The sequence below is a fragment of the Streptomyces sp. NPDC055632 genome (assembly GCF_053618675.1).
Window position 1 is genome coordinate 55,968 of sequence record NZ_JBSHHY010000017.1, and the last position, 41,211, is coordinate 97,178.

At 68.9% G+C, this 41,211-nt stretch carries 39 protein-coding genes and 6 pseudogenes; 29 read left to right on the forward strand and 16 right to left on the reverse strand.

Translation table 11 applies throughout. The features are described from left to right. Positions 1 to 60: 60 nt before the first annotated feature. The gene (locus tag ACWGSR_RS22005; RefSeq protein WP_453568327.1) at positions 61 to 429 is read left to right on the forward strand and encodes an STAS domain-containing protein; all 369 of its coding nucleotides are present in this window, start codon (positions 61 to 63) and stop codon (positions 427 to 429) included. Between the two features lie 157 nt (positions 430 to 586). Here ACWGSR_RS22005 and ACWGSR_RS22010 read toward each other — a convergent pair whose 3' ends face one another. Further along, a complete protein-coding gene (locus ACWGSR_RS22010) occupies positions 587 to 799 on the reverse strand; it encodes a hypothetical protein (RefSeq protein WP_453568329.1) in 213 nt (70 codons plus the stop codon). Between the two features lie 311 nt (positions 800 to 1,110). Between ACWGSR_RS22010 and ACWGSR_RS22015 the strand changes: the two genes are divergently transcribed. From ACWGSR_RS22015 to ACWGSR_RS22030, 4 genes are all read left to right on the forward strand, one after another. Then, the gene (locus ACWGSR_RS22015) at positions 1,111 to 1,557 is read left to right on the forward strand and encodes a universal stress protein (protein ID WP_453568463.1); all 447 of its coding nucleotides are present in this window, start codon (positions 1,111 to 1,113) and stop codon (positions 1,555 to 1,557) included. After that, positions 1,554 to 2,720 carry an adenylate/guanylate cyclase domain-containing protein gene (locus ACWGSR_RS22020; RefSeq protein ID WP_453568331.1) on the forward strand — a complete coding sequence of 389 codons (1,167 nt, stop codon included), beginning with the start codon at positions 1,554 to 1,556 and terminating at the stop codon, positions 2,718 to 2,720. Before ACWGSR_RS22015 ends, ACWGSR_RS22020 begins: the two co-directional genes overlap by 4 nt. Positions 2,721 to 3,868: 1,148 nt before the next feature. After that, positions 3,869 to 4,207 (forward strand): MerR family transcriptional regulator, encoded by a 339-nt coding sequence (locus ACWGSR_RS22025; RefSeq protein WP_366378304.1) that lies wholly within the window; start codon positions 3,869 to 3,871, stop codon positions 4,205 to 4,207. 240 nt (positions 4,208 to 4,447) lie between these two features. Then, positions 4,448 to 4,651: a cold-shock protein gene (locus ACWGSR_RS22030; RefSeq protein WP_048475199.1), complete on the forward strand. Its 204-nt coding sequence runs from the start codon at positions 4,448 to 4,450 to the stop codon at positions 4,649 to 4,651. A 209-nt stretch (positions 4,652 to 4,860) separates the two neighbouring features. On the opposite strand, the gene ACWGSR_RS22035 is transcribed toward ACWGSR_RS22030, so the two are convergent. After that, positions 4,861 to 5,562 carry a hypothetical protein gene (locus tag ACWGSR_RS22035; RefSeq protein ID WP_453568334.1) on the reverse strand — a complete coding sequence of 234 codons (702 nt, stop codon included), beginning with the start codon at positions 5,560 to 5,562 and terminating at the stop codon, positions 4,861 to 4,863. A gap of 149 nt (positions 5,563 to 5,711) precedes the next feature. Here ACWGSR_RS22035 and ACWGSR_RS22040 point away from each other — a divergent pair, with 149 nt between their 5' ends. After that, positions 5,712 to 6,104, forward strand: a complete 393-nt coding sequence (locus ACWGSR_RS22040; RefSeq protein ID WP_453568336.1) for a hypothetical protein — start codon at positions 5,712 to 5,714, stop codon at positions 6,102 to 6,104. Between the two features lie 46 nt (positions 6,105 to 6,150). On the opposite strand, the gene ACWGSR_RS22045 is transcribed toward ACWGSR_RS22040, so the two are convergent. Both ACWGSR_RS22045 and ACWGSR_RS22050 read right to left on the reverse strand, forming a co-directional pair. After that, entirely contained in the window at positions 6,151 to 6,543 is a 393-nt protein-coding gene (locus tag ACWGSR_RS22045; protein ID WP_453568338.1) for a hypothetical protein, read from the reverse strand. A gap of 292 nt (positions 6,544 to 6,835) precedes the next feature. Beyond that, positions 6,836 to 6,946: pseudogene (locus tag ACWGSR_RS22050) on the reverse strand (IS21-like element helper ATPase IstB); the annotation flags it as partial. Between the two features lie 108 nt (positions 6,947 to 7,054). Here ACWGSR_RS22050 and ACWGSR_RS22055 point away from each other — a divergent pair. The 7 genes from ACWGSR_RS22055 to ACWGSR_RS22085 all read left to right on the forward strand — a co-directional run bounded on the left by ACWGSR_RS22055 (position 7,055) and on the right by ACWGSR_RS22085 (position 12,325). Continuing rightward, positions 7,055 to 7,894, forward strand: a complete 840-nt coding sequence (locus ACWGSR_RS22055) for an RNA polymerase sigma factor SigF (RefSeq protein ID WP_453568340.1) — start codon at positions 7,055 to 7,057, stop codon at positions 7,892 to 7,894. 98 nt (positions 7,895 to 7,992) lie between these two features. Further along, positions 7,993 to 8,403: a hypothetical protein gene (locus ACWGSR_RS22060; protein ID WP_383359701.1), complete on the forward strand. Its 411-nt coding sequence runs from the start codon at positions 7,993 to 7,995 to the stop codon at positions 8,401 to 8,403. A gap of 71 nt (positions 8,404 to 8,474) precedes the next feature. Then, complete coding sequence (locus tag ACWGSR_RS22065; RefSeq protein WP_453568342.1) at positions 8,475 to 8,660, forward strand: hypothetical protein; 186 nt, start codon at positions 8,475 to 8,477, stop codon at positions 8,658 to 8,660. A gap of 429 nt (positions 8,661 to 9,089) precedes the next feature. Next, a complete protein-coding gene (locus ACWGSR_RS22070) occupies positions 9,090 to 10,133 on the forward strand; it encodes an acyl-CoA dehydrogenase (protein ID WP_453568344.1) in 1,044 nt (347 codons plus the stop codon). After that, positions 10,126 to 10,935 (forward strand): PIG-L deacetylase family protein, encoded by an 810-nt coding sequence (locus ACWGSR_RS22075; RefSeq protein ID WP_453568346.1) that lies wholly within the window; start codon positions 10,126 to 10,128, stop codon positions 10,933 to 10,935. Before ACWGSR_RS22070 ends, ACWGSR_RS22075 begins: the two co-directional genes overlap by 8 nt. Then, positions 10,932 to 11,585 carry a class I SAM-dependent DNA methyltransferase gene (locus tag ACWGSR_RS22080; RefSeq protein WP_453568348.1) on the forward strand — a complete coding sequence of 218 codons (654 nt, stop codon included), beginning with the start codon at positions 10,932 to 10,934 and terminating at the stop codon, positions 11,583 to 11,585. The genes ACWGSR_RS22075 and ACWGSR_RS22080 overlap by 4 nt, the downstream gene beginning before the upstream one ends. Beyond that, entirely contained in the window at positions 11,582 to 12,325 is a 744-nt protein-coding gene (locus tag ACWGSR_RS22085; RefSeq protein ID WP_453568350.1) for a glycosyltransferase, read from the forward strand. Before ACWGSR_RS22080 ends, ACWGSR_RS22085 begins: the two co-directional genes overlap by 4 nt. A 308-nt stretch (positions 12,326 to 12,633) precedes the next feature. Here ACWGSR_RS22085 and ACWGSR_RS22090 read toward each other — a convergent pair. The 3 genes and pseudogenes from ACWGSR_RS22090 to ACWGSR_RS22100 all read right to left on the reverse strand — a co-directional run. Next, positions 12,634 to 12,927: pseudogene (locus ACWGSR_RS22090) on the reverse strand (transposase); the annotation flags it as partial. Continuing rightward, positions 12,928 to 13,176: a hypothetical protein gene (locus tag ACWGSR_RS22095; protein ID WP_453568465.1), complete on the reverse strand. Its 249-nt coding sequence runs from the start codon at positions 13,174 to 13,176 to the stop codon at positions 12,928 to 12,930. A 58-nt stretch (positions 13,177 to 13,234) separates the two neighbouring features. Then, complete coding sequence (locus ACWGSR_RS22100; protein WP_453568352.1) at positions 13,235 to 13,570, reverse strand: hypothetical protein; 336 nt, start codon at positions 13,568 to 13,570, stop codon at positions 13,235 to 13,237. 239 nt (positions 13,571 to 13,809) lie between these two features. Here ACWGSR_RS22100 and ACWGSR_RS22105 point away from each other — a divergent pair, with 239 nt between their 5' ends. After that, positions 13,810 to 13,932: a hypothetical protein gene (locus tag ACWGSR_RS22105; RefSeq protein ID WP_453568354.1), complete on the forward strand. Its 123-nt coding sequence runs from the start codon at positions 13,810 to 13,812 to the stop codon at positions 13,930 to 13,932. Between the two features lie 72 nt (positions 13,933 to 14,004). On the opposite strand, the gene tgmC is transcribed toward ACWGSR_RS22105, so the two are convergent. From tgmC to ACWGSR_RS22125, 4 genes are read right to left on the reverse strand one after another with little or no spacing between them, the layout of a single operon-like run. Next, a complete protein-coding gene (gene tgmC / locus ACWGSR_RS22110) occupies positions 14,005 to 15,204 on the reverse strand; it encodes an ATP-grasp peptide maturase system methyltransferase (RefSeq protein WP_453568356.1) in 1,200 nt (399 codons plus the stop codon). Further along, positions 15,201 to 16,187: an ATP-grasp ribosomal peptide maturase gene (tgmB, locus tag ACWGSR_RS22115; RefSeq protein WP_453568358.1), complete on the reverse strand. Its 987-nt coding sequence runs from the start codon at positions 16,185 to 16,187 to the stop codon at positions 15,201 to 15,203. The genes tgmC and tgmB overlap by 4 nt, the downstream gene beginning before the upstream one ends. A gap of 4 nt (positions 16,188 to 16,191) precedes the next feature. Further along, complete coding sequence (locus tag ACWGSR_RS22120) at positions 16,192 to 16,458, reverse strand: putative ATP-grasp-modified RiPP (RefSeq protein ID WP_383436534.1); 267 nt, start codon at positions 16,456 to 16,458, stop codon at positions 16,192 to 16,194. A gap of 42 nt (positions 16,459 to 16,500) precedes the next feature. Further along, on the reverse strand, positions 16,501 to 17,283 hold the full coding sequence (locus ACWGSR_RS22125) for a hypothetical protein (RefSeq protein ID WP_453568360.1): 783 nt from the start codon (positions 17,281 to 17,283) through the stop codon (positions 16,501 to 16,503). 202 nt (positions 17,284 to 17,485) lie between these two features. On the opposite strand from ACWGSR_RS22125, the gene ACWGSR_RS22130 reads away from it, so the two are divergent. Together ACWGSR_RS22130 and ACWGSR_RS22135 are read left to right on the forward strand one after the other, a co-directional pair. Beyond that, positions 17,486 to 17,986, forward strand: a complete 501-nt coding sequence (locus tag ACWGSR_RS22130; protein WP_453568362.1) for a hypothetical protein — start codon at positions 17,486 to 17,488, stop codon at positions 17,984 to 17,986. A 13-nt stretch (positions 17,987 to 17,999) separates the two neighbouring features. Then, positions 18,000 to 18,290, forward strand: a complete 291-nt coding sequence (locus tag ACWGSR_RS22135) for a DUF6087 family protein (protein ID WP_453568364.1) — start codon at positions 18,000 to 18,002, stop codon at positions 18,288 to 18,290. A 391-nt stretch (positions 18,291 to 18,681) separates the two neighbouring features. Here ACWGSR_RS22135 and ACWGSR_RS22140 read toward each other — a convergent pair whose 3' ends face one another. Beyond that, positions 18,682 to 19,662 (reverse strand): HEAT repeat domain-containing protein, encoded by a 981-nt coding sequence (locus tag ACWGSR_RS22140; RefSeq protein WP_453568366.1) that lies wholly within the window; start codon positions 19,660 to 19,662, stop codon positions 18,682 to 18,684. Between the two features lie 766 nt (positions 19,663 to 20,428). Here ACWGSR_RS22140 and ACWGSR_RS22145 point away from each other — a divergent pair. From ACWGSR_RS22145 to ACWGSR_RS22160, 4 genes and pseudogenes are all read left to right on the forward strand, one after another. After that, entirely contained in the window at positions 20,429 to 21,805 is a 1,377-nt protein-coding gene (locus ACWGSR_RS22145; protein WP_453568368.1) for a protein kinase domain-containing protein, read from the forward strand. A gap of 103 nt (positions 21,806 to 21,908) precedes the next feature. Then, a pseudogene (locus ACWGSR_RS22150) lies at positions 21,909 to 22,709 on the forward strand (transposase family protein). A 65-nt stretch (positions 22,710 to 22,774) separates the two neighbouring features. Then, positions 22,775 to 23,024, forward strand: a pseudogene (locus tag ACWGSR_RS22155) (transposase); the annotation flags it as partial. Positions 23,025 to 23,111: 87 nt separating this feature from the next. Then, a complete protein-coding gene (locus tag ACWGSR_RS22160; protein ID WP_453568467.1) occupies positions 23,112 to 24,647 on the forward strand; it encodes an ISL3 family transposase in 1,536 nt (511 codons plus the stop codon). A 669-nt stretch (positions 24,648 to 25,316) separates the two neighbouring features. Here the strand turns inward: ACWGSR_RS22160 and ACWGSR_RS22165 are convergent. Beyond that, positions 25,317 to 28,160 (reverse strand): sigma-70 family RNA polymerase sigma factor, encoded by a 2,844-nt coding sequence (locus tag ACWGSR_RS22165; protein ID WP_453568370.1) that lies wholly within the window; start codon positions 28,158 to 28,160, stop codon positions 25,317 to 25,319. 603 nt (positions 28,161 to 28,763) lie between these two features. Between ACWGSR_RS22165 and ACWGSR_RS22170 the strand changes: the two genes are divergently transcribed. From ACWGSR_RS22170 to ACWGSR_RS22180, 3 genes and pseudogenes are all read left to right on the forward strand, one after another. Beyond that, on the forward strand, positions 28,764 to 29,363 hold the full coding sequence (locus tag ACWGSR_RS22170) for a TetR/AcrR family transcriptional regulator (RefSeq protein WP_453568372.1): 600 nt from the start codon (positions 28,764 to 28,766) through the stop codon (positions 29,361 to 29,363). Then, positions 29,360 to 30,241, forward strand: coding sequence for an oxidoreductase (locus ACWGSR_RS22175; protein ID WP_376247199.1), 882 nt, complete (start codon positions 29,360 to 29,362; stop codon positions 30,239 to 30,241). The genes ACWGSR_RS22170 and ACWGSR_RS22175 overlap by 4 nt, the downstream gene beginning before the upstream one ends. A gap of 93 nt (positions 30,242 to 30,334) precedes the next feature. After that, positions 30,335 to 30,652: pseudogene (locus ACWGSR_RS22180) on the forward strand (transposase); the annotation flags it as partial. Here ACWGSR_RS22180 and ACWGSR_RS22185 read toward each other — a convergent pair. The 3 genes and pseudogenes from ACWGSR_RS22185 to ACWGSR_RS22195 form a co-directional block, all read right to left on the reverse strand. Further along, entirely contained in the window at positions 30,647 to 31,963 is a 1,317-nt protein-coding gene (locus tag ACWGSR_RS22185) for an NAD(P)/FAD-dependent oxidoreductase (protein WP_453568374.1), read from the reverse strand. The pseudogene ACWGSR_RS22180 and the gene ACWGSR_RS22185 sit on opposite strands and share 6 nt — an antisense overlap. A gap of 632 nt (positions 31,964 to 32,595) precedes the next feature. Then, positions 32,596 to 33,396, reverse strand: coding sequence for a VOC family protein (locus ACWGSR_RS22190; RefSeq protein WP_376246734.1), 801 nt, complete (start codon positions 33,394 to 33,396; stop codon positions 32,596 to 32,598). Between the two features lie 153 nt (positions 33,397 to 33,549). Further along, positions 33,550 to 34,738: pseudogene (locus ACWGSR_RS22195) on the reverse strand (IS110 family transposase). A 360-nt stretch (positions 34,739 to 35,098) separates the two neighbouring features. On the opposite strand from ACWGSR_RS22195, the gene ACWGSR_RS22200 reads away from it, so the two are divergent. The 6 genes from ACWGSR_RS22200 to ACWGSR_RS22225 all read left to right on the forward strand — a co-directional run. Beyond that, the gene (locus ACWGSR_RS22200) at positions 35,099 to 35,824 is read left to right on the forward strand and encodes a GntR family transcriptional regulator (RefSeq protein ID WP_376246716.1); all 726 of its coding nucleotides are present in this window, start codon (positions 35,099 to 35,101) and stop codon (positions 35,822 to 35,824) included. After that, positions 35,821 to 37,047 (forward strand): hypothetical protein, encoded by a 1,227-nt coding sequence (locus tag ACWGSR_RS22205; RefSeq protein WP_376246719.1) that lies wholly within the window; start codon positions 35,821 to 35,823, stop codon positions 37,045 to 37,047. The genes ACWGSR_RS22200 and ACWGSR_RS22205 overlap by 4 nt, the downstream gene beginning before the upstream one ends. Continuing rightward, positions 37,044 to 37,985, forward strand: coding sequence for an ABC transporter permease (locus tag ACWGSR_RS22210; RefSeq protein ID WP_376246722.1), 942 nt, complete (start codon positions 37,044 to 37,046; stop codon positions 37,983 to 37,985). The genes ACWGSR_RS22205 and ACWGSR_RS22210 overlap by 4 nt, the downstream gene beginning before the upstream one ends. 88 nt (positions 37,986 to 38,073) lie before the next feature. Beyond that, positions 38,074 to 38,946, forward strand: a complete 873-nt coding sequence (locus ACWGSR_RS22215) for an ABC transporter permease (RefSeq protein ID WP_376246725.1) — start codon at positions 38,074 to 38,076, stop codon at positions 38,944 to 38,946. Between the two features lie 78 nt (positions 38,947 to 39,024). Further along, entirely contained in the window at positions 39,025 to 40,593 is a 1,569-nt protein-coding gene (locus tag ACWGSR_RS22220; protein WP_453568377.1) for an ABC transporter substrate-binding protein, read from the forward strand. A 9-nt stretch (positions 40,594 to 40,602) separates the two neighbouring features. Further along, a partial coding sequence (locus ACWGSR_RS22225) for an ATP-binding cassette domain-containing protein (protein WP_453568379.1) occupies positions 40,603 to 41,211 on the forward strand: 609 nt, incomplete at its 3' end.

Genomic DNA, 41,211 nt, shown 5'->3' on the forward strand with positions numbered 1-41,211 from the left:
AGGCAGAATCGCCCGTGTACGCCCGGATACGGGCAAGCCGGAACGCAGTCGAGGAGATGCATGACCAGCAACGAGAAAACGGATCAGGCCGAACGGCTGTCCGTAGCGCAGCACGTGGTCGACGGCCTCCGCGTCGTGACCCTGCGAGGGGAGATCGACCACACTGCCAAGGACACCCTGGCCGACGTCCTGACACCCCAGGACGACGCGGCGCTGCCGCCCAGGGTCGTGGCGGACCTGACGGGTGTGACCTTCATGGACTCCAGCGGCATCAACGCCTTCATCCTCGCCCACCAGCACCTGACCGGCGCACACGGCTGGCTGCGGATCGCCGGCGCACAGGACGCCGTCCAGCGCGTCCTCGGCCTGATCGGCGTGGATACCGTCATCGACTGCCACCCCACCGTCGAGCAGGCCCTGCGCGCCTGACACCGACCGGCACGGTGAACAAGACCAGGTGGCCGCCCGGACAGATCCGAGCGGCCGTCTTTTCGCTGCGCTCGGACCGGCTCGGTTTCCGGGCGTGGCAGGAGAGGGTGGTCAGCAGTTGTCCGGCGGTACCGCGCCTGTCCGGAAGACGGTGACGTCACTGGAGACACCGTCGGTGCCGTCCTTCGGCCGGCACGGTGGACTCGCCGGGCTCCTCCCAGGCCGCCGGACCGTTGAAGGTCCACACCCCGACCACCTTCTTGGCGACGACGCCCTTCTCCAGCCGGCCGAACCGTCCCGGTGGCACGGTGATCTCACCGCCGACGCCGAGGGTTCTTCGCCACTCAAGCGGCCGTTCGAGATGGCTCATTGTCAAGTCATCTCGGTATTGGGCTCCGGGCCTAGAAGGATGACCGGGGTCGTGATGCACGACCAGATGGGAAACGGGGTGAGACCGAGTCGTGGCCGGGTTGAGCAGTTTGCGCAGTCCTGTGTCCCCGGCCCGGGAAGGAGCTGAAACGTCGGCCGTTCGCCCATGCCCTCGGCCTACGGGGGCGGCTGGGCTGTTCTCAGGTGTGGTGAGCGGTCGCCGCTTCACGCTGTCTTGCCCGCGCAATGGCCACGCTCTACCTTACTTGAAAGTAAGTTTACTACTGAGTAAGGAGATTGGCCTTGACCACGATCCCCTATCAGACCGTGCTGGTCGGCACGGACGGCTCGGAGTCGTCGTTCGCGGCGGTCACCAGTGCGGCACGCCTCGCTGTCGCCTGTAGGGCCAGGCTCGTGATCGCCTGCGCGTACTCTCCGATGCGCGGGACCGACCTGGACGTGGCAAAGGACCGGTTGGGAGCCGAGGCGTACCAGGTGGTGGGTTCGGCGCCGGCCGAGGGCACCCTGCGCGTCGCCAGGGACAAGGCCCGAAACGAGGGTGCGGAGGATGTGCGAACGGTCGCGGTGGAGGACAAACCTGTCGCGGCTCTGGAGCGGGTCGCGCAGGAGTACGCGGCGGATCTGATCGTCGTCGGGAACCGGGGGTTACGTTCGCTCGCCGGGCGAATCCTCGGCTCGGTGCCGGCCGACATCGCGCGGAAGGCCGGGCTCGACGTGCTGATCGTGCACACCACATGAGCGTGGCGGAGCCCGGAGGAGAGGCGGCGACCGGCCTGACGAGGGCCGGTGAGCTGCACCGGGCCATCGAGGAGGTGCTGCTCGGCGGCGGCCGCCTCTGGACCAGACGGGACATCGCCGAGCGGTCCGGGGTGGGCCCGGAGCGCTCGGCGCAGATCTGGCGCGCGCTCGGGTTTCCCGTGGTCGACGACCACGCGAGGGTGTTCACCGACGCCGATGTCGAGGCGTTGCGGTCGGGTGAGCGGCTCATCGAGGCCGGGCTCATCACCGAGGACGGCGAGACGGTCATGGCCCGTGCCCTGGGCCACCATCTTTCCCGGCTCGCCGAATGGCAGATGCAGACTCTGTGGGCCTGGCTCAGCCATGCTCTCGGCGAAGGCGGCGGCCACGACCGGGCGGCGCTGATCGAGCATGCCGCCCGGCTGTTGCCGGAGATGGAGCTGCTGCAGGGGCATGTGTGGCGCCGGCACCTCGCGGCCCATGCCGGGCGGATGCTTGCCGCTGACGAAGAACACGTGTTTCACCGGTCTGCGCGGGAGAGCGGAACGGGCCTGGAGGACGGGGAACAGCGGGGGGACGTCCGGGCGAGGGCTGCCGTGGGCGAAGAGCCGGAGCCACCTCGCGACGGTGCGGACATCCGTCACCTGGCGGTGGGCTTCACCGACATGGTCGCCTACACGCGGATGACCCGAGGGCTGGACAGCACCGAACTCTCCCGGGTCCTCGACCGGTTCGAGGGCCTGATCGGTGACGTGGTCGCCGAAGGAGGGGGACGGGTGGTGAAGACCATCGGTGACGAGGTGCTCTTCGTGTGCGAGTCGGCGTCCGCGGCCGCCGGCATCGCGCTGGAGCTGACCGCCCGGGCCACGTACGACCAGGAGTTGCCGCGACTACGGACAGGGCTCGCTCACGGCGCGGTCCTCAACCGCTTCGGCGACGTCTACGGAGCAGTGGTCAACATCGCGGCGCGGCTCACCGCGGTCGCACGTCCCGACACCGTGCTGGTCGACACGGCGTTCGCCGGCGAACTGGCGGGCACGACGGCGTACGACCTGAAAGTGCTGCGCCCGGTGTCGGTACGGGGATACAGCCGCCTGCGCCCTGTTCTGCTGCGGCCGGCTCGCCCCGGCGAACCGGCGACAGCCAAGCATCCTCACCGCTGAAAGGCGAGGAGGACATGGAGAAAACCGATGCGGCACCCGCAGTGGCCCGGGGCCGGCCGGTGCACCAGGCGGTGTCCGGTCGGGGCAGAATCGTCCCTCCTGCGGGGCCGGGGGTGAGCTGGTTGATGACGAGGGTGCCGGTTTTCCGAATCGAGGCCGACCAGGAGCACGTTCTCGGCGATCCCGGAGGCAGGTAAGGGGCGAAGGTTCCGCAGGAAGCACCGGGCGCCGTCACGCGCGGCGGCAAGGGACCCGGCGGTGCGGCCGGGCTCGACACCGACGCTGATCATGCTCATCAGGCCCTCCTGACCACTGCCCTGCCCCGTCGGTGCTCTCTGGCCGTTGCTTCTCCCCTCCCCCTCACCCGTCAATCGGGCATACCGACTCTTTACCTCGCATCCGCTACCGCGCGAAGCGGGTTACCTTCCCGCTCTGCATGCGAAAATCTGTATCGGCCAGGGTAGACATTGCGATGTGGTGGGGTTATGGTTTCTGTCGTAGCCAAGAAGGACGGCAAGGCCTGGCAGAGACGAACTGCCGGCATGAGGTAGGAGCAGTACCTGTAGTTGCAGTTCGCAGGACGGTACGGCGGTGGAGTTCCGGAGCCAGGGTTGTCGCAGGACGGCGACGGGGCTGACCGCCGGGCCGGGCGGCCCGCAGTGATCAGGGGCCGCCGCAGCGGGGCCGCAGTCATGACCGATGCGGTACCCGTGAGTGCAGTTCGCAGTACCCGGCAGTGCAGTCGAGTGAGTGGTACCCCGGTGAAGGCGTCGGCTGCGGGCGCGCGCACCGGGAGGGTCGGCAGGAGGACTTACCGCCGACCGGGGTGGTGCTGTGAGAGGCCACCGGTAGTGCGCAACACCAGTAGTACAAGCAGTGATCGATTCAGAGGGAAGAACGGAGGAGTGCAGCACCATCGGGATCGCCCGGGTGGAAGCATCTGGCCCGGGTACCGCAGGACATCGTGAGTGAGGTGGTCTCCGGTCAAGCAACCGCGATCCCCGCACCCCCGGCAGCAGCCGTGTCAGGTGTGCGGACACAGAAGGCCGGCGCAGTATCAGGGCCGGCAGGTGGTGTAGTAGTTCCTTCGGGGCCCTGGTGCCGTACGGCACCAGGGCCCCTCAAACATGTCCCAGAGAGAGGTGCAGATGACAGCGGACGACACACGCGGCCGTCTCGACGACGACGACTACCCCGCCTACACCATGGGCCGGGCCGCCGAGATGCTCGGCACCACCCCCGCCTTCCTGCGCGCCCTGGGCGAACACCGCCTGATCACCCCGCTGCGCTCCGAGGGCGGCCACCGCCGCTACTCCCGCTATCAGCTGCGCATCGCCGCACGCGCCCGCGAACTCGTCGACCAGGGCACCGCCCTCGAAGCGGCCTGCCGCATCATCGTCCTCGAGGACCAGCTCGAAGAGGCCCAGCGCCTCAACGACCAGTACCGCCGCGCGGCGGCCGGGTCGAATCCGCCGGCCGCGGAGTGACCCGGGTGCCGGCCGGGCGGCGGGCTTCACCCGTCCTGGCCCCTGCGAACGCGCCGCTCTTTCCGGTGGTCACACAGGGTGCGGGCGTGTAGCGTCACCGTTAGCTGTCGTGGTTCGGAAGTTCCCTTTGCCCACGCCCCCGGCGTGGGCTTTCTGCTGTGCTGTGCCGCAGGAACCAGGGCGATCACCTCCACCTTCCGTACCGTGCGGGAGGCGTTCATCGACTGGAAGGCATCAGACATGGCTACCGGAACTGTGAAGTGGTTCAACGCCGAGAAGGGCTTCGGCTTCATCGCCCAGGACGGCGGCGGCCCGGACGTCTTCGCCCACTACTCCGCCATCAACTCCTCCGGCTTCCGCGAGCTCCAGGAAGGCCAGACGGTCACCTTCGACGTCACCCAGGGCCAGAAGGGCCCCCAGGCCGAGAACATCACCCCCGCCTGACCTTCCCCCGCCCCGGCAAGACGAAGAGCCGGTGGCACAGCATGTGATCCACAGGTTCAGGGCCGTGCGGCCATCAGCTGCACGGCCCTGAACTGTCGTCCGAGCGGGCCGGCTCACCCGGTACCAGCCCGAAACAACCTCGGCTCCGGTAAGAAAGCGAGCACGACGGGCGGCACTGCTCCGCTTCTTTCCCCGGAGGGTCCGGCGGGTCAGCGCCAGGTGAGGTGTTCGTAGTGCCGCAGGCGCGCGCGGGCGGCCTGTTCGGTCATGCCAAGGGCCTCGGCGAGCGCGGGCACCAATCCGCCCTCGCCCTCGTCCTCGTCCTGTTCGTGGGTCAGGGCCCGGACGGCCTCCGGACCGGTCTCGGCGACGATCGCCTCCAGGCCGTCACAGGTCTTCAGCATCATCGCGTACGCGCGCGTCTTGTCCTCCTCGAACCAGAGCCGGTCCAGGCGCTCGCGCACCTTCCCCAGTAACTCCGCGAGGTCCTCGGGCAGGGCCACCGCGCGCCCGGCGACTTCGTCGAGGTGTGCCTCCCACTCCGCGTACGGGCCCGAGGTGTCGTAGGCGTCGGGGTCGTCGTCCTCGCGGACCTTCTCCCAGTCGATCGGGTACGTCTTCGTGCCGCGCCAGCCGCACGCGCACCGGCCCCGCATCGACACCGCGGTGGGCCGGCGGAACTCGCCGTCGTAGTGCCACCAGTCGCTCGACTCGTGGAAGGTGGCGCCGCTGCCCAGGTCGAAGAGGACCGGCTTCGGCTCGCTGCCATCGGCCAACAGCACCCCGACCATGCCCTCGTGCGACTCCAGTCCGTCCCGCCGCCACCCGCTCCGCTCCCCGTACATGACGAGCTCCTCTTCCGCCTCGACGCCGCCGCCCCGGACATGGCGCCCGGCGCTTCCCGGAACCACGATGCGGTCCGGTCCCGGCTTCCCGCAGCCGGATCGCGACATACTCCACAGGCAGATGTGACGCGCGGCGGCTCCGCGCGCTCCCACCACGGGGGGAGTACGGCGCGGACGGGCGGTCAGAGAGACCGGCGGCGAGCACGATGACCGCCATGACGACACCCTCCATAGACAACGGGCACCTGGACCTGGTGCACGATCCGCGTGAGCTCGCCGGTTTCCTCTCGGCCCGTATCCGCGAGGCCGGGCAGCACGCCGGCCGGATCACGGCCCTGGAGGAGACCGGCAGCCAGTTCGGGGCACACCTGTCCTCCGCTCACCTGCGGGCCGCCGCCGCGGCGAACGCGTGGCTGTTGGAGATGCACCCGGGCCCCCGGGACCGCGACGGCTACTGCCCGGGCTGTGTGGGCCCCTACGACTGGGCCCCTGTGCACAGCAGGCACTGCCCCATCCAGTTGGTGCTCGCCCGCATCCGGGAGAAGCACCCTGACTTCCCCGCCTGGGTCCTGCGCGAAGAGATCACCCAGTACCGCCACGAGGGCTGATCAGCGGGAACGACCGCGGGCCGGGCCTTGGCTTTGTCGGTCCGGCTCAGCTCTGCGGGAGGGAGCGACGGGCAAGGACGAGGTGGCGCCACCGTCCGCGGACGGTGGCTTCGTCGTCGTTCCACCGAACGGATCCCGGTGGGGTGTGCCGGTCGTCCATGAAGGCGGCGATGTCGGTGTAGTACGCGTAGTCGCCGCCGTCGGTGAGTTCGCGCAGCCGGGCGATGGTCTCGGTGACGCCTTGGTCGTCGCCGAGGACGGCCTGGTGGAAGCAGACGACGAGTTCGAGGATCGCGGTGGCGATGGCGACGCCGGAGACGCGGATCTCCTCGCGCAGGACGTGGGCGCGGGCCAGGACGTCGCAGCCGGTGCCGGCGTCGCGGACGAGGGCGGCCATGTCGATGGTGTGGCCGGTCTGGCGCAGGGTGAGGCCGGACACGAGGTGGCGGGCCAGTCGATCTCGTCGGCCGCCCGGTCGGGGTCGGCGAAGGCGAGGGTGAAGGGGCGCTGGACCTGGGAGGTGGCACGTTCGCCGGCGACGCCGTTCTGTTCGGCCTCGGTGTCCTGCTCGTCTGCCTTGCGGCCGTTGAGAAGCTCCTGCCGTCGATCGATGATGAGGATGGCGCGTTCGAGTACTACAGGCATCTGCGGGACATGGCCGCGCTGGCTGTCGAACTCGGGAACGCCGACGGTCGGTAGCGTCGAGTGGTGCGGGCGGTGGGCCAGCCGACGGCCTGCTGTTCGGCGCGGACCCTGGTAGTGGCCAGACGGTAGGAGTCGGTGCCGTTCTCGATGATGTCGCCGCCGAAGGTGAGACGGTCGGCGAGGGCCGCGCAAAGCCGACATGCGTGCTGCGTTTCACGTGCATGTTGAGCAAGATGCGGGGTAACCGGCGGACCGTCGCCCTCAGGGCGAGGTTTGGTGAGTTCAGCGGAGGAGGGGCGGAAAACATGGTGACGGAGACCGGCATAAAGGTGCGTGGTGTCGAGCTGCCGATGGTGCTCGATCCGATGAAGGTGGCGCCCAAGGACGCGCGTTCGCTGTCGAAGCGGTTTCTGGAGCGGCTGGCAGCGCTGGAGGAGGGCACGCCCGAGTACCAGTACGCGCGGAACACGCTGATCGAGATGAACACCTCCCTCGTCCGTTACGCGGCCGGCAGGTTCCGCAGCCGCGGGGCCGATGAGATGGAGGACATCGTCCAGGTCGGCACGATCGGTCTGATCAAGGCGATCGACCGCTTCGAACTGTCTCGCGAGGTGGAGTTCACGACCTTCGCGGTTCCCTACATCATCGGTGAGATCAAGCGGTTCTTCCGTGACACCTCCTGGGCGGTGCACGTGCCGCGCCGTCTGCAGGAAGCCCGCATCGAGCTGGCTCGCGCCACGGAGGAGCTGCGCTCCCGCCTGGACCGCAGTCCGACGGTCAAGGAACTGGCCGAGTTGATGAGCCTGTCCGAAGAGGAAGTCATCGAAGCGAGGATCGCCTCCAACGGCTACAACTCCGCTTCCCTGGACGCCACCCTCTCCGGCGACGAAGACGGCGAGGCGGTCCTGGCGGACTTCATCGGCGTCCAGGACCCGGCCATGGATCTGGTCGAGGACTTCCACGCTCTGGCTCCTCTCATCGCCGAGCTGGACGAGCGGTCGCGACAGATCATCCACTGGCGGTTCGTCGACGAACTCACCCAGGCCCAGATCGGGGAGCGGCTGGGCCGCTCCCAGATGCAGGTCTCCCGGCTGCTGGCACGCATCTTGAACCGCCTGCGCGAAGGCATGCTCACCACCGACTGAGGCTCCGCCGACGCACCGGTCGGCCCCATACCCCCGAGGGGGCAAAGGCCCGCCGACCGCTTCGCGACACCGGACGCGGCAATCAAGGAGGACCCGCATTGACCGAGCACCAGCACCAGGCCGTTGAGGAGGTGCCCCTCACCACGGTCGACATGCACCTGGAGGTTCTGCTCCGCATGGTCGAAGCGCAGCCCGGGGCCCGGATGGCGATCTGCCTGACCACACGGGGCGGTGTCATCGCCGGCCATCTGGTGGCCGCGCAGGCATGGGCGGAGCGCTGGGAAGACACCGTGCGCCAAGCCGACGAACAGGGGCAGGCCGAGGTGATGGCGCAGCTGCCGCAGATGATCCAGTCGACACAGCGGCACGGTGAAGTCTCCGAGAACGGCCTGCACCCGTTCTTGCACCTGGTGGACGTCACTTTCATGTCCGTTCCCGGCTCCCTCACCTCCCCGGTATGGCGCGGACGGGTCAGTGATGTCTGCGGATGGTCACTCGGCACCGTCTGATCGGCTGCGGTTCAGTCGGCTCTACGATTTCGGCCTCGGTCACGTTCTCGCTGGTCATCGGTGCGTCTCCCTTGATCGGGAGTTACACCGACCCGGCCGTACTGGAGGCGGCCGACCGCATGATCACGCTGACCTACGCGATCCGCGAGGCGCTCGACAGCATCGCGGCGCTCGTGGCCGCCCGGCAGGAGGCGGTGGCCGCTCATGACGGTTTCGTGGACACCGCCGCCCGCCACCTCACCGCCCAGACCACCTGACCCGCCCGCGGCCGGCCGGGCAAAGGACGACCCCGCCGGGCCCGCTCACCTCTTTCGGCGATTCCGCTCCCGAACCGTCACCGGTTCCCGGCCGGGGTCCCGATGACTAGCCGGTGACCACACGACACCCCTACCGAAACACCCTGCACCGCACGGCGGCCGTCTCCCTCCTCAGGCTTTGAATCTTGCGCAGAGCGGGTCGGCGAATAGCTCCTCAGGCCTTGATGGCCGACCATGAGTGCCCTCCAGAAGGACGATGAGACAGGGGATGGCCGGTTGCATCCGAACGGCCGCAGACCGACTCCGAATGTCGCTGAAGTCCCGTCGGCGGGCCCGTACGGCCAGTGGCCTGCCAAGAGCGCGCGAGCGGACAGTCGGGATGATGTGTTCGCGATGCATGAGAACGGACTTCGGGTGTACCCGTAGATCATGGCGACCTCCCTGACATCCCAGAACGCGAGCTCGAACACGAATTCGACAAGACCGGTGGTGCACATCGCCGCCGAGCGCTTCGTCCGGTGGGTGGAGGACGGAGCCGGGCAGTTGCCGCTGCCCGGTTCGGGCGGGACGCAGGAGCGGTTCACGGCGCTGCAGTCGCTCGGCCGGGCGGACCTCTCACTCGCCCGGCTGGCAGAAGGACACGCGGATGCCACGGCCATCCTGCACGAGCTCGGCGCACCCGCACCGGCGGTGGGGGAACGCTGGGGAGTATGGGCGGCGCAGCCGCCCGGGACCACCTTGCGCGCGCGCCCGGACGGAGGCGACGGCTGGCGGCTCGACGGGCTCAAGAAGTACTGCTCCGGTGCGCATACCTGCACGCATGCACTGGTCACCGCTGACACCGATGACGGATACCGGCTGTTCTCCGTCGCGACCGACCATCCGGGGTACGCCCCGGTCGCCGGTACGTGGCGGGCGGTGGGCATGGCGGGGAGCGACACCCCGGACGTGCAGTTCACCGCGGTGCCGGCACGGGCGATAGGCGGTGTGGACGCCTACCTGCGGCGTCCCGGTTTCGCCCACGGCGGGGTGGGGGTCGCCGCGTGCTGGCTGGGCGGTGCACGGGGTGTGGCCGACGCGCTGTTCGCGGCGGCACGTCATCGCGCGCCGGACCCGCTGGCGGCGGCCCACCTGGGCGCCGTGGACGTTCTGCTGCACAGTGCGCAGTGGGCGCTCGACGCCGCCGCCGCCGCGATCGACGCCGAGCCGCTGGAGGATGGTCCGCCCGCTCAGTTGCGTGCGGCCCGGGTGCGCGCCCTGGTCGCCGACGTCTGCGTGCGCGTACTGGACGAGGTCGGCCGGGCACTTGGCGCCGGGCCGCTGTGCCATGACGCCGAGCACGCCCAGCGGGTCGCCGACCTCACCGTCTACATCCGCCAGCACCATGCCGAACGCGATCTCGCCGCGCTGGGCCGTCTGGTGACGGAGGAGACGGCGGACACGGCCGGCACGAAGGAGGGGACCGATGGCTGAACGGCCCGCCACCGATCTTCCGTGTCCGCTCTCCGCCGACCGCCGGCGGGCCGCCGACGCCATCGACGCCGCGGGCACTGCCGAGGAGGTGTGGACCGCGTGGGCCGGACGCGAATGTTGGTCCGAGGCTGTGCTGCCCGACGGGCCGGTGCTCGTCGCGGCGGCCCATCCCGACGACGAGGTCCTCGGGTTCGGAGGGACCGCGAGCCGGCTGGCGGCGGCGGGACGGCAGGTGCACGTGCTGACGGTGACGGACGGGGAGGGCTCCCACCCCGGAAGCCGGGTGCTGCCCCCGCCCGAACTGGCCCGGGTACGAAGGGAGGAGCTGGCCGAGGCGCTGGACGTACTCGGTCTCGACCCCGTCCACCGGTACCGGATGGGCATCGCGGACACGCGCGTCGACGAGGCGGAGGACCTCGTCGCCGCGCGGGTGGAGCAGCTGGTGCGACAGACGGGCGCCGGGCTGTGCGTGGCGCCGTGGAGCGGCGACCTGCACGCCGACCACGAGGCGACGGGCCGGGCAGCGAGGACGGCCGCGGCCGCTGCGGCCGTTCCCCTGTGGCAGTACCCCGTATGGATGTGGCACTGGGCCACTCCCGGTGACGCCCGCGTGCCCTGGAACCGCCTGCGCCGCCTGCCGCTGACCACGGAACTGCTGAACCGCAAGAAGACCGCCGTGCGGTGCTTCCGCACACAGATCGCGCCGCTCGCCGACCACCCGGACGTGGTGCTGCCCCCGGACGAACTCGACCACCACCAACGCCTCTTCGAAACAGTCTTCGTCGAAGGAGACACGCCATGAAGGACGCGGACTCACCAGTGCGCGACACCGGGTCCTCCACGCCGGAAAGCTACTTCGCCCGCATGTACGCGGACACGTCGGACCCCTGGGATCTGGAAAACCGCTGGTACGAACAGCGCAAGTACGCGCTGACGCTGGCCGTCCTGCCCCGGCGCCGCTACCGCCGCGCGTTCGAGCCGGGCTGTTCCGCCGGAGTGCTCACACGGATGCTGGCCGAACGGTGCGACGAGGTGGTGGCGGCGGACCGGGTGGAACGAGCCGTGGAGACGGCGGCGGCGCGCAACCGCGACCAGCCGCACGTCAGCGTCGAGCACCTCGTCGTACCGGACCAGTGGCCCACCGGCCGCTTCGACCTCGTGGTGCTGTCCGAGCTGCTGTACTACTTCGACGACACCCGGCTGCAGAGGATCCTGGACCAGACCATCGCCTCCCTGGAGCCGGGGGGCTCGCTGGTGACCGTGCACTGGAACCATCCCGCACCGGAGCACCGGCTGACCGGCGAGCAGCTGCGCCCGTACCTGGAGGCCGTGCCCGGACTCGTCACCGGGCCCGGCTTCACCGACCCCGACTTCACCCTCGGCACGTACACCCGTCTCCTGCCCGACGGCACCCCGCCGCCTTCGCCGGCCGCCGCCGAGGGCCTGGTGTGACCGCCACGATCAGCGCACTGGTCGTGGCGGTGCCGGCGCACGACGAGGCCGCGGACCTTCCTGCGGCACTTCGCTCGGTCCACCGCGCCCGGCGCCTCGCCGCGTTCCCGCCGTGCACGGTCGTGGTCGCGGCGGACGCCTGCACGGACGCCACCGCGGCCACGGCGGTCCAGCACGGGGCGAACGTGGTGGAGGTCGCGCACCGGATGGCCGGTGCCGCCCGGGCCGCCGCCGTGACGCGGGCCCTGGAACTCTGCGGGACGCGGCCCGAGGAAACCTGGATCGCCACCACCGACGCCGACTGCCGGGTCCCGCCCGACTGGCTCGTCCACCACCTGCAACACGCCCGCCGGGGCCGGCAGTGCCTGCTCGGCACCGTCCGCGTCGCCCCCCACACGTCCCTCGCCCCGCCGGTGCGGGCGCTGCACGACGCGCACTACTTCGCCGGCCGTGACGGGCCCGGCTGGGTGCACCCGCACGTGCACGGGGCCAACCTCGGCATCCGCGCGGACACCTATCTGCGGGCGGGCGGCTTCCCCGCCGTGCTGTACGGAGAGGACCGTGCTCTCGTCGCCGCCCTGCCCTCCGACACCCGCGTACTGCGCACAGACGCCTGCCCCGTCACCACCTCCGGACGGATCACTCCGCGCGCGCCGCACGGATTCGGCGCGTTCTTGAGGGCGCTGGGCGAGCTGTCCGAGGAGGTCGCGACAGAACGCAGCGGCTCAGGCCCTCTGTAACGGCAACTCGTGCGTGCCTTTATGCCACCTGGTCGCCTCGCTTCCCTTCGCGGGGCTGACCGGCTTCAGGCCGGAGCATCCAACGCGGGGCCGGTGAGATCCAGGCCAGGCCGACGGCCGCTGACAGCCAGGAGCGAACAGAGCGCGGGTGTGTCACAGACGAGCCGGTGCCCGTCGCGGTGAGCGGCGTCCGGCTCGGCAGCTTTCCGGTACCGAAGAAAGCGGTGGGGGTGCGGGCTCGGAGCCGGAGTGCTCGCGCGACGACCTCTTATGAGCTCGTAACACGATCATGATTGGTTCTTCTTGAGTCGTGTCCGGCTGCGGGGACGGCCGGGGCGTCCGGCGACGGGTGGGATGCCGTCGATCAGGGCGAAGGTCTGGGCGGATGTCGTTGACGTTCGCCGCCGTCGTGATGACCTTGAACGGGTGCCGCGTTCGTCGCAGATCAGGTGGTGCTTGCTGCCTGTCTTCCGCCGGTCGACCGGCGACGGACCGGTGTCGGCTCCCCCCTTTTTCGCGCGGACGTGGGAACCGTCCACGCACGCTCGGGACCAGTCCAGCTCGCCGGCCGCATTCAACTCGGCAAGCAGGATCCGGTGCAGCTACTCGAAGGTGAGTTGTTCGGGGTCGTGGCCTTCCCATTCCGAGACGGGCAGCTCGGCGGTGATCCCGAACCTGTTGTCGTATTCGTCGAGGCGGTCTGCGTCGCGGGCCCGCTGCCACTCAGCGAGGGAAGCAGCTGCGACCGGGGTCAGCTCAGGCCCTTCGAGTTCGACCTGCCGGATCACCCAGCCTTCGGCGTCGACCTCGAAGTAGAACCAGGTGTCTTCCTCGTCCCAGTAGCAGCGCATCCATGTGGTCACCAGGCCATGATGCCGGGCCAGATGCGCCGCCCTACTCCGCCCTATCTCATGACTGGGCGATGAATCCTGCGGATCGGTCGAGCTGGAAAGGAGAACCGACCCGGGGTGGATCCCAGCCTTGATCCCGTGCCTCTCGAATGCTGGCAGCAACGTGAGCCGGACGAACGGGCTCCGTCTCGACGCCCACCCAGTTGCTGGGATGGGCCTGACCGCTGGTGACGATCAAGGTCCTGCCCGGCTGGCTGCCGCTGGCCGCTTCAACCGCATAGGTCATCGGTGTCCAGCAGAGTCCCTGCATGTAGGAGGGCTTCCTGCAGATCCGCCAGCGGTACTCGATCCCGTCAACGGTTATGCGCCGGGAACCCTTCTTGTTCAGCGCCATCTTCCCTCCTCCGCTGTCGGACTGTAGCGCCGTGCGACAGGTCTGGCTCTGCCGATGACAACGGGGTTCTGGCACAGATCTTAGGGAGCCATCACGGAGCGTGACATCGTTGTTCGATTGCGAGTGACTGGCTCGTGCGAGACGGCGTACGCCTTGTCGTCTGACAGCCAGAAGTGACGCTCCCTCAGGTGTATCCCGTTCGCTGCTCTGGTCGGCGGTGGACGGTGATGGTGCTGGTCATGCAGACCGATGCACCGTTCTGGGACTCGCTGGTGTTCGACGGAATCGACGAGGTGGAGGTCGAGGCGTTTACGGCCGCGTTCGGCAGCGGCCGCCGAGCACGGACCGACACCACCACGTGAGCAAGGAGTTGGTCGAGCTCATTGCCACAGACACCCCACTCGAAGCCTCTGGGTCTTCCGGCCCGGGCTGGATTAGGGCCTGGGCAACGGTAGGTCGGGCAGCTGCGGGTGGCACAGGTACTGCCCGTCACCCGTGACGTGCAGCGTGAAGGTCTCCAGGCCGGGCCGGCCCGCCTCGTCGTACGCGGACAGCACGCGCTCGATCCGCTCCCACAGCTTGACCCGCCCGCCCTCGCGAACCTCCCACCGGCCGCCGGTGGGGGTGAGGGTGGTCGCAGAGCCGTCAGCGATGTCGACCAGGTTCACGATGTCGCCAACGGTCGTCATCTGCGCGTCCGGGACGGCGCATTGGGCGAGGAACCGCAGGTGAAACGCTTCCTCGGTCGCGGCCGTGATCCGCTGCGGGCTGTGCCGGGCGGTCCGGCCCGTCTCAGGGAGGCCCGCGGCCCAGTGGGCGGGGTTGCCGAATACCGGCGCCGCGTGCGTACGGGCGGACATGAACGACACCGTGCCGGGCAGCAGGCGGCCTTCGGCGGTGCCGTTCTCGCCGACGGTGAGCAGGACGCGGGCGTAGCCGTAGAGCCAGCCCGACAGGGTGAGCAGGATTTTCTCGCCGGGCCGGGTCTGCGTGAGTAGCGCCGGGGGGACGGCGCGGAAGGAACAGGCGGCCACGATCCGGTCGAAGGGCGCCTCTGGCCAGTAGCCGTACAGGCCGTCGGCCACCGCCAGGGTGGGGGTGTAGCCGCAGCCGTACAGCGCGCCGGCCGCCTGCTCCAGGCGGTGGCCGTCGACCTCGATGCTCGTGACGTCGGCCGATCCGAGGAGTTCGCAGGCCAGCGCGGTGGAGTAGCCGGTGCCGGTGCCGATCTCCAGCACCGTGTGCCCCTCTGCGACGTCGGCATCGGCCCACATCCGCAGCACGAGCGAGGGCAGCGTGGATGACGAGGTCGGCGCCCCGCCGTGCCGCACCTGCGGGTTCTTCCAGTCGGGTTCGTCGCCGTCGAACTGCGTGATCAGCGTGGTGTCGGAGTACGCGGCGGCCAGCCACCGGCCGTAGTCAAGGTCGGCGGTGACCGGTTCCCACACCGTCAGGCCCTGCCCGTCCGGCTCGTCGGCGGGCAGGTAGAAGCCCGGCACGAACCGGTGCCGCGGCACCCGCTCGACCGCCGCCCTCCAGCCGGGATCGGCGAGGGCGCCGTCGGTCTCGAGGGCCTTCGCCATCGTCTCGCGCAGCCGGGTGGCGTCGGTCTCCGGGTCGGCGGGCATCGTCATCGCGCCCCGCCTCCTTCCGTGCTCGTACTCAAGATGTCGGTAAAGGCGGTCGTGATGTCGCTGGCGTCGGGCAGCCAGCCCCACTGGCCGTTGGGGTTGCATTCGATGAACACCCAGTCTTCCGCCGCGTCGCCGTAACCAGTCAGGACAAAGTCGAAGCAGCCGAAGACCAGGCCGAACTCGGCCAGGTAGCTGTGCAGCGCGGCCTCGATGGGCGCCGGCACGGCGATCGGGGCGTGCAGCAGGGCGTCCCAGTCGCCGCGGCGCCAGTCCAGTGCGCCGTCCGGTGCGGCAATCTGCTGGGCGAACACCCGGCGGCCGACCACGGTGACGCGCACGTCGCCGGTCTTGGGGATCTCCGCCTGGAAGAGGTAGGCGGTCACCGCGAGGGAGTCGTCGAAGGTGCCGGGGTCGACGCGCTGAGCCCAGATCGCGCCGGTGTGCCCGTCCTCGCCCGTGGGCAGGCCGCGGAACGTCTTGTAGATCACGGGTCCGTAGTCGGCGGCGAACTTCCGGGCCTGCTCGATGTCGTTGGTGACCAGCGTCGGCGGGATCGCGAGGCCGAGCCGGATCGCTTGCTGGAGCTGGGCGGGTTTGAAGTCCGCGGCCGTCACCGCGGACGGGTGGTTGACGTAGAAGGCGCCGTGCAGGTGGTTCAGGACGCCGCCGAGCCCGTGCCGGGCCTCTGCGGTGGCGAAGTCGCGCGCTTGCGCGGGCAGATGCTCGAACCGGGTGGCGTAGGGGGTGGGGCGGCGGTAGTACACCGCCGCCACCTCCCCCAGCTCCACCTCCCGGCTGCCGGTGACCAGCCGCCCGCTCCAGGCCGGCGCTCCGGCGCCGATGCGGGCGTTAAAGACCAGTCCGGCGCCGATGTCGGCCGGGTCGAGACGGACTACGGGTACCTCGCGCTCGTTGAGCGCGGTGATCACCCGGTCCGCGGTGACGTCTTCCAGCGCGGTGACGACCAGGACGGTGGAGGCCATCGGGTCAGTCCGAGTTGTAGTCGGTGGTGTGGTCGTCCTGCGTCTGCGGCTGGGGCTTCTGTCCGTCGCCGCCGCCGGACATCGACGCCGTGCCGGTGGTCTTGCTCGTGCCGTGCTTGCCCATCTCCACCACCTGGCCGGCGCCATCGGTGTAGCGGGCGGTCTGCGTGGCCGCATCCAGCGTCACCGCCGCATACGACGGCGGGCCGACCGGGAGCCGGTCGGTAACCAGCCTCATCGCCCACGGAGCCTGGGGTGCAAGCGTCGCCATGCGTTCATCCCTTCCCCTCTGCATCTGCCGATAGCCGGACAGCTACCGCAGATGCAGAATCAGCCCCCGCCCAGGGTCCTGACCAGTACCGTAGGTGCCGCGAACCGTGGCGAAACCACCACGCTCCGTCACAGGCGAGTCGGGGAGGGAGAGACACCCATGCCGAGCAGATCGAGCAATGCGCACCTGGCGCTGTGGATCGCGGCCACCGGCCTGTCCCACGGCGAGATCGCCCGCCGGATCGCCACGGAAGCAATCCGCCAAGGTCACCGGCAGGTCGCCCCGGACACCACCCGCGTGCGCCGCTGGATCGACGGGGAACGCCCCCGCCCGCCCGTCCCGGCGCTGCTCGCCGCGGCGATCTCCGACGCGGTCGGACAGCCCCTCACACCGGGTGATATCGGACTGACGGCCTCCGGGCCCGCACTCGATAGCCTCCAGCTCCCGCTGCTGACCGAGGCAGCCGCCCAGACCCTGGCCGGATGGACCCAGATGGACCTCTTCCTCGACCGCCGCGACACCCTCAAGCTCGCCCTCGGCGCCCCGCTCATCCTGGCCGCCGAACGGATGCTGGGCGGCACCGCCCGCCGGCTGAACCGCACGGCCAAGGGCTTCGATACCGACACCACTGCCGCACTGGAGGAGGTGACCACCTTCTTCACCAAGGCCGACGCCTCCAAAGGCGGCGGCCTGTACCGCTCCGCGATCGTCGCCCAGCTCGCCGAAGTCGCCCGCCGCATCCAGGACGGCGTCCCCGTCTCGCTGAAGGCCCGGGTGTTCGCCGCGACCGCGGACCTCGCCGCTCTGGCCGGGTGGGTCAGCCACGACAGCGGACGGTATGCCACCGCCCAGCGGTACTGGTCGTACGGCATCTACGCCGCCTCCGAGGCCGGGCTGGCGGACCGGGGCGTGGAGATCGTCACCCGCATGTCCCACCAGATGATCTACCTCGGGCATCCCCAGGACGCCCTCGGCCTCCTCGACCTCACCGCGAAGAAGACGACCCTGCCCGCGACGAAGGCACTGGTTGCCTCCCAGACCGGGAGGGGTCCACGCCGCCCTCGGCGACGAGCAGCATGCCGAGCGGTACCTCAGCACTGCCGACGAACTGCTGGCCGCCGGTCTGGACGCCGTGCCCGCCTGGGTGGACTACTTCGACGCCGCCGAGCACGCCGGCGCCCGCGCGGTCTCCGCCCGCGACCTCGCCGGATTCCGCGGCGAGCGCCGACTTGCCAGCGTGCACTTCACCGACGCCCTGCGGCTGCGCAGGCCCGGCTTCCAGCGGGTGAAGGTCATGGACCGGATCGGCCTGGCCGCCGCCCTCCTCGCCGAGGGCGAACCCGAGCGCGGCTCCGTCGCCGCCCACCAAGCACTGGACGAAGCCGCCCGCCTCGACTCCACGCTCGTGGCCTCCCGGCTCAACACCCTGCTGGACGCCGCCCGCCCCTACCGCACCGGCGCGGTGGACGAGATCCGCACCCGGGTGGCAGATCTTGCCGCGGACCGGCCGACCACCGTCGCCGCCTGAGACCATCTAACCCATGGGCAAGCACTCCCGACCCGGACCACCGAACCAGCCGTCCCGCGCGGTCCCCCGCGCCGACCCCGGCGACCCGCTCGCGGCATACAACAAACGCCGCCGCCCCCCGCTGGACATCCACCGCCGCCACCGCCCGCTCCACGGCGGCGGCGGACACCTCCGTCCCGAAGAACCCCGAGCCCTGGAGGAATGGAACGGATTCTCCTACCAGCCCGCAGGCACCGCCGCGAACCTCGCGGACGCGACCCGGTGGGTGAACGAACAGACACCCGGCGAGGAACCAGCGGCGTAGGGGCCAGGCCACGCTCCCGAACCCCCTGCCAAGCGACACCTACCTTTCTGTGACAGTCGTCATGGAAAGCGATTGTCATGGAGGTGAAGCACCTCATTCAGGCAGCCTGCACGGCGGCCAGGGCGCCTGCGCGGTAGCGCTGCACCCTGCGACGCGAGACGCCCCGGCGTTCGGCCAAGGGCCTGGTCGGGCCCTTGACTGACGTGAGGAGGAATTCCACCTGGACTTTCTCGGTCCAGGCGGGTGTGGCTGCCGAGTCGAGCCGCAGTCTCAACTATTCCGGGGCAGTCGGTGGACAGGATCTGGAGCCAGCGGCAGCAGAGGGCTCGCTGGGGTCAGTGCCGAGGCCCGTCCAGGCGGGCTGACCGCACAAGGCGTTGATGGTTCTTCGTCAGAAGGGCGGAGGGCCGTCAGGTGGGTAGGGGATGTCTGGTGTGAGCATTTCGCGGATGCAGCGGCGCAGTCCGCTGCCGTAATAGTCGACCGGTCTGATCCACGGCACCCGCTCGTACAGGTCGCTGAATCGGTCGCTACTCGGGTCGGCCAAGAGGGGTCGGAACTCGTCGGGGGCGGGGCCGTCGACCAGGCACAGCCAGGCGAGGCCGGCGCCGATGCGGATTTCGGGTGATCGGCCGGGATCCGACCACAGCTCCCGGGCCCATGCCGGAGCGTTTTCGTCCCGGTGTTCGCGGGCGAGCTGGGCGATGGCCAGGATCACGCTCACACCGGCCACCGGATCGTCTTCCACCGCCAGCCTGTGGTGCAGCATCGAGGAGACGCGCTGAATGCCGCTGGTGGCCTCCGCCAGCACGAAGGCGGCAGCGGAGCGGACATCGGGATCGGGGTCGGACAGGAGAGGAAACAGCAGCTGCAGGTCGTCGGTGATGGCATCGCGGGCCGCCTGGATCGTCCAGTTCGTCGGACACATCGTGGTGCCCTCCACCTCCAGGGGGTCCTCGGTGACCTGGAGAAGGCCTTCGCGCGTTCCGTCCCCGAAGTGCTGGCATCGCCCGATCTCGGCGACCAAGCGGAGAATGTCCGCCCGGAGCCCGGGAAGCCCGGTGGCCGCGATCCGCAGCAGGAACGGAACGGCCAGTGCCCCCACCGCAATCGTGCTGCCCTGATGGTGGAGGTGTTCCCACAGATCCCCCAAGGCCCGGCCGACGGCTTCGGCATCTTCGGAGGCGAGCATCGTGAGGCGACCAGGAACTTCCTCGCCCGGTCCGTAGAAGTGCGGGAACCGCTGCCAGGGGATCTCCTCGTACCTGAACCCGTCCTTGACCTCCCGCGGGATCGCGCCCATGACCACCCGCATATCGGCATCCGTACCTGCCCACGGCTCGGGCCACCCGGCCCAGCACTCATCGTCCATGACCTGGCCTTCCGGTTCACCGACACCCTCCGAACCCCGGGAGTCTAACGACCGCCGCATATGCCACTGGCTGGTACGCGCAGGCCTCTAGCGCACGCACGCCAGCCGATGGCAGGGTGAACAGCGCGAGCACATCACCCCCGGTGCGCCACCGCACCGGTCCCGCCCTGCCTCACCCAGCGGGCGGGCCCGCCTCTCCCTCCCGGCTCCCCACGGGAGGCCAGAGGCACGCACAGGCACAGCCCTGCATACGAACCACAAGCATGGAGTCCTTCACCAGCCCGTGCTCTGCCGGGCCCCCGACCTCCCGCCGTGTCTGCCGCGCCGGCCATGCAGCGCATCCCGTCGGCAGGACGCCACCCCTGACCGGGCCAACAGCATGGCCGTGCCCAGTGCAGTGGACAGTGAGGATTGCGACTGAGTTCCTCGGTTGGCGAGTTGAGCGTTTGGCACATCTGACCAAAGGATTCGCAGGGCACCTGCCGGTGGCTCGCCAGTCCTGCGTCCACTTACTGATCGTTTCATGAACCTCGCAACATGCCGGTGGGAGGCGGCATTCAAAAGGTGGGGCCTGGCCGCTGAACGTCGAGCATTCCGCAAAGAGACCCTGGTCCACGTCGAGCAGCGGTTCGTGGCGTACAGCATCGGAGCGTCCATATCCGCGAGAAGTAGGGATGCTCGGGCTTTCCCGGGGTACCCGCCCCACCGAAGCACACCGGCGACGGCTCGCCGAGGACACGGACCCGTCGACGCGGCAGGAGAGACGATGAGGCTCCACGATTTCGCCCGGACCACCGTTTCCCGGTGTTCCGCCGAGATCTTGAGCGGCCGTTACCGTTTGGACGGACCGCTCGGTTCGGGCGGGGCCGCGGATGTCCACCGAGGTTTCGACCTGCGGTTGAGACGACCGGTAGCGGTCAAGGTCTTCAGGTCCGGAGCCGACGGCGGGATCGGTGAGAGCCTGCACGGCGAAGCCGTCATCCTCGCCCGCCTGCATCACCCCGGACTCATCGCCGCCTATGACGCCGGACAGCACGACGGACATGCCTTCCTGGTCATGCAACTCGTCGAGGGCGGCACGCTGAAGGACCGCATCGCTCAAGGCCCGCTGCCTCTCGCAGAAACCGCCGCGATCGGCGCCCACCTCGCCGAGGCGCTGGCTCACGCGCACGGCGCGGGAATCGTGCATCGGGACGTCAAGCCGTCCAACATCCTCCTGGACACCGCCCACCGTCCGTATCTGGCCGATTTCGGCATCTCCCGACTGCTGGATGCCACCACCCACACCGCTACCGGTACCCTTGTCGGTACCGCCGCCTACCTCTCTCCCGAACAGGTCCTCGGTCGCCCTGTCGGCAGGCCCGCCGATGTATACACCCTTGGCCTGGTGCTCATCGAATGTCTCACGGGCAGGCTCGAGTACGACGGCGCGCCCCTCGAATCCGCGATCGCGCGACTGCACCGGAGCCCTGTACTCCCCCACTGGCTGCCGGAACGGTTGAGCACCCTTTTCAGGCAGATGACGACCCTGGACGAGAAATCCCGCCCCACCGCCCTCGACTGCGCGCGCACTCTGGCGGCGCTGGCCGGTAAAACGCGCACCGCGCACGGGCCCTCGACGAACGCCACGAGCCTCGTCGCCGGCCGGAGGTCGTCACCGACGGTAGAAGACACACACGCGCATCCTTCCGCCGCTGAAGAACGAGCCGCTTCAGGAGGAGTGTCCACGCGCGGACGCACCCTCGCGGCCAGCACCGCCGTCATCCTCGCAGTCATCGCGGTGACCGCCCTCACCGTCACCGGTGGCTCCGGACCCCAAGGCGATGACCGAGGCACGACCCGGACCACTGGTGCCCCCGCCGAAAAACCGGACCCTTCCGCTGCTTCAGCCCCAAGGAAGAGCACCACGGCGTCCCGGGCGGCACCGTCTCCCACCACACCCGAAGTCACACCTGAGGCCTCGGTCGGCCCGTCCTCCGAACCGGAGGTCACACGCCGCCCCACAGCCACCACAACACGTGACGGAAAGAAAGCCAGGCCTCCGCATCAACCGCCGGGCCAAGCCATGAAGTCAAAAGCGCCCAAGAACAAGGAGCAACGGCAGAAAGCTCCCCGGTCGGCCCCGTCTCCGCACAAGCGATGAGCAGACCACGGGCCCCGCTGAGCCTCTTTCATCCCGGCCTCGAGAGGGTGAAAGGGCAGGTCAGTGAGGTTGTAGGTGACATGGCGAAGCCTCCGTCGTTGATGTGGTGATCTCACTCATCACATCGGCGCCGGAGGCTTCGTCGGTCTCGTATTCTGCCACGCTGGACGTCCCGCATGAGCTTGTCGAGCATGTCTCGTGGCTGCTCCACGCACGCCGACGGGAACTGAACTCGCCCTGGCGACGACGGGGTTGCTTCCAACAAGCGCTGCTCGCGCTGGCGCATCTGCGGAAGAACGAGACGTTCGCACAGGTGGGGGCCGGTTTCTGGGTGTCAGAGGCGACAGCATGGCGCTACGTCGACGAGACCCTGGACGTCCTGGCCGCGTGGGCACCGGGACTGCATGAGGCCCTCGTCGGCCTGGTGAAGGCGACCACGTCATCGTTGACAGCACTCTGATTCCCATCGACCGGATCGCCGCGGACGAGCCGTACTACTCGATGAAGCACCGCCGCCATAGGATGAACGTGCAGGTCATCGCCCGTTCCGACGGCACACCCCTGTGGTTCTCGCGGGCCTTGCCGGGCCGGACCCACGACCTGACCGCGGCCTGGGCCCACGGCATCGTCCAGGCCTGCCTCACCAGACAGGTCCTCGTCCTGGCCGACCGCGCCCACCAGGGCGCCAGCGCCACCGTCCGTACTCCGTACAAGAACCACCGCGAACAGCCCGAGCATTAAAAGCAGTTCAACCGCGATCACGCCCGTCTGAGAGCGCCCGGTGAACGCACCTTCGCACAGTTGAAGTCCTGGCCCATCCTCCGCCAAGCCCGGCTCCACCCGCCGCGTCGGCACCATCGTCCAAGGCGTCTACACCCTGCTGACCTGCAACTATTCAGGATGAAAGAGGCTCACTGAGATGATCTCCGCCTACGCAAACCTTGCCAGAGCCACGTTCACGTGTACGCCGACACCGAGATCCGCAGGATCGTCTGCACCACCAACGCAATCGAGTCGGTGAACGCGAGGATCCGCCGGGCGGTGCGGGCCCGCGGGCACTTCCCTTCCGAGAACGCCGCTCTGAAGTGCGTCTACCTCGCGGTGATGTTCCCTCGACCCGACCGGCACCGGCCGCAAACGCTGGACCACCCGCTGGAAGCGAGCCCTCCAGGCTTTTGACATCGCCTTCGACGGCCGCCTCACCGACAACCGCATCTGACCTCAACAACCAAACCAGTTACACCGTCTACTGGGGTCTGTTCCGTAGTCGGTGGTGACGGTGAGTGCTCGCCTGTGATCATTGAGCGTGCATGATGCGAACGCGCTTGTGGGAACGGTGTTTTCGGGGTTGCCGGCGTTGGTCATCGAGGATGTGGCGGACGGTGGCGAGATAGTCCGGGTTTCGGCTCGGACCCGGGATGTTCCCGTTCCCTGTCCGGTGTGCGGGGTGGTGACGGGGAGGGTCCACGGGTATCACGGCCGGACGGTGCGGGATGTTCCGGTCGACGGCCGGCAGGTCGTGCTCCGGGTGAGGATACGACGGATGGTCTGCCCGGTCCGGGGCTGCGGTCGGCAGACCTTCCGCGAGCAGGTCCACGGGCTCCTGGAGCGCCATCAGCGCCGCACCACACGTCTGACCAGCCAGCTCTCCGAGCTGGTCAAGGAGTTGTGCGGCCGGGCGTCCGCCAGACTCTCCCGATCTCTGGCCGTGCCCGTGTCGTACGCCTCCGCCCTGCGGCTGCTGCGGCGGGTGCCCTTGCCGGTGGTGCGGATCCCGCGGGTGATCGGGGTCGACGACTTCGCCCTGCGGCGCCGGCACAGCTACGCCACGATCGTCATCAACGCCGAGACCGGCCAGCGGATCGAGGTACTGCCCGGCCGCGAGGCCGCCACTTTGGAAGCCTGGCTGCGCGAGCATCCGGGCATCGAGGCCGTGTGCCGGGACGGATCGGCCACTTACGCCGAGGCGATCCGACGAGCCCTGCCCGACACGGTCCAGATCAGCGACCGCTGGCACCTGTGGCACAACCTCGCCAAGGCCGTCCGCAAAGAAGTTGCCGCGCACAGCACCTGCTGGGCGAAAGCGGGACCGCCCCCGGCCGAGGGGAGACAGGCCGCCACCACCCGCGAGCGCCGGCAGCAGGTCCACTCCCTGCGCGAGCGCGGAGTCGGACTTCTGGAGTGCGCGCGCCGCATGAACCTGGCTCTCAACACCGTCAAGCGCTACGACCGCGTTGCCGAGCCCGAGCGCCTCATCCGCGCCCCCGAGTACCGGCCCACCCTGGTGGATCCCTACCGCGACCACCTGCGCCGACGCCGGCTGGAGAATCCGGCCGTCCCCGTCACCCATCTCCTCCGGGAGATCAGGGATCTGGGCTACACCGGCAGCTCGAACCTGCTGGTCCGCTACATCAACCAGGGCCGTGTCGAGGCCGACCGGCCCGCACTCTCGCCCCGGCGCCTGGCCCGCTACCTGCTCACCCGCTCCGACCGCCTCAAGGACCATCAGCGGGAACGTATCGAGGCTGCCCGCACCACCTGCCACGCGATGACGGCTCTGGCCGATCTCATCCACCGCTTCGCAGCGCTACTGGATCCCGCCGACGGCAATGCCGCTCTGCTGAGTACCTGGATCACCGCGGCCCAGGCCGAGGACCTGCCTCACCTGCATGCCTTCACCCGGGGCCTTGAGAAGGACCGCGCCGCAGTCGATGCCGCCCTCACCCTGCCGCACCACAATGGCGGCACCGAAGGCGTCAACAACAAAACCAAGCTGATCAAGCGCCAGATGTACGGCCGCGCGAGCTTCCCCCTCCTCCGCCACCGCATCCTCCTGGGCTGACCACACCCTCCGTCACCACCGACTACGGAAAAGACCCGTTCGATTGACAGACCCGGCCCCGGCAGGCTGGCCGGGGCCCGATGCTATGCAGGTGTCATAGTCAGGGTCCCTTTGATACGGCCTGACTCTTGGTGTGCGGGATGGGCAGGCGGCTCAGCGCGCGTGTGAGGGGTGAGGTACGTCCAGTCAGGGAAACCGGGCTGAGCACTGCGTCAGCGTTGTTGCGGCCGGCCGCGGCGTATTCGACGGCCCGGGCGGTTATGGCCGCATCGGATACCGATCGTGGGTGCTGCACGGCCGAGCCGGCAAGAAAGGCGTAGGCGAACATGGTCAGGATCATGCGCCGGTGTCGGCCCGCCTATCGACGGACCTCGACTGGTTCAGGTCACATTCGTTCTTCGCGTCCCGGCAGCACTCACGGTCGGACGTCCAGGTCTTCGGCAGGTACAGCTCTCGGTCCGCCGAAGACCACCCACAGGCCCTCGCATAAACGGCGAACTCTCCGATCTGACAGTTGTCGCACCGCTGTCAAGGAACAAGTGCGGTTGACATCGCCGCCCTGTTGGCAAGATACGACCAGGCCGAGGCCGGGAAGTCCGGCCTCACCTTGCTCATCCCAATTGGCATCCGGGCCATCCCTGGGGCAGCGCCGGGGATGGCCCGAACACGTCAAGAACGCCTGCGCCGCGCGAACACGAGCAGGCCGGTTCCGGCGACCAGGACGCCCGCGGCAACGCCCAGCGGCAGCATCGGGTCGGACCCGCCGGTTTGTGCCAGCGGTTCGCTCCCCCCGTGGGCCGTGAGGCCGGAGTCGTCGTCACCGGCCGCGCCGGGGTTCGCACCCTTAGCGCCGGCAGCGTCCGCACCGGTCTTCGCCCCCGCGCCGTCAGCCGTATCCGCACCGGCCGAAGCACCCGTATCCGTGCCACCGGACGGCTCGCCGGCATCCGCGTTCGGGCTCTTCTGCCCCGGCACCGACACGTCACCGCCACCCGCGGCGGCTCCGAAACCGTATGCGCCCCGGTCCGGTGCGTCACCTTCGCGGGTCGCCCCGGTGAAGTCGGTGGTCAGGGCCGGGAACGGGGTGGCGGAGCCGATGGCGGGTGAGCCCTTCGCAAGCCGGAAGTCCGCGTCCGGGCCCTTGCCGGGGGCGGTGAACCTCGGGTCCGCGATGATGTCGTGCGGGCCCTTGGTCTCGGGTGTCTTACCGCCGAAGTAGACGTTGTAGTCGTAGGTGACGTTCACATTGCGGGACTTGCTGTTGGTGGCCTGGCCCGGGCGGGCATAGGCGATGTTGTTGAGGAGCCGTACGTCAGTGCTGTCGTGGGCGAAGATGTTGGCGTATGGCTTTTCGATGCGGGTGCTGCGGCCGTTGAGGTAGGCCGTGTTGTGGACGATGTCGACGTGCTGGCTCTTGTAGGCGTGGATGCCCGAACCACCGTTGTCATAACTGATGTTGTCGGCGACCAGGGCGCGTCCGTTGTAGGCCGGCCTTCCCCGTCCGGGGTCGCCTTTCGTCGTGTCAATGATGATGCCGTTGCCGTCGGAATAGCAGCCGCAGCCTTCCCACTTGACCTTGGTCTCGTTGTCATGGACGCGGTTGCCGGTGATGCGAATCTTGTATGTCCCAGGCTCGCCGCCGTCGGTGTCTCGGGGAGTGAGGACGGAGATGCCGCTGGTGCCGTAGACGGTGAACCAGGCATTGGAGTGGACGTGGTTGCCGGTGATGTGGACGTGGTCGGCTTCGATCGCGGAGATCCCGCCACCCGCGCAGTCGTGTACCAGGTTGCCGGTGATGACGACGTGGTGGGCGAACGCGCCGGTCTGCCGGTTCTTCTCCACGGATATGCAGTTGGTGTTGTACGTGGGGTCGGTCTTGCTCGACGAGCGTTCGGCGTCGGCCAGGGACAGGGCGGCGTTGTTGCCCTTGACCTCCAGGTTCTTGATGACGACGTGGGACGCGCCGTAGACGCTGATGCCGTTCCAGGCCGTCTTGGGGTTCAGGACCGGCCGGTGGCCGGGATACGCCGTGAAGGTGATGGGAGCTCCCGGGCGTCCCGAGCGTTTGACGGTCAGCACGTTGGAGCCCTTGCGGGGCTCGGTGTACGTGCCGTTCATGACGGCCACGACATCGCCGGGGCCGGCGATGTCCGCGGCCTTCTGAAGGGTGCGGAACGGCGATCCGGCCGACGTGCCGGGGTTGGAGTCGCTGCCGCCGGGGCTCACGAAATAGGTCGGGGCGGGGGTCTTCACGGGTAGGGACGTGCGCAGGACGCGCGCGGCGACGGGGGACGGGGCGGGGGTGCGGCTTTCCGTGGGTGCGGCCCACCCAGCGGCGCGCGGGGTAGCGCTGCCGGGTGTGGGCGTCCTTGTCGCGGTCGTCGTCGACGCATTTGCCCCGGAGACCGTACTTCGCGCGCCGGCAGGGACTTCCGCTCCTGACGGGACCATGACGAGGCCCGTCGCGACGAGTGCGGCCACCCCGGCGGCGGCGGTCGCACCCGTCGCCTTGGCGGAGAGCCCCCCGAACACACCGTGGTCGCCGCGCGGGTCGCCGGTCGCGCGGCGGCCGTGTCCGCGGGGTGCAGGCCGGTGAGCGGTGTGCCGGGCGGGTGGGGCCGCGTGGGTAAGGTTCCCGGCGCCGTCGGTGCCGGCTTCAACCGGGCCGTTTGCACCCGGGCCCGGCTCGCCGAGAGGGTTCGCCGGACCCTCCGCCTCGCCGAGCGTCGACTGCCCCGCCGACTCGGTCCATCCCGTCGCCCCAGCCGCTTCAGCATCTCCCGGGCGGCCCGGTACGAGCAGGGGGAGGCCCGCGAGCAGCCGCTTGGGCGGGACCAGGCGGCCGGCGGGATGACCGCACGGCTCGCAGGAGCGCAGGTGCCGGGCGAGCCGTTTGCGCAGCAAGGGGCTGGGAATCGGGTCATCCGGGCCGGCGAGCTCGGTCAGCTCCGCACAGCGCGGGATGCGGGACAACGCTCGCACGACCGTCCGCGCCACGTCCAGCTGGGCCTTCATCCGCTGCACCTGGACCGCCAGATGGGCCGCCGGAAGGTTCATGGCCACCGCGATGTCTTTCCGGGACAATCGTCCGCACGCCTCCAGCCACCACAGCGACAGCAGGTCTCGGTACGACGGGTCGAGCCACGTGGTGGCCGCGGCGACCTGCCGCTGCTCGGCGGAGAGCGACTGCCGCAGCAGGAAAAGGGTCGTGAAGTCGGTTTCCGGCGCGTGCCGTTCGTCGGCGTGCTCCAGTGTCGTCAGCCGGCCGGATCGCGCCCGACGCCGGGCGTCGGTGAGCTGGCGGACCGCGATGGACACCAGCCAGGAGCGGAACTTCGCCGTGTCCCGCAGGTCCGGCAGCGCACGGATCACCGCGACCATGGTGTCCTGCACGATGTCGTCGACGTCGAGGTCGGTCTCCGCCGCCCGCCCGACCACGTTGTAGACCAGCGGCAGGACGCCCGCGGTGAGCCGCTCAATTGCCTGGGTGTCTCCGTCGCGGGCCGCCTCCACCGTGCGGCGGTCCGGAAACGTGTTGGTCCTGTCGGGCCTGTCATGTCGCATGCGATACATCCTCGGGCGAGAGCAGGTGTGGCTGCTCCGGTGGGCGGTTGTCGCAGTAGTAGACGAGTGGGTGCCCCGGGCATAACACTTTTCACGCTTCGGGCCCCGCCCTCTTCGTCGCTGGATGACCGTCTCTTGAGTTGAAGAGTGTTTCGCCCTGACCGGGATACTTCATGACTGTCAGCTGCTGGAGCAGACTGTCCTTGCCTGTCAACCGCAGGTCCCCGGCCCAGGCCCTGGCCACGAACTCGTTCAGGAACCGGTCATCCACGCTCGCCGATGGGGCCCTGGTCTCCCTTGGTGTCTCTACGTTCTCGCTGGTGACAGGCGCAATCTTCCATGATCGCAACACTTGCGAAAACACTGGTGAAGGAACTTTCGACGGCCTGACGGGCAGCACCCTTCATGATCACAGGCACACACTCCGGGCCGCTGTCCGCGCGGCAGCACAGTGCGAGCTGGCATGAGCCGAGTAAGCCGATGACACAGAAGCGGCGCAGAACCGAAAGCCGATCACTTGACACATCCGCACTTATGAATGAACATTCATTCATGAGTGATAAGCGGACGCAGATCCTCCGGGCGGCTCTCGAGGTGTTCGCCGAGCACACGGTGGCAGCGGCACCGGTGCCGGTCATCGCGCGTGCGGCAGGCGTCGCGGCGGGCACCCTGTACCGCTACTGGCCGAGCAAGGAGGCTCTGGCCAACGCGGTCTACCAGGACGCCAAGCGGCTTTTCACCTCTTACCTTGCCCGAGGCGCTTTCCTGCCACAGAGCGCCGGGGAAGTCTTCGAGGCCTACGAGGTCATGTGGACGAATCTCGTTGCTTTCGCCGACCAGCATCCACAGGCCCTGGCCTTCCTGGAGCACCAGCAGCACGCCTCCTACCTCGATGCCACCAGCCTGGTGGCGTCCCGGGAGGCCGAGGCCCCCGCCGTGGACCTCATCCGCTCAGGACAACGCCTCGGCGTCCTGCGACAGGCGGATCCGCACCTGCTCATCACCATGGTCTTCGGAGCGTTCGTCGGCCTGACGAAAGCCGCCCGAGTCGGCAATGGCCTTTCCCGGGCCGCCCGGCAGCAGGCATCTGACGCCATCTGGTCCATGCTCACTCCCCACGCGACCGTGCACCAGCGCAAGGAAGCACCATGAACACCTCGATCAACGGTCCCGTACTGATCACGGGATGCTCCTCCGGCATCGGCGCGGCCGTGGCCCGCGCCTTCCTGGGCAGCGGCGCGATCGTCTACGCCACGGCCCGGCGTCCCGGTACCCTCGCCGCCCTCGCCGAGGCCGGAGCCCACATCCTCGCTCTGGACGTGACGGACGAGGAGTCCATGACTGAGGCAGTCCGCCGGATCGAGGCCGAGCACGGCTTCGTCGAGGTGCTGGTGAACAACGCAGGCTATGGCGAGTACGGCACCGTCGAGGAGACCGACATGGGCCGGGTCCGTAAGCAGTTCGACACCAACGTCTTCGGAGCGGCCCGCCTCATCCAGCTCGTCCTGCCGGGCATGCGCCGCGCGGGCCGCGGCCGGATCGTCAACGTCGGCTCCATGGGAGGCCGGCTGACCTTCCCCGCAGGCGGCTACTACCACGCTTCCAAGTACGCCCTGGAAGCGCTCACCGACGCCCTGCGCGTCGAAGTCGCACCGTTCGGCATCCGCGTTAGCCTCATCGAACCTGGTCTGATCAGAACATCCTTCGCAGACACCGCCGCCACGACCCTCACCTCCAGCAGTTCTCCGCGCACCGGCACGGCACATGAGAACGCGTACGCGGATCTCAACCACAGCGCCGGTGCGGTCATGGCTTCCGGATACCGCAGCCGCCTGCTATCGACCACCCCCGAACCGGTCGCCGAAGCCGTCCTGCATGCGGCCCGAGCGCGTCACCCCCGGCACCGGTACATCATCACCCCGGCCGCAAAAGCGATGGTGCACCTGCGGCGCTTGGCCGGCAGCAGGGTCTTCGACGCCATCGTCCGCCGCCAGTTCAATCTGCCGGCCGCACCAGCCCGACCGGTCTGACCGAAAGTTCCGGCCACCACAAGACAGAGGGCTCGACGTCACTCGCTGCACCACCGCCGACGCCAGCACATCCGTTTGTGGGAGAGTCCGCCTGTGAACAGTGAGAACATAGCCACTGCATCTGAAGTAGGGGCTGTGCCTGCAGCTGTGGATGATCAATTCCTGAACGAGTTCGTGGCCCGGTTCCAGGCTGAGGGCCTACAGCTGACCCGCGAAGGTGGGCTGCTTCAGCAGCTGACGAAACGGCTGCTGGAGTCCGCGCTCGAGGGTGAGCTGATAGGCCGCCTGAGCCATGACAGGCGCGATCCGGCCGGCAACAACGGCGGCAACTCGCGCAATGGCAAGCGGTCCAAGACCGTTGTCGTCAACGCCGGCCCGATCCAGACCGGCGTGCCGCGGGACCGGTTAGGCCTGGCGGTACACATCAGTGTGCTCGAAGTCGGGCAGTGTGGCCGGGCGGCCCTTCTGAAAGCCGGTGCTGACGAAGTCGCTGCCGGTAGTGGCGTTCAGGGCCCAATTGACCAGCACCCGGGTGCGGGCCGTAACGGTCGGCAGAGCCATCAGATGGTAGCCACGGGCCACCGCCTGCCCCGGCAGGCCGCTCAACTCCACGCCCAGCGGTCGCGAGACCGCGTAGCCGCCGCCCAGATCCACCACTAGTCCCAGGTCGCGATGGAAATACGGCTGCATCGCCGTGCCCCGCAGCCCCGCGACCACGTTATGGGCCACCGCCTTCCCCTGGCGCTGCGAGTGCTGCGCGGTGGGCGGTGTGATGCTGTCGTCCCCCTTGGCCAGGTCCGGGACGGCGGCGGCGTCTCCTACCGCGAACACGCCATCCGCGCCGGGTACCGTCAGCTCGGCGGTGGTCGCCAGCCGTCCACGCACCAAGTCGGTGTCGACGGTATGCACCAACGGACTGGCCGCCACGCCGGCCGTCCACACCAGGGTGCGGGTGTGCAGCGTCCTGCCGTCGGTGAGCTCCACTGTCCGGGGGGTTACTCGGGCCACGCTGGTGTTCAGGCTGAACTCGATGCCTCGGCCGCGTAGTACCGCCATCGCGGCCGATCCGAGCCGCTCACCGATCTCAGGCAGCAACCGCGGTGCGATGTCCACCAGGTGCCAACTGAGCAGGGACGGGTCGATGTGCGGGAATCGCCGCACTGCTTCCCGGGTGAGCAGCTCTAGACAGGCGGCCGTTTCGGTGCCCGCATATCCGCCGCCCACCACCACGAAGCACAGCCGCTCGGCCCGTTCCGCCGGGTCGGTGGTGGCGGCGGCCGCGTCCAGTTGGCCGATCACGTGGTCGCGCAGGTACGCGGCCTGGGCCAGGGTCTTCATCCCCAGCGCGTGCTCGGTGACGCCCGGGATGTCGAACAGCCGGGTAGTGCTGCCCGCGGCCAGCACCAGGTGGTCGTATCCGAGTTCCCACTCGGCGCCCTCAACGGTGCGCACGCTCACTTGTCGCTGCCGGGTGTCCACCCCCAGGGCGAACCCCGGCACGTAGCGGGTGCGGCGCAACCGCCGCCGCAGCGAGACCGCCACCGACTGCGGGGTGACGACGCCCGCTGCCACGTGCGGCAGCAGCGGCAGGTAGAGCTGGTAGTCGTGCGGGGAGACAAGCACCAGCTCCGCCTCCCCGGGCTTGAGCAACCGCTCAAGCCGATGCAGGCACTCCACGCCAGCGAAGCCGGCACCGATGACGAGAATCCGCGGGCGGGGCATGGGACACACTCCGGGCCGGTAAAGGAGGGGGTACCGCTCATATTGGCAGCACCCCCGCCCTCCCGCACCTCAACTGTCCGCCACTCAGGCCCATTCTTTCGGGTCCTGCCGGGCGCGTGACGAAAAGGAGCTCTGCAACCCGGCTCCCGGCAGGTCCGGTGGCAAGCTGACCAGCAAGGTTCATCTGGCCTGCGATGGCTGGGTCCGTTTCCTCGTCTTCGCCGTCCTTACAGAAGCCGCCCCGGCTCCCATCGCATCTGGCGCCCCCGCAAAACGGATACCGCTCTGTACTGGATAACCGCAGAACAACACTCAATGAAACCGATCAATACGCTCGGAACATGACTGCACCTGACCAATACCTGCTCCGCCTGACAAAGCAGCAACTCACTACAGCGAACTGAAACTCCAGTCCCCCAATACCAAGCCATGACAGCTCGGCCCGGAGCCCTATCGCGGAATGGTGCGGTCAGGGCCAGTGATGTTGCTTTGCTCCCAGCCCAGCGGTTCGCCAACCAACTCGGTGCAGTGGCGATCGTGATGCATCTGCCCCTCTCGGCGACCGGAAGGGCAATTTTCAGAGACAACAGCAACCTGAGGGCGTTCGGAGGCGGCGTTGTCTGGGCGTCCGGTTACGTCAGGCGGGGGCTTCCGGGGAGCACAGTGATGATGGCGAACGAGCCGCCTTGGGGGTCGGCCAGAACTGCCATCCGGCCGATCGTCATGTCGAAAGCCGGGGCCAGGACCGAGCCGCCGGCACGAACGGCGGCGGCTTGGATCTCGTCCACGTCGTCCACGTGGAAGTAAGCCTGCCAATGCGGCTGTAGGCCAGGCGGCAGCTTGGACAAGTCTGTTATTCCGCCGACCGCGCGCCCGTCGACCTGGAACTCGATGGAGTCCTCGGCGCCCGGAATTTCGGAGCGATGCGTGGTGATGGGCAGGATAGCGGAGTAGAACGCTGAGGCGGACGGCAGGTCGGCGGTGATCAGCTCGTTCCAGATGAGCGCGCCCTGCTCGTTGACGATGCCCATGCCGTCAAAGGTACCGGCCTGCCACAGGCCGACGACGGCCCCGGTCGGGTCGGCCATCAAGGCCATCCGGCCGAGGTCCATGATGTCGACCGGGCCCATCACGACCGTCCCGCCTGCATCGGTGACAGCCTTCACGGTGGTGTCGATATTGTCCGTCGCCAGGTACGTCGTCCAGACCGTCGGCGGCAGCGGGTCGGGAACAGTCCCGTACGGGTTCATCACCTTCATGATTCCGGCGACCGGCTTGCCCTTGAGGGTGCAGATGGCGTAGCCGCCCGTCTCTGCAGACCTAACCTCGCCCTGCCATCCGAACAGGCCGCAGTAGAAGTCCAGCGCCGCCCGCTGATCGGGGACCATCAGGTCAATCCAGCATGGGGTGCCGGGCTTGTAGGGGTCGTCCATTTCGGGCACGGATACCTCCGTCATACCGATCGAGGATAAACGGTACGCTCTCTACCCGGGCTCTGCACGCAAAATCGAGCCGTACGAGTGAAACAGGACGCAAAGTGGCACGGGTGTAGCCAGTTCATCATGGAGCAACTACAGATTCTTGGGTCATGCACCCAATATGGGTATGACCTCATCAGTGTGATTCCCAAGGGGGGTCTGACTAGCCGCGAGGGCCGTCGGTGGTGTGAGTTCGTAGCACCATTCATCGCGAAGGAGGGCCCAGAGGACGTTGACGCGGCGGCGCGTGAGGTCGGGGGCGGTTTAGATGTGGCGCTTTCCTTCGGCGCGTTTACGTTCGTAGAAGCAGCGGGACTCGTCGGACCGCCGGATGCCGACGAGGGCGGAAGTACAGAGGACACGTTGAGCCATTGGTTGCAGCATTGCGATCGTCGCAGGTTGCCGCTGATCTTTTTGGAGTCGCGCGGGACCGGTGCGACGCCACCGAAGCCGGCAACGTGGTCGGTCGTTTCGGAGACGGACATCTCGCCACCGGTGGCGACCAGAAACTCGGCCCCAGGGATGATGCCGAGGCCGAACATGCCGGTAGTCACTTCGAAGTAGTGGTGGTCGCGAAAACCGGCCTCGATGAGCCTGTCGAGTCGGCGACCTGCTCGTTTAGGGCCATCGCCTCCTTGGCCGGCGTATGCCTCGGCTGCGCGGTCAGCTTCTCACCGGGCAGGCTGGTGTGCCGGCGTTCGACCACGGCTTTGGCGAGCTGATCGGCTCGGAGAACCTTGCGGTTGCATAGCCAGGTCTCCAGGCGCTTGGTGCCGAGCCCGGGGGTGGCTGCGGGGCCTGGTAGCCGGTCAGCAAGGTCAGCGGGCTCTTGCTGGTGAGATCCAAGCCCGGGCAGATCCCGGTCAGCTGGGCCCGGAGCCGGTTGACGATGCGGGTGCGGTTGGCGACGAGATATGTGCCGCGACCGGTGAGGATCTTGAGGTCGATGAAGATGTTGCCGTCGGCGTGTAAAGAGGTGCAGGTCGCGGCGGATGCGGACCTGGTCGGCGATCACGGCGGTGTCCTTGGTGTCGGTCTCGCCCTCGCCGCGGTAGCTCTCGGAGACACGGTGGACAGCGTAACCGGAGATGCAGTTCACGAGCTGGTCGTGGTTGAGGAGGATGCCGATGACCAGAGTGGCTCCGCTGTCGGCCGGGTCAATGCCCCGGGTCACTTCGTCCCCCGGGGACAGGACATCGGCGAGGAGTTCGGGCTCGTCGTTGGCGACGCGTCGGGACAGCAGCCGGTGGCCGCTCTTGTCGATCGCGACGCAGTGGTGAGTCTTGCCTGCGTCGATGCTGGCTCAGATGTGCGTGCGTTTCATGATGTGTCCGGTCGCCGAGCTTGTCCAGGCGGAGGGGATCGACAGCCGCTCTCTTCGAGTGGGAGGTCGCATGCGGGGAGAGCCGGTGCCGCGGTGCGCGGGCGTGGTACCGGGCCGTCGTGGACTGTGCGCTCGCTCTCCGAAGTCCCGCAGGTGGGCAGGTTGCGCAGACGACGTTTGCAGAGCCGGAAACCGGGCGCAACCCCGGACCGGCCGTAAATCTCCTGATGGGGCGTCACTCTTCAGTGATGGCCCCTTACACACAGGGGGTCGTTTCAAAGAAGTTTCGCAGAGGGGTTGTGAGTTGGCATGCTGGTATACCACCATGCCGCCATGCCACCGATCGACTTCGAAACGAACGGCGCGACACTCGCTGCTCCCGCCGCACTGCCACCTCTCGGCCAGCCCGTCTCCCGGACCGACCGGGTGCGCGACGCATTGCGGCAGGCGATCCTCGAAGGAGCGCTCCCGCCTGGAAAAGCGCTGGTCGAGAGAGAGCTCGCCGAGCTGTACGGGGTTTCCAAGACCCCTGTGCGCGAGGCGCTCAAGCAGCTCCAGTCCACTGGTCTGGTGGAGGTGAACGCCTATCAGGGTGTCAGCGTCCGCCGTCCCGACGACCGCCTGGTGCAGGAGCTCTACACCGCGCGCCGTGCCGCCGAACCCGAGGCGGTACGACTGGCCGCTGTCCGTCTGGGCCCCGCGCCCCATGCCGGAGCCCGCCAGGCCCTCCAGCAGGCGACCGAACTCATCGGCTCGGGCGAAACCCGGAGCCTCGGAATCGCGAACCGGCGATTCCACCGCGAGCTCTACACCGCCTGCCACAACGGTTTCCTCTGCGGCTTCCTCGACCAGCTCCAGGACCTCACCGCATTCGTAGCCGGCCTCGGGTGGCGGCTGCGCGCCACCTGGGAGGAGGAGGCCGCCGAGCACGCGGCGATCCTGCAGGCGGTGGAGCAAGGTGACGGCCCGCTCGCCGAACAGCTCACCAGGGCTCACATCGACAAGGCCATGCAGAACCTCTCCGGCGCTCTTGGAGACGTCCCCGGGGCCGGCCGGTGAAGGTCGAGGTCTTCGCCCATCCCCTGTCCTTCCGCAGCGATCCACAGGCTGGGGCGGACCTGCTGGCCGGTCACGGAGTGGACCGCGTCCGCCTGGCGTTCGCATATCACGGCGGACGGTGGCTGCTGACGACCAGCGACCCCTGCGCCGTGGTCGACTTCCGCGCGGGCCGATGGTTCCGTGACGAGCCCTCCGCGCCTCGCGACACTCCTTCCGCTCTGCGCGAGGACGTCCACGGACTGGCACTGCCAGTCCTCGGTGACGAGGCGACGACCGCTTCGACCGCACTGTTGAAGTCCGGTGTGGGCGTGACGGCTTGGCTCGTGGGACTCCACCAGTCCGGCCTCGCAACCCGCCGCCCCGAGTCGGCCCTGCGCAATGCCTTCGGACACCCGTACCTGCATGCGCTGTGCCCGGCCAGGTCCGAGGTCCGCGCATACGCCGCCGATCTGGTTGCCCGGACCGCGCGCCGCCCCGGCGTCACCGGCCTCGAACTTGAAGCCTTCGGCTACCTCGGCTGGCAGCACCAGAGTGCCCACGACAAACTCGGAGCCGCCCTGCGCCCCGCCGACCGCTGGCTGCTCTCGGTGTGCTTCTGCTCTGCCTGTGCCGACCTCTTCGCCGACTCGGGCATCGACGTGCCCGACCTGGCCCGCACCGTCCGTGCCTCGCTCAGGAGTCAGCTCACCGATCCGCAGCCGGCCGGCGACACTGCCGCCGACCTCCGTACCGCTCTGAACCCCGATCTGCACGACACCGTCCTCGCCGTCCGCTCCCGAGTCACTACCGCCCTCGTGCAGGAAGCGGTCGCGGCGGCCGGAGGCCTGCCCGTCTCCGTACGCGCGACCGTCGACCCGTACGCCTGCGACGGCAAGTCCGGTGGGGATCTCGCCGCCCTCGCCGCAGCGGCGGACGGTCTCACCGTCACCGATCTGTCGGGGAACACTGATGCACTGCGGCGCGACATCCAGGAGGCGATCCGGACCGGCGTCCCGGTGGCGGCCGGCTGGAACCTGGCTGCGGACCGCACCGCTGACGAGCGGCAGCTGGCCGAGGTCGCCGCATGTGCCCGCGCCGCCGGGGCCGGCTCCCTCGTGCTCTACGCCTACGACCTGGCCCCCGCGCCGCGCCTGGGCTGGCTGCGCCGTCTCACCGACGCGCCGGGACCGCGCGGTACGGCCGCACCCGACCCCATCCCCCCGATACCGGAGCCGGTGACATGACCGGATACCTCATCCGCAGAATCGCCCAGCTGATCCCCGTCATTCTCGTCGTCTCCCTGGTCCTCTTTCTGCTCCTGAGGCTGATGCCGGGCGACCCGACCCTCGCCATCCTCGGCCCGGAGGCCACCGACGCGGACCGCGCGGTACTCCGCACGGACCTCGGCCTCGACGTCCCGCTCTGGCAGCAATTCACCCAGTGGCTCGGCGCACTGGGCCGAGGGGATCTGGGCATCTCCTGGCTGACCGGCGAGCAGGTCGGCGCGGTCATCTCCGACCGGCTCGCCGCCACCATCGAACTCGGCTTCATCGCACTGCTGTTCGCGCTACTCGTCGGTGTGCCCGCAGGAGTCCTCGCGGCGGTCCGCCGCCGCACCCGGACCGACACCGTGCTCAACTCCGGTGGTCTGTTCGCCCTGTCCACTCCGCACTTCTACCTCGCCGCACTGCTCATCCTGGTCTTCGCCCTGTGGCTGAAGGTCCTCCCGCCCTCGGGGTACGTTCCCTTCACCCAGGACCCGGTGGAGAACCTGCGGCACATGGTCCTGCCGGCCGTCACCATCGGCTCCACCATCGCCGCGGTGACCATGCGCCAGACCCGTGCCGCCCTCCTCGCCGCGTTCAACGAGGACTACATCCGCACGGCCGAGGCGTCGGGCCTCTCACGACGCCGGATCGTGGGCATCTATGCCCTGCGCAACGCGATCGTCCCCGTCGTGACGGTCGTCGCCCTGCAGATCGGTGCGCTGATGAGCGCCACCGTCGTCACCGAGACCGTCTTCACCCTTCCCGGCATGGGGACCCTGATCGTCAACGGCGTCTTCAGCCGGGACCTGCCCGTCGTCCAGGGCGCGGTGCTGATGGTCGTCGTCTTCGTCCTCCTGGTGAACCTGCTCGCCGACCTGGTCTACGCGTGGCTCGATCCCCGCATCACGTACTGACCCGTCCGCGCCCCGCGCCTCTCCGTGCACGCCACACGGACGCAATACATCGCCCCCGTACCTTCTGTACGCATCCCCTGGAGCACCGATGGCCATCGACCTCGTGCCGAAAGTCTCCCGCAGACCGGTTCTCGACCGGCTGCTCCGCGACCGCCGCGCCCACCTCGCCACACCCCTGCTGTTCCTGCTGCTCCTGGCAGCCGCCCTCGCGCCGTTCATGTCCGATGCGGCGGCCACCACCGACACCGGCCGGATTCTGGCCGGCCCGAGCTCCGCGCACCTGCTGGGCACCGACGAGATCGGCCGGGACGTGCTGGTCCGCATCGTCGCCGGTGCGTGGGTGACGGTGGGGGTGGCCACCATCACCGTGGGCGCGGCTCTCGTCCTCGGTACAGTCCTGGGCCTGGTCGCCGGGTACCGGGGGGGCTGGGTGGACTCCTTCGTCATGCGGGTCTCCGACGGTCTGCTCGCCTTCCCTCTCCTCGTCCTGGCCCTCACCGTCGTGGCGGCCCTGGGGCCCGGGCTGCGCAACGCGCTCATCGCGATCGCCGTAGTCACCACTCCGCGGTTCGCCCGTGTCGTCAGGGGCGAGGTGCTTTCCCTGCGCACCCGCGAGTGGGTATCTGCTGCTCGGATCGTCGGGGTGAGCCGCATGGCGATCATGCGCCGCCACCTCCTGCCGCACCTCGCGGGCACCCTGCTCGTCTTCGCCGCCCTGCAGGTCTCCACCGCGATCATGGCCGAGGCTGCCCTCAGCTTCCTGGGGCTCAGCGTGCAGCCGCCCCAGCCGAGCTGGGGAGCGATCGTCGCCAGCGGCACCGATCACCTGAACGCCAGCTGGTCGCTCAGCGTCTTCCCCGGGCTCGCGATCCTTCTCACGGTCGCCGCGTTCAACCTGCTCGCGGACGCTCTGCGCGACGCGCTGGACTCGCACCGCCCAGAACTCGCGCCCTCGCGCTGAGGCCCTTCTTCCCTTCCCTCCTCCTGCTCGTTCCTCGCCTTCCCCCCTTTCTCCCCCGCACAGAGGAAGTGCTTCGCCATGCCCATATCCGCCCATCCCGTGCCACGCCGCGCCGTCCTGGCCAGTGCCGCCGCCACTGCCGCGGTGGCCGCCCTCTCCGGGTGCGACAGCTCCGACGGTCCCTCCGGCGGAGCCTCCGGAGGAACTCTGACCGCCGGCTTCGACAACGAGCCCACCACCCTCGACCCGGCGCTCAGCTCCGCGATCTCCTCCGACCGCAACGTCCTCAACCTCTTCTTCGACTCCCTGCTGCGCCAGCGCCGCGACGGCACGCTCGCGCCGGCGCTCGCTGTGAAGTGGACGGTCACGGACAAGGAGATCATCTTCGAACTGCGCACGGGCGTGACGTTCCACGACGGCACCCCCTTCGACGCGGAAGCCGTCGTCACCAACCTGAAGCGGATCTCCGACCCCGTCACCCGCTCCACCAAGACCGCCGCCTTGGCCTCCGTCGCCGAAGTGAAGGCCACCAGTGCCCGGACCGTTGTCCTGACCCTCAAGAGCGCCGACCCGCTGCTGCTCACCCAGCTGGCCCACGAGCCCGGGATGATGGCCTCGCCCGCCGCCCTTTCCAAAAGCGGCAAGGACTTCGGCCGCAGGCCGGTCGGTACCGGCCCCTTCACCTTCCGCCAGTGGCGTTCGAAGGTGCAGCTGAGCGCCGAGCGCAATAAGACCTACTGGGACAAGGACAAGGACGGCACACCCCTCCCCCGCCTGGAGAAGGTGGTCCTGCGGTTCGTCACCGAGGCCAAGGTGCTGCGCGCGGAACTGCTCACCGGAGGCGTGCAGCTGGTCCGGGCCCTTCCCCCGGAGGAGTACAAGCAGCTCGCCGACGACAAGCGCATCACCGTCAAGGACGAAGGCGTCCGCCGCAACTACTATGCCTCCCTCAACGTCACCAAGGGCCCCTTCCGCGACCCGCGCGTGCGTGCCGCCTTCGCCATGGCCATCGACCGCGGCGCTGTCGGAAAGGCCTCGGCCGGCGGCGACTTCGACCTCGCGCCCTCCTTCGCCACCAGCCGCGACTGGTTCTACGACGGCTCGCTGGCCCTTCTCCCGCACGATCCGGAGAAGGCCCGTGCCACCCTGGAGAAGGCCGGTCTGCGAGGCCCGGTCCCGCTCACCCTCCTCGCGCGTCGCCGTGCCCCGGACCCCACCGTCGCAGAACTGCTCCAGAGCCAGCTCACAGCTGCGGGGTTCGCGCCGAAGGTCGAGGTGCTGGAGTTCCAGACCCAGCTGGAGCGCATGAAGCGGCACGACTTCGACGCGGCGGTCCTCGTCGTCGACGTACCCCGTCTGGATCCGTCGCTGTCGTTCGACCCGTACTTCGCCAGTACCGGGCCGAGCAACTGGTCGGGCCTGGACGACCCCGCCCTGGACGCACTGCTGGACAAGGGCCTGAGCACGGACGACCGTGCTGTGCGCAAGCAGGCGTACGTGGACGTCCAGCGCCGCATCCTGCAGAACAACTACTGGGTCTTCCTGCACCAGGCCAAGTCACCGCTGATCCACAGTGGCAGGCTCAAGGGTCTGGAACTCGACGTCGACGGCCAGTGGCGCCTCGAGCGCGCCCGTCTCGGCGCATAGGGCGACGCGATGACCCTCCTCGATATCCAGAACCTCGGCGTCACCTTCCACGGCAGTTCCGGCGAACCGCCCGTACGGGCTGTGGACGACGTCAGCCTGCGCCTCGACGCCGGCCAGACCCTCGCCATCGTGGGTGAGTCCGGCTCTGGCAAGACCGTCACCGCCCTGAGTCTCCTCGGCCTCAACCCGCCTTCGCCCCTGTGCGAGAGCACGGGAACGATCCTGCTGGACGGCACCGACCTGAGCACCCTCGACCGGAGCTCCTGGCGGCAGGTGCGGGGCAACCGGGTCGCCATGGTCTTCCAGGACCCCGGCACCGCCCTCAACCCGCTTCTGACCATCGGCACCCAGCTCGTCGATGCCGTCCGCGCCCACGAGCGTACGAGCCGCGACCAGGCACGACGGCGGGCCGTCGAGGCCCTGGCACAGGCTCGGATGCCCGAGCCTGAAAAGCGCCTCGGCCAGTACGTCCACGAGCTGTCCGGCGGCATGAGGCAACGTGCGGCGATCGCCCAGGCGATCGCCGCACGCCCCCCGCGGCTCCTCGCCGCTGAGCCCACCACCGCACTCGCCCCCGCCGGGCAGGCGGAGGTCATGAGCATGCTTCGCACGCTGTGC

Coding starts and splice junctions, on each gene's coding strand:
- ACWGSR_RS22005 (WP_453568327.1), top strand. CDS start 61: ATGACCAGCAACGAGAAAACGGATCAGGCCGAACGGCTGTCCGTAGCG.
- ACWGSR_RS22010 (WP_453568329.1), bottom strand. CDS start 799: ATGAGCCATCTCGAACGGCCGCTTGAGTGGCGAAGAACCCTCGGCGTC.
- ACWGSR_RS22020 (WP_453568331.1), top strand. CDS start 1,554: ATGAGCGTGGCGGAGCCCGGAGGAGAGGCGGCGACCGGCCTGACGAGG.
- ACWGSR_RS22025 (WP_366378304.1), top strand. CDS start 3,869: ATGACAGCGGACGACACACGCGGCCGTCTCGACGACGACGACTACCCC.
- ACWGSR_RS22030 (WP_048475199.1), top strand. CDS start 4,448: ATGGCTACCGGAACTGTGAAGTGGTTCAACGCCGAGAAGGGCTTCGGC.
- ACWGSR_RS22040 (WP_453568336.1), top strand. CDS start 5,712: ATGACGACACCCTCCATAGACAACGGGCACCTGGACCTGGTGCACGAT.
- ACWGSR_RS22055 (WP_453568340.1), top strand. CDS start 7,055: ATGGTGACGGAGACCGGCATAAAGGTGCGTGGTGTCGAGCTGCCGATG.
- ACWGSR_RS22070 (WP_453568344.1), top strand. CDS start 9,090: ATGGCGACCTCCCTGACATCCCAGAACGCGAGCTCGAACACGAATTCG.
- ACWGSR_RS22075 (WP_453568346.1), top strand. CDS start 10,126: ATGGCTGAACGGCCCGCCACCGATCTTCCGTGTCCGCTCTCCGCCGAC.
- ACWGSR_RS22080 (WP_453568348.1), top strand. CDS start 10,932: ATGAAGGACGCGGACTCACCAGTGCGCGACACCGGGTCCTCCACGCCG.
- ACWGSR_RS22095 (WP_453568465.1), bottom strand. CDS start 13,176: ATGCGCTGCTACTGGGACGAGGAAGACACCTGGTTCTACTTCGAGGTC.
- ACWGSR_RS22100 (WP_453568352.1), bottom strand. CDS start 13,570: ATGGCGCTGAACAAGAAGGGTTCCCGGCGCATAACCGTTGACGGGATC.
- ACWGSR_RS22105 (WP_453568354.1), top strand. CDS start 13,810: ATGCAGACCGATGCACCGTTCTGGGACTCGCTGGTGTTCGACGGAATC.
- tgmC (WP_453568356.1), bottom strand. CDS start 15,204: ATGACGATGCCCGCCGACCCGGAGACCGACGCCACCCGGCTGCGCGAG.
- tgmB (WP_453568358.1), bottom strand. CDS start 16,187: ATGGCCTCCACCGTCCTGGTCGTCACCGCGCTGGAAGACGTCACCGCG.
- ACWGSR_RS22120 (WP_383436534.1), bottom strand. CDS start 16,458: ATGGCGACGCTTGCACCCCAGGCTCCGTGGGCGATGAGGCTGGTTACC.
- ACWGSR_RS22135 (WP_453568364.1), top strand. CDS start 18,000: ATGGGCAAGCACTCCCGACCCGGACCACCGAACCAGCCGTCCCGCGCG.
- ACWGSR_RS22140 (WP_453568366.1), bottom strand. CDS start 19,662: ATGGACGATGAGTGCTGGGCCGGGTGGCCCGAGCCGTGGGCAGGTACG.
- ACWGSR_RS22145 (WP_453568368.1), top strand. CDS start 20,429: ATGAGGCTCCACGATTTCGCCCGGACCACCGTTTCCCGGTGTTCCGCC.
- ACWGSR_RS22170 (WP_453568372.1), top strand. CDS start 28,764: ATGAGTGATAAGCGGACGCAGATCCTCCGGGCGGCTCTCGAGGTGTTC.
- ACWGSR_RS22175 (WP_376247199.1), top strand. CDS start 29,360: ATGAACACCTCGATCAACGGTCCCGTACTGATCACGGGATGCTCCTCC.
- ACWGSR_RS22185 (WP_453568374.1), bottom strand. CDS start 31,963: ATGCCCCGCCCGCGGATTCTCGTCATCGGTGCCGGCTTCGCTGGCGTG.
- ACWGSR_RS22190 (WP_376246734.1), bottom strand. CDS start 33,396: ATGGACGACCCCTACAAGCCCGGCACCCCATGCTGGATTGACCTGATG.
- ACWGSR_RS22200 (WP_376246716.1), top strand. CDS start 35,099: ATGCCACCGATCGACTTCGAAACGAACGGCGCGACACTCGCTGCTCCC.
- ACWGSR_RS22210 (WP_376246722.1), top strand. CDS start 37,044: ATGACCGGATACCTCATCCGCAGAATCGCCCAGCTGATCCCCGTCATT.
- ACWGSR_RS22215 (WP_376246725.1), top strand. CDS start 38,074: ATGGCCATCGACCTCGTGCCGAAAGTCTCCCGCAGACCGGTTCTCGAC.
- ACWGSR_RS22220 (WP_453568377.1), top strand. CDS start 39,025: ATGCCCATATCCGCCCATCCCGTGCCACGCCGCGCCGTCCTGGCCAGT.